This is a genomic window from Streptomyces sp. NBC_00057 (assembly GCF_045041165.1).
GTDB lineage: Bacteria > Actinomycetota > Actinomycetes > Streptomycetales > Streptomycetaceae > Streptomyces.
This window is the reverse complement of sequence record NZ_CP108256.1, coordinates 230,687-287,034: the sequence shown is the minus strand read 5'-3', so window position 1 is coordinate 287,034 and position 56,348 is coordinate 230,687. Positions and strand designations below refer to the sequence as shown.

Genomic DNA, 56,348 nt, shown 5'->3' with positions numbered 1-56,348 from the left:
CTCCGCGGAGAGCGACGCTCCCCGGCGATCACCCCACCCCCCAGGGCCCCAGCCGTCGCAAGGTGCTCGGCCTGGCCGGCGGCGCCCTAGCGCTCGTCGGCGGCGGTCTGATCGCCGCGACCCAACGGGGCAGCAAGGGCCTGGGCAACGGAATGCCCCCCACTCGCCGAAGTGGCAAACAGCCCGGCCCCTCCGGCAGGGCAGTAGCGTCCCGAATGTCTCCACGCTCATCGCACACCCCGACGGTGTGCTCTGCATGGGCTACGAGTCCGTCTCCGGCATGGCGCGCAATGCCCTCTGGAACTTGGACACCAAAGGAAGCGCCGCCTGGAAGCTGCCGCTGCCGGACCTCGCCGTCATTCGGTCGAGGGGAGCCTGCGCGGGCGTGGTTCACCGAGGCACGTTCTACCCACCCAGATCGTTGCCGTGGATCTCGCGCGTGGCACCCAGGCCTGGTCGGTGAAGCTCGACGACCCGACGCGCTACATCGACTCGATATCCGGCATCAAGAACGGGCGCCTCTACGCCACCAGCACCACGACTGAGTGGGGTCCGCGACCCGTGCTCTGGGCGGTGGACATCGCCTCGCGTCGGCGGGTCTGGTGGTACGAGACCAACTACGAGAAGGAGAACGACAAGGCTGCCGGGTCCAGCACCCTGATTGTGCCGTCCGCCGGGAATCGGGTGTTCCACCTGCCCTCCACGCACGGCGCGGGCCAGGAAGCCCATCTCCAGATGTTCGACACCGCGCACAGCCACATCGCGGGCTGGAAGACCTTGCTGCCCGAGGCACTGGGCAACGTCAGCGACCAGCCCAATCTGTGCGTGGCGGGCAACACCGTCATCTATGCGTCCGACGACCTCATCTGCCTCGACCCCGTGTCCGGTGCGCGCCTGTGGACCAAGGAGCAATCCTCCGACAGCTACGACGGGTTCGGCACTCCGGCAGCCAGTGCGGACAGCTCGCTCGTCTACGTCACCTCCCGGACCGAGGACACGGACGGGTCGGGGAAGAAGGTCATCACGCTGACACTGCAGGCTCTCGAACCTCGGTCCGGCGAGGAGAGGTGGCGCTCTTCCGTGGCCGCCCGGATCGGCCCCGAAGAGGCGTTCGGCTTGGTCGATCTCCTGGTCGACGGCTCCACGGTGTACGTCCTCGTCGGTCAGACCACAACCCTGGAGTACGACGAGGACTCCTACCTCGATGGGATCGACGGCGTCCTCCACCCCTTCGTCTGGGCGGTGGACGCGACCAGCGGGAAGTCGCGCTGGAAGTACGTCCTTCCGGACACCTTCGAGGTGGCCGCGGGGTTCGGACGGCTTTACGTCGCCACCGTGGACGGCGTTGTCGCCCTGTCGGCCAGGGGTACGGGTGCTTGACCGGTGGGGTGGCGGGTGCGTGTCGCCGCTGGAGTCGCGCCCTCCTTCCGAGCTCCTTCGCGGAACTGGGCGGCGCGGACCTCATCGTCCACACCACCTCCTCGACCGCCCTCGTGGATGAACTCCTCACCGGACTAATTTCAGGAGTGTTCCGGACCTGCCGCAGCCACTCCCGAGGCCCTGCACGTGCAGAACTGGAGCCGCGAGCAGTGGACCGTACCGTTTTTGTCCACCATCTCGCCGACTACTCGCTCTTCGGTCATACCCTCTACCAGCAGCCGGCGCTCGACGGCAGGCTGCACTGGGCGCGATTTGTCCTGGTCAACGGCCTGGTGGCGGGGGGTGTAGAGGGTGTGCAGGGGTGTGGGGCGGTCTGCCGGGGCCGTCCTGCGCACGTGTGACCGCGCCGCATGTAGTGGCAGCGTCGGGCACGCGCTTGATGGCGTCGCCGCCATCAGCTTGTCCAGCGCCAATACTCCGGCACCGCCGGGGCCCGTATTTCAATTACTGCTCGGTGTACGGGTGTTGGCGGGACAATGAGGTGTGACTGCGGGTACGGCCGCTCGGGCTTCAGTTGTGGCTTTGAGGGCGAAGTTCGATCAGTTCCTTCCCCATCTCGATGAGCGGCGCCGTCGGATCTACCTGGCCAGCGAGGCCGCCGCGCTTGGCCACGGCGGGATCACGCTGGTGGCGGCCGCTTCTGGCGCCGGTGCGGCCACCATCGCACGCGGAATCGCCGAGCTGTCCGGGCGCCCTTTGCCAGCCGGGCGGATCCGGGCTCCAGGAGCCGGCCGTAAGCCGGTGACGGTCACCGACCCCGGTCTGCTGCCCGCGCTTGAAGCTCTGATCGAGCCGCACACCCGGGGTGATCCGGTCTCGCCGTTGCGCTGGACCACGCTCTCGCTGCGGTCCCTGGCCTCGGCGCTGACCGCTCAGGGCCACCCGGTCAGTGCGGCGACCATTGGGCGCCTGCTGCATGCCCTGGGATACAGCCTGCAGGGCACCGCCAAGACCACGGAAGGCGCCAGTCATCCGGACCGGGATGCTCAGCTCACGCACATCAATGCCACCGCGGCGGCCTTCCTCGAAGACAACCAGCCGGTGATCAGCGTGGACACCAAGGCCAAGGAGTGGCTTGGCAACCGCGACCGACCCGGACGCATCTGGCGTCCGGGCAAGAATCCCATCCGTGTGGACAGCCACACGTTCACCACCAGTGACCAGCCCGTGGTCATCCCCTACGGGATCTACGACATCGCTCGCAACACCGGCTGGGTCAACGTCGGGACCGACCACGACACGGGCGAGTTCGCGGTGGCATCCATCCGTCGTTGGTGGCAGCAGCGCGGACGGGACGACCACCCGGACGCCGGCCGGCTGCTGATCACCGCCGACTGCGGTGGTTCCAACGACCCTCGCCGCTGGACATGGAAGAAGCACCTCGCCGCATTCGCCCTGGAAAGCGGACTCGAGATCACGGTCTGCCACTTCCCACCCGGAACACAATGCTGTTGCTTGACTACTGAACTATCGCGGGCTGTAGCGTGATGACCTTGGCTGTGATCCGTCGTGTCGGCCGCCGGTCACGGGTGTTGATCCGGTAGGAAAGCTTCGAGGAGTACTTCGAGTCCGGACGCTTCAGATGTCGGTCCGCCTCCCGCAGGCGCCTGGCGCCGTTGTCGAGCTTGCGTCGAACCTTTGCTGCCAGCACCACCAGGAACTCCTTGATCTTCGTGGGCGTGTCCGTGCACGGGCGGACCAGCTCGCCCGCCGCAGCATCACCAAACCCGACGAGAGGCCGTGCTCGCCGACTCATGTGCGGCCGCCGCCTGCTCCAGCGGCACCCGCTGAAGCTCGGTCCGCACCGTTCCGGTGGCGAGGAGATCCGCGGCCCTGCCGTGACACACCGCCCGGCTTACGCCTCCGCACCCCGGCGCCCGTCCCGCGGCAGCGTCAGCGTCGCGCCAGCCGTCAGTACGAGCCCGGCCGCCGCGATCAGCATGCTCCACCGCATGCCGGCCAGGAACGTGCCCGCCCCTGCCAGCAGCGCCCCGAAGACCGCCACCGCGATCGCTCCGCCGACCTGGCGGCCGGTGTTGAGCACGGCGGACGCCGTGCCTGCCCGGTCTGCGGGTACCGCGTCGAGCAGCATGGCGGTCAGCGCCGGCACCGTCAGCGCCCCGCCGAGGCCGACCGGCACCATCAGCGCCGCCACCACCCACACACTGGTGTGCGGGCCGACGGTGAGCAGGGCCAGCAGTCCGGCTGTCCCCATCAGTTGTCCCGCCATCATCGGCACCCGCGGGCCGAACAGCGAGGCCAGTTTCGCTGAGGCCAGGTTCACCACGGCGACCAGTGCCGTCATCGGAATGAACATCAGGCCCGCGTACAGGGCGGACTGCCCGCGCTCCTGCTGCAGATACAGGCTGAAGATGAACACCCCGCCGTAGTAGGCGGCGTTGAGCATGAAGCCGACCACCAAGGACACCGCCACCACCCGCGAGCGGAACAGCGGCAGCGGGAGCATCGGGTGCGCGCCCTTGGCCTGAGCGGCGAGGAAGGCCGCTGCAGCGGCCGCGGCCACCAGCAGCGATACCACCACGAGCGGCCGGCTGAAGCCCTTGTCGCCGCCCTCGATCACGCCGTACGTCAGCGCGCCCATTGCGACTACCGCCGTCACCTGCCCGACCACGTCCAGTCGCGCGGGCAGCTGTGGGGAGGCGGGCACGCGGGTGAGCAGGGCGAGCGCCAGCAGGCCCGCCGGGAGATTGACGAAGAAGATCCACCGCCAGCCCACGGATGCGGTGAGCGCCCCGCCGAGCACCGGCCCGGCCGCCACCGCGACCGCGCCGCCCACGGTCCAGATGGCGATCGCCCGGGCCCGCTTCGCCTGGTCGGGAAAGCCCTGCCGGACCAGCGCCAGGGACGCCGGCATCATCACCGCCGCCGCACCCCCCTGCACCAGCCGCGCCGCCACCAGCACGCCGAGACTGGGCGCCAGTCCGCATGCGGCCGAGGCCAGCCCGAAGAGCACGAGGCCGCCGCCATACGCCTGCCGGGCCCCGATGCGGTCGGACAGGGCGCCCGCGGAGAGCATCAGGGCGGCGAAGATCAGCGTGTATCCGTCCACCACCCACTGCAGGCCGGACATGCCGCCGCCAAGACTGCGGCCGATGTCGGGCAGCGCGACGGTGACGATCAACGCGTCCAGCGAGATGAGGAAGAAGCCCAGCAGGGCGGCGCCGAGCACCGTGGAGGATCCGCCCCGGGCCGCCTCCGGAGCCGAGCCCGCGGTGCGGGCGGCCAGGGAGGACTTGAGCAGCGATTTCATCAGAACACTCCTGAGACGTTCTTGAAGGTATGCGACCGAAACTGGAAGCCAGGGGGCGACCACGGACAGACCGGCCTGCAGCGGGGAGCCACGTGCCGGGTGCGACAGGGCCCCGCCGTCCGGCGTAGCGGTGCGTGCGGTCAGCCTGCTGCCTGTGCGGGCAGGTCCTTGTTGCCGTCACCCCAGGTCGCTGTCATCACTGGGCCGGAATGCGCTGGTCGGAGCGCGTCGCGGCGATCGCAGCCGGAAGCTGCGCGTCCCTGAACGTGGCGCCCTGTATTGGCAGCACACCGCCCGCAGCGCCCGCCGCCTGGGTTTCCTGCCGCGCCTGCGTGGAGACGGTGGGCGGGAAGAGGGGCGGAGGCGTCTGGAGGTGTCAGTCGTCGAAGTCGGTGGAGCGGGTGAGCTTTTCCCAGGAGCGGAGTTCGGTGCGGGCGCGGTCGAGGTGGTCGCTGATCGCGTCGGCGGCGTCGTTGCCGAGCGGCAGACGCAGCGGCGGTTCGTCGGCGTCCAGAGCGGTGAGGATGGCGGCCGCGGCCTTGGCCGGGTCCCCGAGTTCCTGGCCGCTTCCGCCCGGCAGTCCAGAACGGACGGGGCCCACGGAGTCCTGGTAGGCGTCCAGGGCCGGGGAGGGCCGCAGGGCTGCGGCGCCGGCGAAGCCGGTACGGAACGCGCCGGGTTCGACGATCAGCACCCGAATACCGTGCGGGACGACCTCGGCGGCCAATGCCTCGGAGAGCCCCTCCAGGGCGAACTTGGTGGCGCAGTAGGCGCCGACTCCGGCGACGGCGAACCGCCCACCCATGCTGGTCAGCTGCACGATGGCGCCCGAGCCCCGGCGGCGCAAGTGCGGCAGCGCGGCCCGGGTGAGCGCGGCCGGGCCGAAGAAGTGCAGGTCCATCAGGTCCCGCAGCTCCGCGTCGGTGGTCTCCTCGACTGCCCCCACCATGCCTCGTCCGGCGTTGTTGACCAGGATGTCGATCCGGCCGTGCCGGGCTGCCACGCCGTCGACCGCGGCTTGGCAACCCGCGATGTCGGTGACGTCCAGCGGTAGCGCCTCGACCTGGTCCGGGTGCGCGGCGACCAGGTCGTCGAGCAGCGCAGTGCGGCGGGCGGCGGCGACCACGATGTCGCCCGCAGCCACCGCCGCTTCGGTGATCGCCCGGCCGAACCCGCTGCTCGCCCCGGTGACCAGCCATACCTTGTTCATGTTCTTCTCCTTGTGCCGGGTGATCCGCTGTTCTCGGCGGTCCATGTGTGAACTACCTTGCAAGGCACACCGGTTGCCCGTCCAAGATCCGCTGTGATAGCCGATGGCTATGGACGTTCACGCACGGGACCTGAGGTACTTCGCCGCAGTGGCCGAGGAGCTGCACTTCACGCGCGCAGCCGAGCGGCTGTACGTCTCGCAGCCCGCGCTGAGCAAGCAGATCAGGATGCTGGAGAAACAGGTGGGGGCCGCGTTGTTCGAGCGCGACCGGCGCGAAGTGCGCCTGAGCGCGGTCGGTGCAGCGCTGCTGCCGCATGCTCAGCGCATTCTCGCCGAGTGGGAGGCAGCCCAGGAGGCAGTCGCCCGGGTCGTGGCCGACCAGGCGGCCGTCCTCGTCGTGGGGATGAGTACCAGCCCGGGGCGCGGGGGCGTACTCCCGGCGATCCGCTCGCGCTTCACCGCCGCGCGCCCTGGTGCCCGCCTCAGACTTCGCCAGGTCCCCTGGCACGACTCGACCGCCGGGCTCGCCGACGGCACGTGCGACGCGGCGTTTGTCTGGCTACCACTGCCCGATCCGGACCGCTACCGGTGGGTGGTGGTCGCCGAGGAACCCCGCCTGGTCGCCATGGCCGACACTCACCCGCTCGCCGACAGGGAGATCATCGACTTCGCCGACCTGCTGGACGAGCCGTTCCTCGCGCTGCCCGACAGCGCCGGGCCGCTGCGGGACTACTGGCTTGCCACCGACGCCCGCGCCGGGAAGCCGGCACTCATCGGCGCGGAGGTGGCAAGCACCGAGGAGACGTACGAGGCGCTCGTCGCGGGTCTCGGCGTGGTCCTGCTGGCGGCCGGGAACACCCCGCTGATCACTCTCGGCGGAGTCGTCACCCGTGCGGTGAGGGGTATCTCGCCCAGCCGCTTCGCCCTGGCCTGGCGCGCCGACGACCGCCGCCCGCTGGTGCAGGAGTACGTGCGCGCGTGTGAGCTGGCGACCGAGACAACGGACTGAGGCGGGGCGCAGCCGCGAGAAGTGCTGGGATCCGCTCCCGACGACGGGAGAAGGACCGAAGCTGCCCCGTGCCCGACTCCCGGGTTCGGGAACCACGATTGCCGATGCTCAGCGCATACGTCCCGTTCGACGACGCACCGCCCGCGAGCCCTGTGAGGGCTGTGCCTACCTCGGCGCCGTGGCCCTGGAGCTGGCGGATCTCCTCGGCCCGGCGGCGGGTCCGGTACACCGTCGAGCGGCGCTCGGGGGTGGAGCGCCAGGCAGTTTTGTTCCCGGGCGGCGCGCGGCCGTCAGGCTGTGCGGGTGGCAGTACGCGTACGCGTCCGTGAGATCGACGATGAAGAGGGCAGATGGCTGCTGCGGATCATCCGCAGGGGCACCGGGTCGGTGGTGACCTGGCGGCGGGCCCAGATGGTGCTGCTATCCGCGCAGAGCATGCCCGCGGCGAAGATCGCCGAGGTCACCTTCACCAGCTCCGACCGGGTCCGGGACGTGATCCAGCACGGCCCGGGGCACCTTAATCAGCAGCCCGCCCTCACCCAGCAGGGCAGCACCCGAGGCGTCCAGCAGGGCAGCCCCCGAGGCGTCGGCGCGGTCCATCAGCCGCTCGACGACCTCATCCACGAGCTTGTCCTCGACCGGTTCAACGGCCGGGATCTCGTTGTCGTTCATGTCCATCCGTCCCGGCTGGTCAAAGCCCAGGTCAGGGCCCCGGCCAGCCTGTCACATCACGGACTAACGCGATCTTTCAGACACGCTCACGATCGACGGCTACGAGCCGTGGTCGACAGGGCGAACGTTGCCTGATGCGGTACTAGCGTGGTCGTCATGGACATCACCATTCATTCGAGCTTCCTCCCGCATGACGACCCGGACGCGTCCCTGGCTTTCTACCGCGACGCCCTCGGCTTCGAGGTCCGCAGCGACGTCGGACAGGGCAAGATGCGCTGGATCACGGTCGGCCCCGTCGGCCAGCCCGGCACCTCCATCCTCCTGGCGCCTCCGGCCGCCGACCCCGGGGTCACCGAGGACGAGCGCCGCACCATCGTCGAGATGATGGCCAAGGGCACCTACGGCTGGATCCTGCTGGCCACCCGGGACCTCGACGGCACTTTCGAGAAGGTGCAGGCCGGCGACGCCGAAGTCGTCCAGGAGCCGACCGAGCAGCCGTACGGCATCCGCGACTGCGCCTTCCGAGATCCCGCGGGCAACCTGGTCCGCATCCAGGAGGTTCGCTGAGCCGTCCGGTCATCGATTCGGCCATGATGGCCGGTGTCGCGACCACCTGCGAAGAGTACGGCGGCCAGCGCTTCCAGGCCGCTGTCCTCGGCCACACCCTCGGCGCCGCACCATCGCAGAGGTGCTCGCGATGTCGGCCGCCGAGGCCGAGGCGCGCACGCCGGCCGCCCACAAGGGCGGCGTCTACGTCCTCGCCGAGCAGACCACCGGCCTTCATCCCACCGTCGTCGAACAGTTGCTCTGCCTGCTCGGCCTGCTCTGCCTGCTCGTCGACTCCGGCGAGCCGGTCATCGCCATCGACCACCTCGCTGCCTACCTCGGCGTGCAACCCAGGTGCTCGCCCACATCGATGAAAAGGATTTCTCTCATGTGTCACCCCTCGTGGGGGCGCGCACGCACCGCACCGCGGCGCAGCGCCTGAGCGACCTCGCGCGACTGCGCCGCGTCCGAGACCGGATCGACCGGGAGTACGTGCAGCCGCTGAATGTCGAGGCGCTCGCCCGCGGCGTGAACATGTCCGCCGGCCACCTCAGCCGCCAGTTCCGGCCGGCCTACGGCGAGTCGCCGTACGCGTACCTGATGACGCGTCGCATCGAGCGCGCGACGGCGCTGCTGCGTCGTGGCGACCTCAGCGTCACCGAGGTCTGCTTCGCGGTCGGCTGCTCATCGCTGGGCACCTTCAGCACCCGCTTCACCGAGCTGGTCGGCATGCCGCCCAGCGCCTACCGGCGGCGCGGGGCGGGCGCTGCGGAGGGAATGCCGCCGTGTGTGGCAAAACAGGTGACAAGACCGGTCAGGAATCAAGAAGCGCCGGTCGCCGAGCCGCAACTAGCGTGATGGCCATGGCATCCATCGAATCCATCGACGTGGCCGACCCCACGGCTGCCAACCGCTTCTACGGCGCCGCCTTCGGTCTGGAAACGCAGATACGCCTGCGGGCCTCGCAGGCACCCACAACCGGCTTCCGTGGGTTCGCGCTGGCGCTCACGGTGCCCAGCCGGCCACCGTCAACAGCCTCATCGACGCCGCCCTCGTCGCCGGCGCCACGCCGCTGAAACCTGTCGCGAAGTCGCTCTGGGGCTACGGCGGTGTAGTACAAGCCCCGGACGGACGATCTGGAAGGGCGCGACCTCGGCGAAGAAGGACACCGGCCCTGCCACCCGGCGGGTCGACGAGATCGTGCTCCTGCTGGGAGTCGCGGACGTGGCGGTGAGCAAGCGGTTCTACGTCGCCCGAGGCCTTGCCGTGGCGAAGAGCTTCGGCCGCGTGTACGTCGAGTTCGCGGCTGGGTCGGGTCCCGTCAAGCTGGCGCTGTACAGGCGCCGTGCCCTTGCCAAGGACGCCGGCGTCTCTCCCGACGGCACCGGATCGCACCGGCTCGTGATCGGTGGCGATGCCGGGCCTTTCACCGACCCGGCCGGGTTTGCATGGGAGGCCGCATCGCAGGCACCCACGCCCTGATGTGCCACTGCTGCCTGCCCTGCCTGGTCGCCGATCACGAGACAGCCGCCGCTGAGGCCGTCCGCAAGGCGGACATCCTGGCAGCGGCGGTGGGGCGCCCTCAGTTGATTCGCGGGGAGGACGTCAAACCCGGCGCGGTGGTCGTCGATGTCGGATACAACGCGGGCAACGTCGGAGACGTCGAGGCCCTCGGCGGGGAGCACGGCGACCGCGAGGCCAATGCCGCCTTCTACCAGATCGTGCTCAGCCAGCTGCGCTGGGAGGACCGCTCCCGGGAGTACCTTCGGAGACGCCTGGCCGAAGGCCAGTCACGCCGAGAGATCATCCGAAGCCTCAAGCGGTACGTCGCACGGGAGATCTACCGCTCGTCCTTGTGACAAGCACGCAACTGACCGTTTACCCCGCGTGCTCGTCCAAGGCCCCCTGACGCGCCATGATCAGTGGGGATGAGTAAGGTCGTCCCGTGCCAGCGAAGCGTGCGATCACTGAGGCTATGGCAATGATCGATGACGCCGAGAGCGCGTCCCGGTTCATCGAGTGGTTCGGCGAGCACTGGCTGAGCCCGCTGGAAGAAAACGACGGGTGCACAGCTGAAGAGATCACCACAGCCGAGCACCGCCTCGGCCTGCGGCTCCCGAGTACGCTGACGCGTTGCTACCGGCTCCTGGGACGGCGCAGTGACCTCACCAGCCGCCAGGACCGACTGTTGCGCCCCGATCAACTGCGGCTCGACCAGGACGTGCTGGTCTTTCGTGTGGAGAATCAGCACTGTGCCAGCTGGGGCATTCGAGTGACGCAGTTGGCACAGCCGGATCCTCCGGTGGTTTTCCGCGAGCTCACCCGCGACGCCTGCATGCCGTGGAAGCCGTTCCTGGAGTGTCTCTCGCTGACAACGGTGGAAATGGTCCTGTCCGAGGCCGTGTTGTTCGCAGAGGCCAACGACGATGTCTCCGACAACCGCGAACTGGACGAAGAGACTCTTCAGGGAATCGAAGAATGCTTCGAGCGCCTCCCCTTTCCCGACTACCCGCTATGGGCAGACCCCGATGGTCCACCCGTCCGCTGGTTCGCCGACTCCGACCTGATCCTGCGTGACGACGCCCGGCAGTGGCTATGGGTCCGCAGCCGCGACACTGCACAGCTCGACACCTTCAGAGCCGCGTTCCCCGGCGGCTGGATCATGCAGCCGGACTAACGATCCTCAGAGGTACCGCTGCTTGACATCCATGGGGGTATCAAGCGAGCTTACGTCTTCCAGAGCACGGTCACCGTGGCCTCGACCCGCCTCTGGTTCAGGCCGTGAGGCGATCTGGCCCGCATCGTTCGACGGCCGACGCCCCCTAAGATCCGCAGCTCAAGATTCGTCTGAGGCCGCGTCAAGGTGTCGGGTCCAGCGAAGAGCGGTACCTCTGTCGAGGCCAGGTCTGATCGAATACGTACGAGGCGGACCGGGTGCCGCCAGCGTACGCCCGCGTCCAAGGACACGTCGGCCGCGACTTCGGCGACCACGAACGGTTCGGCCAGCCGCACCTGGAGCTGCTGTCTTGAGTCCCACCCGGCGGCGAAGGTCCATCCGGTCCAAGGGTGGTGGGCGCTGCCCGGTTGGAGTTCGGCGGCCAGGGCCTGGTGGGCGGCACGGTTCAGGATGGTGGTGCGGTCGGTGTACTGCAGTTGGCCGTTGCTGTCGAGGCGGCCGAGTAGGGCCGTGGTGGGCCCTCGTCGGCGCGGTGGCGTGGCGGCCCGGTGGTGGTCAGGTCGGGGTGGGGAAGAGCTTCTCGAGTTCTTCTTCCGGTACGGGCGGGGCGTCGGCGGCGCTTTGTGCGAGACACTGGCGCACCCTGCTGGCCACGATCTCGAAGCCCGCCCGGTCCAGGGGTCGGGATACCGGGGTGGGTCGTACGGTCTCTTCTTCCACCTGCACGGAGTCCCTCCTCCAGCCGCACACCCAGAATACCCCAAAGGGGTATAGGTTGCCTTTTTCCGGCGGTCTCGTGGTGTCTTGCTGCGGTGTTCGGACGCGGCCCGGATGTCTCGGCGGGGCGTTGGTGTGGTGCGCGGGTGGCCTGCCGTATCCGGGCGGCGGCGGCAGCGAGCAGCGCGGTGCCGAGTCCGGCCCACGTGGGCGGGGTGGGTCCAGATGGTGGTGTCGAGCTGCTGGGTGAGGACGAAGATGCCCATGACGACGACGAACCATCCGAAGACTGTGCGCAGGGTGTCCTGAGGAATGCGGCCGGCGAGGCGCGCGCCGAGGAGGCTGCCGACGACGGCCACCGCGGTGACGGCCAGCGCGAGGCCCCAGTCGATCTGCACGTCCGAGAGGTGTCCGGCCAGTCCGGCGAAGGATTTCATGGCGATGACGAGAAGTGAGGTGCCGACCGCGATGCTCATGGGCAGCCCGCCGAGGATCGCGAGTGCGGGCACGACGAGGAAGCCGCCGCCGGAGCCCACCAGGCCCGTGACGGCACCGACGACCAGACCCTCGATGGCGATGTGTTTCAGGGGGAGGTCGCGGTGCCGGGGCTTTGGTTCGGCGCGCCGGAGCGGTTTTCGGAGCATCGCCACTGCCATCGCGAGCATCATCAGGGCGAACACGCCGAGGAGCACGGTGCCCGGAATGTACTCGGCGACCCGGCCGCCGCCGTAGGCGCCGGCCATGCTGAAGACGCCGAAGGGCAGGCTGGTCTTCCACCGCACCCGGTGGGCGTGCGCGTGGGGGATCAAGGCGACCATGCTGGTCACACCGACGACGAACAGAGAAGTGGCGATGGCCTCCGTGGCGCCCTGTCCGGCCGGTTAGACGAGGATCGGCACGGTCAGGATCGAGCCTCCGCCGCCGAGAATGCCGAGGCTGACTCCGACGAGCAGCGACGCCGCGATGACCAGGGCGGTCATGAGGTGCCCCGCAGTTCCGCGATCACGCTGCGGATATCGGTGCGCGGTCCGCGGTTGTAGGGAAGCTTGGACAGCAGGACGCCCATGGCACAGGAGTTACTCAGAGCCGCGTACGTCAGGCCGGCGCCGACCGCGGTTCCGATGAGGTGCGTGCCGGGAACGAAGAGGCCCACCACCCCGGTGACAAGGACGATCGAACCGGCGACGAGCCGAACCTGGCGCTCCATGTCCCAGCGGTCGGTGCCGCGGTTCGCGGGAGCGCCTGCCATCTCCCAGGCGTTGATGCCGCCCTCCAGTACACGGAGGTTCGGCAGGCCGGCCTCGGCCAGAGCCTTTTCAGCCTGGGCAGCACGGGCCCCGGAGCGGCAGACCAGGATGACGTCCTCGTCGAGGTGGGCCAGCAGTTCGTTCCGGTGCTCGCGCAGGGTGGCGAGGGGCACGTTGTAGGCGCCGGGGATGTGGACCGTGCGGAACTCGCCGGGCGTGCGCACGTCGAGGATTCTCGGTGCGCGTTCCTCCTGTACGAGGCGGTGCAGGACGGCGGGGGTGATCGAGGAGGTCTGGGCGGACTTCTCAGTCATGGGAGGCTCCGTTGAAGAGAGTTCATATACCCCGGAGGGTATTAGTGGTAGCCGCCCCGGGCGGGGGGATGCCCCGGCCCGGGGTGTGCCGGGAGGCTGCGGGAGGAGGGCGGTCAGACGCCGGCGGGTTCTGCCGACAGGGCCCAGGCGGCGTAGCCGCCGAGGATGTCGGAGACGTACTCGAAGCCGCGGTGGCGCAGGAGGCTGGCCGCGATCGAGGAGCGGTGGCCACCGGCGCAGTGCAGGACGAGGGGCCGGTCGGCGGGGATCTCGTCCAGGCGCGTAGGCAGTTCGCTCAGGGCTATGTGCATGGCGCCCTCGATGAAGCCGGTCGCGCTGCGCTCTCCGCAGGTGCGTACGTCGATGATGAGCGGAGGGTTCTCCCCTCGCAGGGCGGTGCGCAGCTGTGCGGCAGTCAGGCGACTCGCGGGGGTGATTTCCTCGGTCAGCTCTTTCAGGGCGTCCTCGGGGTTGCGCAGGTAGCCCAGTGCACGGTCGAAGCCGATACGGGCGAGGCGGGTGACGACTTCCTCCTCCCGGTTCTCCGGAGCCATGACAATCAGCTCGTCGGCCGGGTTGAGGACAGTGCCGGCCTGTTCGGCGAACCGGCCCTCGGCGGGTACGTTGACCGCCCCACGCAGGTGACCGTTGGCGAATTCCTGCGGGGAACGGGAGTCGACCACGACCGCACCCGCGTGCCGCAGCTTGGTGAACTCGGTCAAAGACAGCGGGCGGGGCGCCGCTGCCGAGTCGAACAGGAGACGGTCCTTGCGGTTGAGTTCCGCGTCGAAGGCGAAGTAGCCGGGCGCGGCGGACTGGCCGGCGGTGACGAGTGCGACGAAGTCCTCACGGCTCATCGGCGCGCAGGCGTAGTTGGTGGCGCGCTGCTCTCCGATGGTGGACTGCTTCTCGGTGGAGAGGTTCTTGCCGCAGGAGGAGCCGGCGCCGTGGGCGGGGAAGACCCGGACCGTGTCGGGCAGCGCCATCAGCTTGTTCTGGACGCTGTCGTGAAGCATCGCACCGAGTTCGTCGGCGGTCACACCCACGGACGCGAGCAGATCGGGGCGGCCGACGTCGCCGATGAACAAGGCGTCGCCGGTCAGCACCCCATAGGGAACCGTGTCGTCGGCGTGCTCGTACACAAGGACGCTGATCGACTCGGGGGTGTGCCCGGGGGTTTCCATGATCTGCAGGGTGACACCGCCGAGGGAGACACGTTCGCCGTCGGTGAGCTTGCGGATGGGGTACTCGGTCTCGGCGCGGCGGCCGTAGCCGATCCAGGCGCCGGTGCGGTCGGCCATCTCCAGGTGCCCGGCGACGAAGTCGGCGTGGAAGTGGGTGTTGATGACGCCCACGACGGTGAATCCGTGCGCCTGGGCGTCGGCCAGGTACTCCGAGACGTCTCTGCGCGGGTCGACGACCACGGCCTGGCCGGTCGTCTCGTCGGCGATCATGTACGACGCGTGTGACAGGCAGTCGAGGTAGTACTGGGTGAAGAGCACGGCAAACCCTCCGTCGGGGGACGCGCACCCGGCCGGGTGCGGAAAGTTGGTCGAAGGCGCGACAGTGCCTTCCGAATGGGTCCGGGGTTCAGGCTTCAGCCGGCCTCGGCCGCAGCGCCACGGTCGAGGGAGTGACCTGCCCGGGCCCATGCGGCGGTGCCGCCTGCGACCGAGGCGGCGTCCACACCGAGAGCCTCGAGGTGCTCGGCGGCCCAGCCGCTGCGGTCACCACCCGCGCAGATCACGTAGACGGGCTGATCCCCGGGCAGGGCACTCACGACAGCGCCGAGCATGGACAGCGGCGCGGGGTGGGCGCCGGGCACATGGCCGGCCTGGTACTCGTCGGGCTCCCGGACATCGATCACGAACGCGCCGTTCGCGAGCTCCGCCGCGAAGACGGTCAGATCCACTTCACGCATGAAGATTTCCTCGCTCTCAGATACCCCCATGGGTATTGATTACCTCCGACCGTAGGCGGCCTCGCGGCAGGAAGTCAAATACCCCATGGGGCATTCTGCATCGCATACGAAAAAAATACCCGCAGGGGTATGCTGGCCTGCGGGTTGTCGGATCTTGAGCGGCATGGAGGAGCGATGGAGCAGCGGACCGGCGTGGTCTCGCCCACGCCTGGAGTGCGGCTGGGCCTCCGGGAGAACTGGGCTCAGTTCACTCTGCTCGTGATCGTCACAGCCAGTGTCGGTTCGCTCGTCGGTCTGGAGCGCACGACGGTCCCGCTCATCGGCGCCGACGTCTTCGGGCTGACGAGCAACCTGGCCGTCTTTTCCTTCATCGTCGCCTTCGGCCTCACCAAAGCCCTCACCAACCTCGCGGCAGGCGCCCTCACGGCCCGTTTCCGGCGCCGGCAGCTCCTCCTGGCAGGGTGGCTCGTCGGTGTGCCGGTGCCCTTCGTCCTGGCGTGGGGCCCGTCCTGGTGGTGGATCCTGGCCGCGAACGTCCTGCTGGGCGTCAACCAGGGCATGACGTGGTCGATGACCGTGAATATGAAAATCGACCTTGTGGGGCCGGCGCGCCGGGGCCTGGCCACCGGACTCAACGAGGCTGCCGGATACGTCGCCGTCGGTACGACGGCCCTGCTCACCGGCTACCTGGCAGCTTCCCACGGCCTGCGGCCGGCCCCCGAAGCGATCGGCGTCTTCTTCGTCGCCGCCGGGTTCGGCCTTTCGCTCCTGGTACGGGACACCAGCGCCCATGTCGCCCTCGAACTGTCCCAGACACCGCCCGCCCAGGCCCCCAAGGAACGGAACCCGTCATTCGCGGCAGTGTTCGCGCGCACATCGTGGCGCGACCGCTCCTTGCGCGGCGCGAGCCAGGCCGGCCTCGTCAACAACCTCAACGACGGCCTCACCTGGGGCGTCTTCCCACTGCTCTTCGCCGACCACGGGCTCGGTATCGCGGCCATCGGCCTGATCAAGGGGCTCTATCCGCTCCTGTGGGGAATGGGGCAGATACCCGCAGGCCACCTGGTAGACCGGATCGGCCGTAAACCGCTCATCGTCACGGGCATGCTCGTCCAAGCCGGCGGTCTCCTCACAGCGTTGGCGATCCTCGACCGTCCCCTCCTCGCGGGCGTCCTCTCCGCCGTAGCCCTTGGGCTGGGCACCGCGATGGTCTACCCAGCGCTCATCGCCTCCGTCTCCGACCACACCCACCCCGCCTGGCGGGCGAACGCGCTGGGCACCTACCGCTTCTGGCGCGACCTCGGCTACGCGGCCGGAGCCTTCGCCGCGGGCGTCCTCGCCGACGCACTCGGCCTGCAGATGACCGTCCTCACCGCCGCCGTCCTCACCGCGCTATCCGGCCTGCTCGCCGCCCGCTGGATCACGGAACGACCGTGCCAGTGACACCCACAGGGCACCCGCACTCGTACCCGGAAGACCGAACCCGGCCAGACGACCCCGGGATCCGACTCAGACGTCGTCCTATTTGGTTAGTCGGCGGTACCAGATGAGGGTTGCTGCTATGGCGTCGACGGCGAGGAAGTGCTCGGCCTTGCGTTCGTAGCGGCGGTGCAGGCGTCGGCAGCCGGCCGGCCAGGACACGCTCCTTCGAAGCGCTGACCGAGGAGAGCGACCACGCTCGCGTGCATGGCCGATGGCTGCACACCGGACGGTGTGTGGCCATCACTGCTTGCAGACCTGGACGTTTGGGGGCGTGCCGGTCAGGGGAGTTCGCGGTATTCGGTGATGAGGTAGTCGGCCTCGTCATCGATGGCATTCGCCAGCCAATCGATGTGAATCTCAGTGGGGTGTCCATCTGCGGCAAATACCGCCTCCGCGACATCAGCCTGGCCTGCACGGGCCTTCTGGACATCAGTGAGGAGACTGCCAAGCGTCGGGACATCCTGCGGATTCTCTTCGACGGTACGCCGGGCCGGGGCGTCGAGGCCGATCGCCTTGACGACCTTCCCGTTCCCCACGGTGATCCGGTACGTTCCAAGGCCGCCCCGCTCTCCGGACTCGGAGAGAAGCCGGAAAGAATACCGATCCGGTTCGGACCATCGGGCGGCCTTTGCCTTGGCACCTCCTTCGGCGCCGGCCGGTGTGGACCCTGCGTCGCAGCCGACCACGGCGAGGGCAAGCGCAGCGGATGCGGCGAGCAGATACGTACTGGATTTCGTCACGGCCAGGCCTTTCAGCAGCTCAATTGCCCCTTCGACGGCGTCGCCATTGATTCGGTTCCTGCCCGGGCCTGCGCGGAGTTGCTCTTCCACGTCGACGACATGATGGGCATCCCAAGTGATGAAATTCCGGCAGGGTCTCACCGTGCCCGTGAGGCCGGTCACGCTCAGACATGACCGCGCGTCGCTCGCCCAGTTGCTCAAAGCGGGGTCCGCCAAATGTGCAGTCCGGCGGAAGCAGTCAGGGGGCGGGGCAGCCGTGCCGCTTGCCCGAGGCGGTGGCGTACGACTTCAGAACCCGCTTCAGCGCCGCGGGATCACTCGTCCCATGTGTTCCGACGGCGCCATCCGCCGCCTTGTCCTTGACGCCCACGAGCTTGAAGTAGGCGGTCCCGATGGCGCCCCCACATTCGATGGTGCGGGTGTATGTGCCCTTCACTGTTCCCGGATACCTGCCGTCGAGATACATCTCCTCCTCCGCAGACGGCCCGTAGTAGGCGGTCATACGGAACAGGTCCAACTCGCCCCGGCTCAGCTCGCATTGTTCCGTCAGTGCGCGTCCCGCAGGCTTCTCGGTGACGTCTGTGACGCGCAGCCGAGCAGCTTCGCGCCCGGTCACCACGCCGCGGCAAGTGCCCGTCGCCCGGCCGACGGGCCGCATCCTCCACTCCGTGCGGTCGACGGTTCCCGGACGTTCGCCGAGTGCGCCCTCGCACTGGGCGTGGCGGGCTGCACGACGCGCCGTGTCGGTCGCGACACGTGCCACTTGGAGCACCTGCCGGGCGGAGAGATCCTCCGACTTCCAGCTCGTCTCGGCCGTGACAAGCAGACCAGCGCCCGCCATCGCCTTGCAGTCGACCAGCACAGCGGCTCCTGGCGAATACCCGCTTTCGAAGGACCCGGTCTAGCTAGCCGTGACCGATCGGCGTTGCCGACTCGTCCGCGGCGGGGCCGCCCGCTCGGGGACGATGAGAACCGGAACATCCCGTCAAGCGGGCACCGCGCTGCCGAGGCCGACACGGCCTGCGCCGATCTCGCGATTCACGAGCTCGGGAACAGGGGGCCGCCCGCCATGAGGCCGCCATCGACAAGGAGGATGTGCCCGGTGACGTAGCTCGCCTTGTCCGAACCCAGGAACTGGACGGCCTCGGCGATCTCCTCCGGGGTACCCGCCCGGTGCATGGGCAGCACCGAATCGACCGCGGCACGAGCCGTGTCGTCGCCGGTGAACCGCTCGTACATAGCGGTCCGGGTGTAGCCGGGCGCAACCGCATTGACCCGGATACCGTGAGCGGCGCCTTCGAGTGCGGCCGCCTTGGTGATGCCGACGACGGCATGCTTGCTCCCGACGTACAAGGTCGCACCGGGATAGCCCATCAGGCCGAAGGTGGAGCTGACGTTGACGATGCTGCCGCCGCCCTGTTCCCTCATGACCCGGAACTCGTGCTTCAGGCACAGCAGCGTTCCCTTGACGTTGGTATCGAAGGTGACCTGATATCCCTCGTCGGTCACCTCGGTGACAGGGCCGGGTGTTCCCTCGGTGCCGGCGTTGTTGAAGGCGACATCGATCCGCCCGAACCGTGCCACCGCACGGTCGACGAGGTCCTTCACATCGGCGTCGAAGCGGACGTCGGCACGCACGAACTCGGCCGGGGCGCCGAGGGCGGAGAGCTCCCTGGCAAGCGGCTCACCCACGTCCTCGTGGCGGCCGGAGACCACAAGGTTCGCGCCTTGACGGGCGTAAGCGAAGGCGGTGGCGCGGCCGATACCGGTAAGCGTGCCCGTGATAAGAACAACGGGATCAGACACGTCGAGGGTCCTTCCTGCAACCACCCAGGTGAACGACGGGCAAGCGGTTCGGAACCCGCACGACACCGGGTTCCTCTTCGGGCCGGGGCGTATCGCCCGGTACGCCCGCAAGGAAGGTGTCCCAGCCGGACGACAGCCGCATCGGACCCGACCGCCGCATCCATCGAACGGCGGCACTCGATGACCCGTATGGGCCCACGGACGGCGGCCGGGACAGACGACCCGAAAGCGGTCACGTGGGCGGGAGGTGAACGTTGCAAGCCTCCTGGTGACATCAAAACAAACTGACATCGCAAACTCGCTCAGCCAGTGACTCCCACAGCCACATCGAATCGACTCCCGCGGTCACGCACAAAGCCACCGCCCCTCAGCCGGGCTGGCCGGCCCGCCGGTCGACCAGGCGAAGATCGGGCGGTCCTTGGTCCGCGGCCGCGCCCGGGGCATGGCGCACCATGAGGCGGGGGCCGCGCTTGAGGAAACGGAGTTCGACCGCCGTCAGAACCTCCGGCACGAAGAGATGTCCGACAACGGCGGCCGCGGTGAAGCCGTGCTCGTGGAGTGGCAGTGCATCGTGCAGTTGCTCGCCAGGACCGGGCTGGAAGCCGCACCGAAACCGCCGCTGAAGCGCCCGCGCTGGGCGGCCCGGCTGTCGTGTTCGTTGCGCTGATTCACCGGCCGCGTCAACGTGTGGACCGGGCGCCCGGACAGAGGTTCCGTCCGGGCGCCCGATCCGTAGTGATCAGTGGCGCAGGTTGAGACGGTGCACGCCGCCGTCGACGGTGCCGACGTAGAGCGTGCGGCCGTCGGGGCTCGCAGCCAGTTTGGTGGTGTCGGTGTTCTGCAGGCCGGTTGAGATGTTGTGCCAGCTCAGACCGTGGTCGGTGCTGCGCAGTACGCCGCGGCCGCCTTGCAGGAGGCCGCTGGCCCCGGACCTGGTGGTGGCCGCGTAGAGCGTGTCCTTGACCCGGAGCAGGTCGGAGACATGGATCGCGAGAGCGCCGGTGTCCGCGGTGCGGAAGGTCCGGCCGCCGTCGGTGCTGACGCGGACGCTCTCGCCGCCGACGACGAGACGCCGTCCGTCGAGGTCGATCGCGCTCACCGGGCCGTCGGCGACTTTGGTGACGGTCACCCCGCCGTCGTCAGACCGGTAGAGACCGGCGGTGTTGCCGAGCCACAGGCGCAGCGGATTTGCGGGGTCGCCCGCGATGGTGTCGAAGGAGCGCTCATGGTAGAGGTTCTTCCACGTCCCACCGCCGTCGCTGGTGGCGAACAGCCCCCGGCCCAGAAGGCTTCGGAAGCTGACCATGACCCGGTTCGGGTCGGCGGGGTGGACCAGGAGCGCCGTCGGCACCTCCGCCGAACTGCCCCTCTTCTCCCAGGTGGCACCGCCGTCGCCGCTGCGCTCGACGGTGAATGAGCCGAACGCGGTGCGCCGCACCTTCCAGATCACCTTCGGATCCTTGGCCGACACGGCAAGTTGCGGGACGGTGACGCCCCTCCTGCCCTCGCCGCCCGACTGGCCCCACTCCGGGCTCGCGACGGGAAGGGCGGTGCGGTAGACCGCGCTGTCGGTGGCGGCGAGCAGATGGCCGTCACTGACCGAGAGATCGTTGACGGTCAGTCCCTGGACGCCGATCCGCCGATATCCGGTGCCGTCCGCGGCACCCCGGTAGAGACCGTCCTGCTCGCTGGAGACGGTGACGGAACCGTCGGCCCAACGGTCGTAGTCCATCGGTACCGCTGCGCGCGACGGCGCGGCGACCGTGGTCCACGTCTGCCCGTGGTCGCGGCTGAGACGGCCGCTGCCGGACAGCGTGCTCAGGTACAGGTCGTCACCCGAGATGGTCAGGCGGAGACCGCCGTCCGTCATGGACAGCAGGGTGGTCCAGGTCTCCCCGCCGTCACGGGAACCGACAACTCCCCGGCCCGAGACATACACCGCCACGACCGAGGAGTCGGCGGCCAGCCCGCCGACGGTCTCGCCGGACGGGTCGAAAAGCAGGCGTGCCGCGCCGGGGTTGCCCGAGCCGATGCCGGAGCGGGCCCAGACGCCGTGATACGTCGTCATATAGAGGGTGTCACCGGTGACGGCGGCGGCGGTGATGCCGCCGGTGACGCCGGTCGGATACGTCGTCCAGTGGTCGCCCGCGTCCGTGCTGACCAGCAGTGCGTCCGAGGTGACCGCGACCAGGGTGCGGGTTTGTTCATCGGCGGCGAGCGCCGCGATGCGGGTGTCCGGGACATCGAGCGTGCGCCAGGTCCGCCCGTTGTCATCGGTGCGCAGGATGGCGCCCCGGCGACTGCCGTCGTGAACGCTGTTCACGGCGTACCACCAGCGGTCGGGATTCTTCGCGTCCACCACGAGCGGACCCGTACCGTCCGCGACGGGCAGTCGTCCCAACTGGCGCCAGGAGGCGCCGTTGTCGGTGGTCAGCCAGGGAGCCGCCTTCTGGTACTGGGTGAGGACGGCCTGCTTCGGCCGGCTCGACGAGAGGGTGATGGAGCCGGCCTGGCCGTTGGGACCTACCGGCTTCCAGCGGTTCCTGCGGCTGTCGACCGGAGTGACCTCGAAGGCGCCGGCGCCGGTGAGCCGCTGCCCGGTGCCGGCGGTGCCGCGTACCGAGACCCGGTAGGCGCCGGCCACGCTGCCGGTCACCTCGGCCCGGTAGTAGCCGCTGGCGGGATCGAGCGTGGAAGTGACGTCGACGGCCTTGCCGCGAGGCGGGGTGACGGTGACGACCGGCGGTGCGGCCAGCCGGGTCGGCGGGGCGATGTGCACGGTCGAGTGACCGTCGCTCGGGTCGGGTGCGGCCTGGACGGCCAGATACCGGACGGCGAGCAGGTAGGGCACCCCGATCGCCGGTCCCCGGTCGGGAGTCGCCGTGAGACGGCCGCTGATCTCGGTGTCGGCCGCCGGTCGGGCGACGCGCAGCGAGACCGTGACGGTCGCGGTCCCCCCGGCCGGTACGGTGACCCGCTTCGCCGAGACCGTGGCCGGACCGTCGGTCCGCAGCGAGGTCGCGACCGGCCGCTTGCCGGAGTTCCGCAGCGTCACCTTCGCGATGCCGCCGACGTGACGCCGGGACAGATCGGCGAGTCCGAACGACACCGACGCCGGCGAGGCGCTGACCGTGGCCGAGGCGGCCGCGGCCACATCGAGCCGGCCCGAGCCCTGCGTCGTGGGCCCGCTGCCGCTCAGCGGCTTCGCGGTGCCGACCAACGCGGCCTTGATCTCGGCAGGCGCCCGGCCGGGATGCAACTGGCGCAGCAGGGCCGCAGCGCCGGCGACGTGCGGGGTCGCCATCGATGTGCCCGACATGCGGTACTCGCCGGGCCCGTACAGTGCCTTGGGTATGGTGGAGCGGATCTCCACACCCGGTGCGACCAGATCGGGCTTCAAACCGAAGCCCTGTGCGGGACCGCGTGAGGAGAACGAGGCGATCCGGTCGGTGGTGTCGGTGCCGCGCAGCGTCACCGAGACCTTCCCGGCGGCGAGTCGGGCGCTCAACTCCGTGTACTGGGTCGAGTCGATGCCCATGACCACCAGGTGGTCCATGCGCAGCGAGTCGCCGGAGGCGTCGATCCGCGCGGACGGGGACGGCACCTGGGCCACTCCCGGCTCAGGGTTCACCTCCGGCGGCCGGACCTCTCCCGGTGCTCCGGCGACGAACACCGGGCCGTCGTTGGAGGGCAGGCCGGCCAGCACGGCGATCGCGCCGCGCTTCTCCGCCTCCTTCGCCCACTCCACGGCGCTCGCCGTCAGGTACCGGGTGTCGGAGGCGATGAGCATCTCGGCCCGTACGATCTTTCCGCGTACGTCGCCGACCCGCTTCCAGTCCTCGGCGGTGCCCTCGCCGACATCGACGAGCGGCGCCGTGACGGGGTGCTCCGGCGGATTCGCGGACAGGATGCCGCGGTAGGTCTGGATCAACTCGGGTTTTTTGTCGGCCAGATAGGCGCTGGGCAGCCGCAGATTGCTTGTCGAAGCGCCGACCGCGACCACGCCGTCGGCCGCTGCGGGGCTGCTGACCGTACCCGTGCCCGGTCCGTCGTTGCCGGCCGCGGCCACCACGACCACACCGGCTCGTACGGCCGCGGTCGCGGCGCGGCCCAGCGGGTCGGTGCCGTCGCCGGGGCCGCCGAGGCTCATGTTGATGACATCGGCGCGGTGCGGGTTGGCCGGATCGGAGGCCGCCTCGATTCCGGCGATGATGTCCGACGTGTAGCCGGAGCCGTCGGCGTCCATCACCTTGTAGGCAAGCAGATTCGCGCCGGGCGCCACGCCGGTGATGCCGCCCTTCTCAGCCGCCTTGCCCGCGATGATGCCGGCTACGTGGGTGCCGTGGCCGTTGTCGTCCATCGGGTCCTCGTCACCGTTGACGAAGTCGTGCCCGCCGACGACCTTGTGCCCCTTGCCGAGTCCGCCGCCCAGGTCGGGGTGGGCGTAGTCCACGCCGCTGTCCAGGATCGCGACGGTGGTCCCCTTACCGGTGACGCGGCTTCCGGCCGGGTCCTTGCGCTCCCAGACGCCGGGTGCGCCGATCAGCGGCACGCTCACGTCCGTCTTCGTCAGCACCCGGGTGTCGGGGCGGACGGCGGTGACGCCCGGCAGCGAGGACAGCCGCCCCACCTCGGACGCGGGCACCGTCATTGCCACGGCATCGATGAGCAGACCCAGTTTGCGGGTCGCCGAAGGGTGCAGCCCGGCGCTCTTCGCCGAGCCGAGGAACGTCTCCTGCCGCGCGTCGAGCGCGCGGCGGGCGGTGCCGACGCCGCGGGCGGCCTCGGCGGACAGCAGCGATCCACCGGGCGCGGCGGTGACCGCTGGGTTCCCGGACAGTTCGACGAGCACTCGTTGCGACGGGTCGGGCGTGGACGCGTTGGCGGCACCCGGTGTCGCCGCCAACGTGCCGGCGAGAACAACGGCGGCGAGGGCGGCATGACGCGATCTTCGTGACTTCATTGCCATGCGTAAAGGTCCTAGTGGTGAGGGCACTTGCCGCACAACTGATCTCCGTGGCCCATTGCTGCCGCTGGCACAAGTGGGCCACCATCCGTCCATGACTCCCGAGACACCGCAACTCACGGCGGCAGGCATCGATCCGTTCGACGAGAGCGTCTACCGCGCCGTCCTGACCAGGCGGACGGCGGCGCCCGCCGAACTCACCGCGGATCTCGACTGTTCGGCCGAGCGCGTCGCCAGGGCGCTGGACCGGCTCCGCGACCACGGGCTGGTCGGCCGGCTCGCCGGCTCCCGCCGCCGGTACGCCGCGATCGAGCCGGGCGCCGCCGTCGAGGCGCTGGTGCGGGCCAGAAGCAATGAGCTGGAGCGGGTCCGTTCGGCGGCCGACGAGCTGTCCCGGCTGTTCGCCGCCGCGCGCACCGGCGCGACCTATGAGGACGAGGTGGAGATCACCACCGGCAGCGAGGCGCTCGGCCGCTGGTTCGTCCGCCTTCAGCAGGAGGCCCACGAGGACGTGATGACCCTGGACCGGCCGCCGTACGCCCTGACCACCTCCAACCCGGTGGAGGCGACGGCGCTCGCCCGCGGCGTACGGTACCGCGCGGTCTACGCCCCCGAGGCCCTGGAATGGCCGGGCGTCCTCGACGACATCCGCGAGCTGGTTCGGCACGGCGAACAGGCCCGCGTCCTGCCCGGCCTGGGCATCAAACTCGCCATCGCCGACCGCAAGCTCGCCCTGATGCCGCTCTCCCTCGACCTCAACGACGTCCGCGCCGCGGTGATCCGCCCGTCCACCCTGCTCGATGCCCTCACCGGCTACTGGGAAATGTGCTGGAAGCAGGCACTGCCCCTCAACGCCCCCGCCGAGGACCCCCTCGGTGAGGAGGACCGACTCGTCCTCACCCTCCTGGTCAGTGGCCTCAAGGACGAGGCGATAGCCCGCCAGCTCGGCTGGTCCGTCCGCACCATGCGCCGCCGCATCAGCCGCCTGCACGACCTCCTCGGCGCCGCCAACCGCTTTCAGGCCGGAGTGATCGCGGCCCGCCGCGGCTGGTTGTGAGACAGCACACCGGCAGCAGGTGGGGCGGCAATGACGTTCCACACGGGTCGAGCGGAAGGTTGTGCTCGGCCAGGGAAACATTCTGCTCGTGACATGTGACCCGGTTCAGCCGAACGTCTTTACCGGCGCAGTCCCGAGATGGACACCTGGAGTCTGCAGATCCTTCAGTAGCACCGCGCCAGCCGGATACGCCTCACTCCTGCCGCTACCTGACTCGACGGTCAGCCGCTCTGACGGGCGGCTGGCCGTCCCGTGTCAAACGATCTGGCACCGGCTCAGCCCTCTGACATCTCGGTCCGCTTCCTGAGCCGCTCGCTCAATTCGGCTTCGATAGTTGTCCCACCAGGCCGAGTCGCCTGGCGCTACGCTGTCGTTGCCCTTGTTCATTCCAACGGCACCTTCTGAGTTCCCGGATGATGTCGGCGTGGCCGGCATGCCGAGAGCAATTGATGGACATCAGTAGGCGCTTGGACCTCGCGGACCTTTATCGGCGACCACTCCCACCACGCTGTACGAGACAGCGCTACGCGATACTCGTCCTGTGGAGTGGATTGAGCAGGCCCGGGCAGCGGAACAGCACCGGATACGTTTCTGAGGAGCTTGCGGTCTAGAAGTAGGAGGCCATCAGGCCGCGGTCCACTGTGATGGTGTCGCGGTCCAGCGCGGACAGCCCCAAGTGGTTGCAGATCAGTCGGGTTAGCTGCTCCACGTAGTTCTCGTTCTCGCGGTCCAGCTCGGCGGACGTGATGAGGGATGCCATCTCGTTGGGCCAGTGTTCCCCGATGTAGTCGGGGTCTTCGTAGTCGATGCAGGACGAGATCAGGCCGTCCTTGTAGTGGTACGCATGGGGGCCGTGGGCCTTGGCGATGCACGGGTTGGGGACGAACACCATCAGCTCAGCACCCTGGAGGCATAGCTCGCGGTAGTCGATCGGGTCGAAGTCGTCGCGAGACGGGTTGTGCATGTGGTGCACGATCACACCCCAGTCACCGGGCGCCGGGTCATTGCCGTAGGCGAACGGCGGCCGGTGCTGCGCGATCAGCCCTTCGGTCATGCCGGTCAACCCGGCGCCCTTGAAGTACACCAGGACGGTTTCGTCGTCCCCGTACCGGTCTTCTTCCATCCACGGCATGACGCCACAGTCGATCCAACCTGTCATGCCCAGCACCATAACCGGCGCTACTGACACGCCTCGCCCCGGCCCAACTGGAACGCTCACGGTCCAAACTCAGGGCTCAGCCACAGCGCCGAAACCGCGCGAGGCCGGACGGGCAGGGGCCGGGGGCTTGACCCCGAATCCTGGACACGGGTTATGCGGCTGGTGTCAGCGTAGTTGATGTTGTTCCGAACGCTGCCTCGTAGGCGATTGGGCTGCGTTGCCCGAGGCGGGAGTGACGGCTTCGGGTGTTGTAGCGGTGCAGCCAGCCAACGCGTCGAGGCGGGCCTCGCGCTCGCTGGACCAGCTCTTGCGACCCTGGAGCGTCTTGCGTTTGAACGTCGCGTCGAAGGACTCGGCGAGCGCGTTGTCCGCGCTGGAGCCGATCGCGCTCATGGACTGCCGGAGGCCGGCCCTGTTGCAGGCGTCGGCGAACGCCCTGCTCGTGTACTGCCCGGACTCAACCGGTCGTCGCAACACCGGTTTCCTGGATCAAGAGTAGATGCTTGTTAAGTGCTTCGGCAGGTTTCTGCCAACCGAGAGTCTTGCGGGGCCTGTTGTTGAGTGCGAGAGCAACGGCCTCGATCTCATCGACCTCCCATCGCGACAGGTCCGTGCCCTTCGGGAAGTACTGGCACAACAGTCCGTTCGTGTTCTCGTTCGTGCCTCGCTGCCAGGGGCTGTGCGGGTCGGCGAAGTAGACCTGCAGCCCGGTGTCGATGCGGAGTTGAGCGTGCTGGGCCAGCTCTTTGCCGCGGTCCCAGGTCAGCGAGCGGCGCAGGCATTCGGGCAGTGCGGTGATCGTCGCGGCGATCGCGTCTTTCCCGGCCTCGGCGCCATAGCCAGCGAGTGCCGGGCCGTTCAGGTCGTGATCGGCCATGGTCCGAAGGACCCCGGAGGGCCCGACTACCGCGCCGGGACTCCACCATGCCCAGGCGACAAAATTGCCTCGACCACTCAACAGTTGGTGATCAACGACGCCGTCTCAACCCAGCCGAAACGGCGAGGCTAGCGTGCCCAGTTCGAATGGAGGGGTGCGCCCCTGGCGCAAGGACATGCCTCGTGCCAGGGGCGCGGTCAGCAACTCAGGGTGTGCCGTGAGGGTCAGCGTACGGCGTAGGCCCTGATCGGGGTCTGTTCGATCTTGCTGCCGTTGGCGTCCCATGCTTTGACGCGCAGCGACACGTAGCCCGATGCCGGGTTGCGCAGGGTCAAGGACGGCCACCTTGGCACCGGTGCCGTCATAGCCGTCCGCCCACGCCTCCGGCGCGCCGATCTGCGGCATACTCTGATCCAACGTCACCTTCACCGGCCGGTCGAGCCAGATCTTCTTGATGCCATCGGCAAGCTTCGGCGCCTTCGCCGCGGCGGCACTGTCGTCGTCGACCGCCTCCCAGAACGTCGCCGCCTTCTTCTTACTCGCCCGCAGCACCACCGCGTTGGCACTGGGCAGCTCGTCGCCCTTCACCGAACCGGCCGGCGCAGCCTGCCTGAGCGCCTTGCCCGCCTTGCCCGGCGCGCCCGCGAACGTCGCCATCAGCGGCACGGCGGAGCGGCGCGCGTCGTCGTAGCCGTACTCGACCAGCTTGGTCACGTTGAACAGCTCACGGTCGAGCTCGTTCGCGGCAAGGTACGGCTGCGCCTTGTCCGGGATGACGTAGACTTCGTCGCCCACCTTCATGGAGGAGAACGCCGCCGGGGTACCGTCGGGCGCGGGCGCGACCGTCGCCGCCTGCACGCCGGCGACGTAGCGGTCCAGCGTCACCACCTCGCCCGTGACGAGGGTGAGCGTGTGTGTGGCGACGACCGGGCCGTTCTGCTGCGGCTGACTCGCCCGGGTGGCCGACGTTTCGGCGGCGACGGCGGGGACGCCGAGCGTCCCGGCCACACATGCCGTGGCCAGTAGCGCCGTCAGTGGAGCGGTTCGGCAAGTGCCGGAATATGGGGATGGTCAGATGGACCGGGAACCTGGATGCCCCAGCCGGTAGTGACTGTCTCATGCGGCAATAACCCTTTTCTGAGGGGAGAATGCGCGCGGATGCGCGCGGATACCGCGCGGTTGCGGGGATTCGGCATCGCGTCAAGTGGCTGCGATGAATGTGAATTGGTGCCGGCTGGCGGTGCTCTCCAGCGCGATCGGTGCCGCAGTGCTGGGGCGGCGGATCGCTTGCCCTGCTGCTGCGGCCCCGGCATCAGTTGGTCAGCCTGCGGGGTTCGCCCCGGAACCTGGCTGCGTCGGGGAGCCAGGACGGCCGGGCCGGTCGAGGCGAACCGTCAGATTCGACTGTGCGTCAGAAGCCTTGTGGGCGCGGGGGATGAGTGGCGACAGGCGGAGGTGTTGATAGCATGCTGTTGAGTGTGTTCACGCACTGAATACCGGTCGACTGGGCAGATGACCCAATTTTGCTGCCGCGCCCAAGTGCCGCTTACTCCCACGCCATCAAGGCGGTGGAAGCTGTAGCTAACCCCCTCTTCCTCCCGAGAACACCCGAGCCCACCCTGGGCGCTGTCCGCTCTTGCTTGGACCAGGGCCGCCACAAGTACGAGATGGTCGGCGACCGAGGTGGAGCCCCGCCGGGATCGACGCAGTAGTCGAACTCATCAACCATGCGGAGCCCACCGCCCGAGCGTTGAGTGCCGATTGCCGCAAGGCCGTTCAGTCCGCCGCCGCGCGCGGCGAGCACACCGTCACCTGTATCCAGGCGACCGGGACAACGGCCGCCACGTCCACACGATGTCAGCGGCGGCTGGGCTGACATGCAGGGCCGGCTACCTCACCTATGACCGGCACAAGGCGTGCTCGGTGAGCAGCCTGCGGTTTGTCCTTGTGCGGTCGGCTCGGGGAATCGGAACGACGGCAACGTCGTCACCGCGCCCCGAGCCGACCGCACAGGGGCAGCATGTCTGGGACGCGCAGCGCAAGCTGAAGGGGCATCCGGGGCTGCCCGGCGTGGGCAAGCCTCTGCACCGCACCACTGACAGAAGCTGATTGACAAGAACCGCGGCAAGGCCTGCCCGAGCAGTCTGCCCCGCCCGACGGGCAAGAGCTGCGACGAGTACCCCTTCGCGTCGACCAAGGAAGGCGGAGCGGCGGGTGTCGGCGGCGCTCGGCTCTCGTTGAAGCGGAGCCCGTGCTGGTGAACCGCCCGCCGCCCGCCCGCGCGGGGCCGACCAGCCGGCTCGCCGGAAAGCAGTTGCGCTGAACCTCTTGCCGGGTCGACCTGATCTCCCTAATCTGAACCTTCAAAATCCTGGAAGTGCATACAGCAAGCTCTGTTAGGGCAAATTTTTGAACGATCAAATTCAGCAGCTACCCGATGCCGCCACCCCAGCGGCCCCCGGTCCGGCTCCCGCCCGCGGTCCGATGGTGGGCTATCTCGACTACGCCAGGGTCGGCCCGCTCTCCCGCCCGGCCGCCGCCGCGCTCTCCGCCGCGACCGCGCTCGCCGCCCGCGTCGACCCCGCCGACCTCGACCGGCTGTTCGCCCTCAGCGACGCCGCCCGGACCTCGGCGGCCCGGCTACTCGACGCCCGTCGGCACGAGATCGCCCTCGCCCCGTCCACCAGCAACGGCCTGTTCACCGTGGCCGCCGCACTCCCCGGCCCCGGTACCGTCCTGGTGCCCCGCGGCGAGTTCCCCGCCAACCTCTACCCCTGGCTCCGCTTCGCCGGCCGCGGCGGCCCCGCCGTCCGACTCGTCGACCCGGCCGGGCAGCGGCACATCACCCCCGACCTCCTGCGCCGCCACCTCACTCCCGACGTCACCGCCCTCACCGTAAGCGCCGTCGACTCGCTCACCGGCCACCTGGCACCGCTCGCCGCCCTCAAGGAGGTCCTCGGGCCCGGCCGGCTGCTGATCGTCGACGCCATCCAGGGCCTGGGCGCCGTCGCACTCGAAGCGGACGCCGCCGACATCCTCGTCAGCGGCGGCCAGAAGTGGCTACGGGCCGGCTGGGGAGCCGCACTGCTACTGATCCGCGACCGGTGCGCCGAGCGCCTGGCTCCCGGGCTCGGCGGCTGGGCCGGCGTCGCGGAGCCCTTCGCGCTGCGGCATCCGGCGCCGCCGCTGCCCGGGGCCGCCGCCCACCTCGCCACCAACCCGGACTTCCCGGCCGCCGCGGCCATCGGCGCAGCCATCGACGACCTGTCCGACCAGGGCGGCCCGGTCGCCGTCGGCGCCCGTATCCGCGCCACCCTCGCCGACCTGCTCGACCGCGCACGACGGGCCGGCGCCGACGTCCTGCTGGACGGACTCGGCCCCCACGAGCGCGCCGGCATCGGCACCTTCCGCCTGCCCGGCCACGACCCCGCCACCGTCCACCGCACCCTCGAAGCAGCCGGGCTGATCACCACCCGCCGCGACGAGTGGATTCGACTGTCCCCCCACGCCTCCACCCCGGGCGCCGCGGCCGACCTGCTCGCCGATGCGCTCCACACCCTCACCCACCCCACGACCCACCACTCCCAGGAGCCGATATGTCCCACCACCTGAGCCGCCGCAAGCTGCTCCAGCTCGCCACCGCCTCCGCCGCCGGGCTCTCCCTGGCTGCCTGCGGCGACAACGGATCGGGCGGCAACGCCGGAGGCGGCGACGGCGACAGCGGTCACATCACCGTCTGGAGCTGGACCACCGCCGCCGAGGCACTGCGCGCCGTCGTCCCCTCCTTCGAGCGGGACAACCCCGGTATTACCGTCGAGGTCCAGGACGTCGGCGAGCCAGCCATCTGGGACAAGATCACCGTCGGCCTCGCAGCGGGTGGCAAGGGCCTCGCCGACGTCCTGCACGTCGGTGTCGACTACCTGCCCGGCTACCTGGACAAGTTCCCCGACGGCCTCGCCGACCTGTCCAAGCTCGGCGCCGACCAGCACAAGGACGCCTTTGTCGAGGGCCTGTGGCCGACCGTCATGGGCGAGGACAAGGCCGCCCACGCCCTCCCGTGGGAGGTCAACCCGCTCGGTCTCTTCTACCGGCGGGACTACTTCGAGAAGGCCAAGGTCGACCCCGCCGGCATCAGCAACTGGGACGACCTGATCGCCGCAGGACCGAAGATCCGCGCCGCCAGCGGCGCCCACCTGCTCGGGCTCGACAAGACCGGTGCCACCCAGGACATGGACTTCTTCCAGAACCTGATGCAGCTCCAGGGCGCCTTCTACTTCGACCGCGAGGGCAAGGTCACGCTCGCATCCCCGGCCGCCGTCCAGGCCCTCACCGTCGTCAAGCGGCTCAACGACGGCGGCCTGCTCGCCGACACCGCGGGCCAGGGCACCGGGAAGCGCCTGCTCAGCCAGGGCAAGCTCGCCACCGTCGCGGACGCCGCCTGGGCCGCCGAGTACCTGGCCATCAAGTTCCCCGACCAGAAGGGGAAGTGGCGCGTCATGCAGCCCCCCGCCGCCGTGCCCGGGGGCGGGCGCAGCGCCATCGTCAACTCCACCTATCTGGCGGTCGCCGCGTCCAGCAAGCGCCGCAAGGCCGCCTGGCGATTCATCGAGTACGCGCTCACCAAGCCCGCCGAGATCAACCGGATGTTCGCCTCCGGCGGCGTCTTCCCCGCCCTCAAGACGGCGTACGCCGACCCGAAGTTCAGCGCGCCCCACCCCTTCTACGGCGGCCAGAAGGTGCTGAAGTCCTTCGTCGACTCGCTCGGCTCCAAAACCGAAGCCACCAACTTCACCAGCGACTACACTCGCGCCCTCAAGCTCGCGAGCGACGCCCAGAGCCAGGTGCTGCTCAAGGGCGCCGACCCGGCGAGCGCCCTCAAGGACGCAGCCAAGCAGCTCGCCCAGCAGACCGGTCGGCAGCAGGCGGCCTGAGAACCATGTCCCTCGCCCCGTCCGAACGCGCTCCCGCCACCGCCGCCACCCCGGCCGGCCGTGGCGCCCCCAAGCATTCCGGCCGCGCCCGCCCGGGCCCGCGCCGACTGCTGACCCGCACCTCCGTCCCGTACCTGCTGATCATGCCCGCGGTGCTGGGCTTCGCGATCTTCAAGGCGTATCCCATCGCCGACTCGCTCTGGATCAGCCTCACCACCGGCAACGGGGACGACCGGCACTTCGCCGGGCTCGCCAACTACCGGCGTCTGCTGGACGATTTGCTGTTCTGGACCGCGCTGAAGAACACCGCGCTGATCCTGGTCGTCCAGGTGCCGCTGATGCTCGGCCTCGCCCTGCTCGTCGCCCTCGGCCTCAACTCCACCAAGGTGTGGCTGCGCCCGCTCTGGCGGCTCGGCGTCTTCGTCCCCTCGCTGACCGGTCTGGTCGCCGCGGGCGTGATGTTCTCCGTGATCCTCAACCATGACGCCGGACTGCTGAACTGGGTCCTCTCCGGGTTCGGCGTCGACCGGGTGAACTGGCTCGGCAGCCCCTCCTGGGCCCGCGTGGGTGTCGTCCTCGTCCTCACCTGGCACTACACCGGCTACAACGCGGTGCTGTACCTCGCAGGTCTGCAGGGCATTCCCAAGGAGCTGTACGAGGCCGCGATGGTCGACGGCGCCGGTCCGATCCGGCGCTTCGTCTCCATCACCCTTCCCCAGCTGCGGCCGATCCTGCTCCTCACCGTGGTGCTCTCCACCATCGGCACCCTGCAGCTCTTCGACGAGCCGTACGTCCTCACCGGCGGCGGCCCCGACAACGCCACTTTGACCGTCACCATGTACCTCTACAACAACGGCTTCAAGTACTTCGACTTCGGTTACGCATCGGCCCTCGCCTACGCGCTCGCGCTGATCGTGTCCGTGCTCGGCATCCTGCAGGTCCGCCTGATGGGAGAGCGCCGGTGAAGCCCCGCGGTCCACTGCTCACCCTGCTGCTCGCGGGCGCCTTCGGGCTCTGCGTCGGCCCGTTCTACTGGCTCGCCATCGCCGCCACCCAGGACGACAAGGACGTGTTCTCCTGGCCGCCGAAGCTACTGCCCGGCGGCCACCTCATGGACAACCTCCGCGGGCTCCAGGAGTCCATCGGGCTCACCCGCGTCCTGCTCAACACCGTGCTGGTGGCGGGCGTCCAGACGCTCGGCGCGGTCGCCATCTCGGTCCTGGCCGGCTACGCCTTCGCCAAGTTCGACTTCCGCGGGCGCAACCTGTTCTTCGTCCTGCTGCTCAGTACCCTGGTCATCCCCGACACGGTGATGCTGATTCCGATCTTCCAGATGATGATGGAACTGGGCTTGATCGACTCCTACCAGTCCGTCATCCTGCCCGGCCTGGTAACCCCGTTCGGCATCTTCCTGATGCGGCAGGCACTGCGCTCCATGCCCGACGAACTCCTCGACGCGGCCCGCGTCGACGGCGCCGGCGAACTGCGGGTGCTGTGGCGGATCGTCATCCCGGTCAACCGGCCGGTCATCGCGGCGCTCGCGCTGTTCGTCTTCCTCGGCAGCTGGAACCAGTTCGTCTGGCCGCTGATCGCGCTGCGCAGCCCCGAGATGTACACGCTGCCCGTGGCCACCGCCACCCTGCAGGGGCTGTCGACCACCAACTACGCGCAGGTCCTGCTCGCCGCCGCCATCGCTGCCGTCCCCGTGATGGCCCTCTTCCTCGTCCTGCAGCGCCAGTTCATCTCCGGCCTGCTGGCCGGGGCCACCAAGGAGTGACCACCGTGACCACCGAACCACGCCCCGTCGGCGAGCGCACCGAGAGCCCGCAGGCGCTCACCGAGCCGGACATCGCCCCGCAGGACGCCACCCCGCAGCAGCCCGTCCCGGCCTGGCGCCCGAACACGCCGGCCGGGGCCACCCCCGACACCGTCGGCCACCGGCAGCTCGCCACCGGCCTGATCCACTCCACCGGCGCCCCGCTCACCGTCCACCTCACCGGGCTCGGCTGCGACCGGCTGGAGACCGCCGTCACCCCGGTCGGCGACGGCGTGGCCCTGATCGAGGTCGCGGCGGCGGCCGCGGCCACCGTCCGCGCCGAATGGCGGGTCCCCTGCCTCGGGGCCACCGCCTACTGGACCCCGGACACCAACGCCTCCCGCTGGCTGCCGCCGTCCTGGATCGCCCCCCGGACCGTCTCGCTCGCCCTGGGCGCCCCCGTCGCCAGCCTGGTCGGCACCGACGACCGCGCCCTGTGCACCGCCGCCGCCGACGAGACCTGCGCACCCGTGCGCGTCGGCGCCGGCGTGGTGGAGGAAAGCGGCGAGTTCGCCTTCACCGTCGAACAGGACCTCACCCCGGACGGGCCGCCGCTGCGGCTGCGGATCGACCTCAGCGGCCGCCACTTTGCCGCCACCCTGCAGGCCGTCACCGCCTGGTGGGCCGAGGGCCTGCACCACCCCGGCATCGCCCCCGCCGCCCGGATGCCCGCCTACTCCACCTGGTACAGCCTCCACCAGAACGTCGACACCGCCGCCGTCGAACGCCAGGCCGCCCTCGCCGCGGCCGTCGGCTGCGAGAGCATCATCGTCGACGACGGCTGGCAGACCACCGACCGCGCCCGCGGCTACGGCCACTGCGGCGACTGGGAGCCCAACCCGGCGACCTTCCCCGACCCCGCGGCCCACGTCGCCGAGGTCCACCGGCTCGGCCTCGCCTACCTCCTGTGGTACGCACTGCCGTTCATCGGCCGGCACAACGACGCCTGGGACCGCTTCAAGGGCATGATCCTGCGCGAGGAGCCCCACCTGGACGCGGCCGTGCTCGACCCCCGCCACCCCGAGGTCCGCGCCTACCTGGTCGAGAAGGTCTCCCGCGCCGTCGAGCAGTGGGACATGGACGGTCTGAAGCTCGACTTCATCGACCGCTTCGCCATCACGGACCCACCGCCTGCCCCGGCCGGCGCCGATCGCGCCGCCGTCCACGAGGGCGTGCTCCAACTGCTTGCCGACCTCGACGCCCGCCTGCGCCGCACCCGGCCTGACGTGATCGTCGAGCACCGCCAGCCGTACGTCAGCCCAGGGCTGTGGCCGTACGCCACCATGGTCCGCGCCACCGACTGCCCGCTCAGCCCCGCCGAGAACCGTCAGCGCACCGTCGACTGCCGGCTCACCGCGGGCCCGCTCGCCGTCCACGCCGACATGATCATGTGGAACTCCGCCGAGACGCCCGAGTCCGTCGCCGTTCACCTCGTCAACGCCCTGTTCTCGGTGCCGCAGATCTCCGTCGACCTCGCCGCCCAAAGCCCCGACCAGCTCGCCACCCTGCGCTTCTGGCTCGGCGTCTTCCGCCGGTACGCCGATGTCCTCCAACTTGGCGTCCTGGAACCCGTGCGACCGGACCTCGGCTACCCCCTGGTCCGCGCCCGCGACCACCACACCACCGTGGTCGCACGCTACGCGCCGCTGCCCGTCGCCCTCTCGGACCGGCACGCCGCGGACGGCCCGCAGACCCTGCTCGTCGCCAACGCGGACGGCGATCCCGTGGTGCTCCTGACCGCCACCCGACCGGAACAGGCCCTCGCCCGCGTCCAGAACTGCCGTGGTGAGATCCTGTCCGAGACCGTGCTCGATTTCGTCGCCGGGGTGAACTCGGTGACCGTGCCGACCGGTGGTCTGCTCACCCTGACCCGCGAGCACTGACAATCGGGGGCTGGGGGCGGCCACCCGCAGCCCCCAGCCCGCCGACCACTGCCCACAGAGGAACGATGACCGCTCGACAGGTGACCATCGAGGACGTCGCACACGCGGCCGGAGTCTCCCGCCAGACCGTCTCGAACGCCCTCAACGCACCCCACCGGCTGCGCGCCACCACCCTTGCCCGGGTCACCGCCGCCATCGACGAACTCGGTTACCAGCCCGATCAGTCCGCCCGCAGCCTGCGCACCGGCACCCGCAAGGTCATCGGCTATCCCGCCCCCGCCGACAACCCCGCCGACCCCAACCCCCTGATGGGCGGCTTCCTCCAGGCGCTGGTGACCGCCGCCGACGCCGTCGGCCACCGCATCCTGGTGTTCCGCTCCGACCCCCAGCAGGGCGCCGGAGCAGTCGCCAGGTCCTTCAACGGCCTGATCGCGGCCCGCCAGGTCGATGGGTTCGTCCTCTCCGACGTCGTCCACGACGACCCCCGCGTCGACGTGCTCACCGAGGCCGGCTTCCCGTTCGCCGCCTTCGGCCGCACCGCCCCCGGCCGCCCGCAGAACTGGGTGGACATCGACTCCACCGCCGCCACCGCCGCCCTGGTCGGACTCCTGCTCGACCAGGGCCACCGCCGGATCTGCTACCTCAACTCCGCCGCGTCCCTGCCCTGGCTCGCCGACCGCAGGGCCGGCTTCCTGCAAGCCGCGGCCGCCGCCCCCGACAGCGCCTTCGAGGTCGGCGTCCCCGACGACGACCCGGCCGCGCTTTCCCACGCCGTCCAGCGCCTGCTCACCGGCCCCGACCGCCCGACCGCCCTGGTCTGCGCAAGCGACTGGCTCGCCCTGACCGCCTACCAGGCCGTCCGCGCCGCAGGCCTCGCCGTCGGCGACGACGTCGCCGTCACCGGCTTCAACGACATCCCGCTCTGCACGCTGCTCCAGCCCGCCCTCACCAGCGCGCGCCTGCCCCTGGCCGCCATCGCCCACGTCCTCGTCGACCGGCTGATCACCGCCGTCGAGGACCCCGCCGCCGCCCCGGCGAGCGGGCTGCTGCTTCCTGCGGAGCCGGTCGTGCGCGGCAGCACGCCGGGGCGATAGCGGCGGCCGTCGGCCGTCACACCAGCTCGGCGGCCTTGCGCAGCAGGACCGACCACTCGCGGAGGTTGCGGCACAGCCGGGCGGCGAGCCCCGGCTCGGCCCATGCCTCGGCGGTTCGGCCGAGCCGGACGAGCAGCTTGCCGCGCACCGTCGGGAGCAGGTGCGCCCCTGACAGGCGCCCGGAGACGGCCGGCCCGTCCATGATGGACAGCGCCTCCTGCGGTCCGTTCGCCATTGCCACGGCGACGGCCCGGTTGAGCTCGACTACGGGCTGAAGCCTTTTCTGGAGCTGCGGCGACCGGGCCCGCCGCCGCTCGGAGCGGCGGATCAAGGCGGTCGGCTTCCCGCGGGAGAAGTCCCTGCGGGCGTTCGACTTCGATGTCACCCCGAACATCGACGCGGCGACCATCCACACCCTCGCGAGCTGCGAATGGATCAAGAAGAGCCAGCCGCTCTGCCTGTGGACCAAGACGTTCACGGATCCGCGGCTCTGCGCGGCAATCGTCGACCGACTCACCTTCAACGGCACCATCATCGAGACCGGCACCGACTCCTACCGACTCGCCAGCACCCGAGCCCGAGCCGAGGAGCCCGCCGGGGAAAGCGAGCTGACCTCTGCCGGTAACGACCAGATCGAGGAAAACAAGAGCCGTGCGAGGTGCTCGCGGGGCATCGTCGAGGATGGCCGTTATGACCCACGTGATCGAAGCCCCCCACGCCGAGGACGCCGAGTCTCTGGGGTCTGTGCAGTTGAGGGCCTGGCTGCAGACGTATCCCAACGAGGAGGCAGGGATAGACGAGAGATGGATACGTGAGCACCGGGGCTCCTCCGCTACCGCGGAAGGGATCGCTCAGTGGCGGGAGTTCATTGTGGCAGCGAAGCAACGACCGGACCTGCTGTTCTGCCGTGTCGTCCGCTCCGATACGGAGATCGTCGGTTTCCTCTGCGGCCGCCGGGACGACGTGGTCACCCTCGGGCCAATGTATCTGCTGAACGAGGCCCAGGGAGAAGGTGTCGGGGGGCGAATGATGAGCGAATTCCTGGCCTGGGCAGGAAGCGCACCCATGCGCCTATGGGTCACCGAGTACAACGAACGCGCGGTCCACTTCTACGAGCGCTACGGATTCAAGGCCACAGGTGAACGAGAGATTTGGCGAGGAAGGCTGCCCAACGTGCGTATGATCCGCAACTCCACGTCGAGTGACAACCTCAGCTGAGCCGCCCGGTTCCAGACTCGCTGCGACGTGACAGCTACCTACCTCGACGGCCAGCCGCCCTGACGGGCGGCTGGCCGTCCCCGCGTTCGCGGCCATGCCAGCGACGATGCAGCCCCAGGACTTGTAGTGGGACTGTAAAACGATCGTTTTACAGTCCCCTCTGACGACCCTGAGCCGCTTCGAGCAGCTCTTCACTGCCATCAACAGCAATCTCGCCTGAACCGCCCGAGGGCACACGCAGCGGCCGGCCACCATCTCATGACGGTGGCCGGCCGCTGCGTGCTCATTGCCTACGCCGCCCAGTCCAACCCGAGGCCGACCGCCCGTGTTCGGCGTCTACTGCGGCGCCAGCCACGTCGAGATCGACGCTGCCACCGGCGAGCACGCCGAGCCCGGCTCTGCCATGCAGTACGCGCACGACGCCACGCACCCCTGACCCCACCCGGCCGGCACGGCGCGGTGCCGCAGTGCGCCGGGCCCCCGACCTCTTGGAGCCCTGCTCAGGGCATTCGACCTGTACATCGCCCAGCCGTGCGACGGCGAACCGGACTACTACCGCATCGGCTACTTCCTCATGCCGGACATCATCGGCGTCATGCGCGCCCAGGCCATGGCCGTGGACCTGCCCGCCCCCACCTGGTCGCGAGCCGAGGACTTCGGTACCACTGTCCCGGAAGTCCGCGCGCTCATGGGACGCCAACGAGCCGCTGCCGCCGCACATGCAGGCCCTCGTCGACGCCGCCAACTACACCGGCTGCGGCGAGGCCGAGGACCCCAAAGGCGTCCCCGTCTACAAGCTGATGGTGGCGGCGCTGATGGCGAGCATGATGCTCCTCACAGAGATCCCCTTTCTGCCCGCCGGTTAGGTTGGCGGGATGAGCGATCAACTGAATGTAGAAGGCCAGGCGGCCCAGGTCGAGGCGGCGTGGGGCCGCATCGTGGCGTGGCTGGAGCAGCATGCCCCCACCTCGTACGCCTCACTGCTGCCCCCCGCGCCGGAGACAGAGATGGCGAACGCGGACGCGGCGCTGAGGCAGCACCTCGGGTTCGCCCTGCCGTCGGAGCTGGCCGCGCTGTGGCAGCTGTGCGGTGGTGTGGAGCACCAGTACATCGAGGCCAATGAGGAAGAGGGCGAGGTCGCATCGGGGGCGTTCTTGCCTGGCGGGATCCTGCTCGGCCCGGCGGATGCGCTCAGGCCGCGGCTGCCCGACATCAGCCGCAGGGACTGGTGGGGGGCCGCGGTGGTTCCGTGGCTGACCGGCGACGAAACAGGCCCCGAGTCCGGGCACTACGTGGGCGCGAACGGTGTCGGCTACTGGTCGCATCCGGACAACCTGGCCTGCGACAAGCCCGACTATCCGTCGATCGCCGCCTATCTCGAAGCTGTGCACCGCACGCTCACCGAAGGGCCGGCCGATGCCATGGGCCCAGATGTGCCCGGCCTGGTGTGGGGCTGCCTGATCTGGGATGACCCCGGCAGCCCGCTCCTGGACGATGCGCTGGAGCACTGGCGCCCCGTCCACTGACCACGCCCCGCCCGGGAGGACGGCCAGAGCGGCGGCGGCGCGGCGGCACGCCTGCTCGGTGTCGCCGTCGTGGTGGGCGCAGGCTGCGCCGTCGATCGTCAGCAGGGTGCGGGTCATGCTGCTGGTCGGGGCGGACAGTTCGAGCGCGTGGTCCTGACCTTCGCGGGCCCGCCCGGTGTCGCCCAGGGCGGTGAGCGCGTGGGAGAGGTGGACGTGGTGCTTCTGCTCGCAGTGCCCGAACCAGGTGTCGGCCCGCTGCTCGCCGCTGAGCTGTTCCATCAGCCGGTCGGCGTCGGCCAGCGCTTCGCGGGCCTGGTGGAGTGCAACTCCTCTCCCAGAGAGGTCAGTCGGGAGTGCTGAGCCTCAGGGTTTCAGCCGTTGCTACGGTGGGCGAATGCCGATACGAAGACATGAGGACGAAGTCCTTGCTGAGGCATGGGAGGCTCTCACCCATTGGTTGGCGGAGCATGCTCCTACGTCATATGCCTCCCTGCTACCGCCGGCGCCGGAGGAGGACATTGCCGCGGCGGATGATCAGCTAAGGCAACACCTCGGGTACGGGCTGCCTGCCGAGTTGAAGGCGCTGTGGCGGCTTTGCGGTGGGGTGGAGCACCAGGAGATCGAAGGCGACGAGGAGGGGGAGGTCGGCTCGGGGGCCCTCCTGCCCGGCGGAATCATGTTCACTCCGGAGCAGGCCATGTCCGCGGTGCTTCTCGGCGGCAGCAGCGGGTGGGGCGCACCGGTTGTTCCCTGGCTCACACGGGACGAAGCCGGGCCTGAGTCCGGCCACTACGCAGGCCCTGACGGTGTTGGCTCCTGGGAGCTCCCTGAGGGGATCGACGATCCGCGGTATCCGTCGATCGCCGCCTATCTGGAGGCCGTTCACCGCACCCTGACGGCGGGGCCCGCTGATTTGATGGGCTCGTCCGGCGTGCCAGGCATCGTCTATCGCTGCCTGATCTGGGATGACCCGCAGAGCTCGTGGCTGACGGATGCCGCCGAAGACTGGGCGCCGCTTCACTGAATGCAGTTGGTCGGCACCGGGCCCTGGCCCGGTGCCGACCAGCGTAGTGCTTAGGGCTTGGCCATCGCGCAGACGAGGTCAGCCTTGGTGGTGTCGCACCCCTTGAACCAGGCATCGCCCGGGTCGAGGGTGTACCTGTCCTTGTCGATGATCCGGAACTTCTTCAGGAACGCTTCGTAGAAGTTGTCCAGGCTCATCGAACCGGAGTTGACCTTCAGCGACATGGACGACCGGCCGCAGTTCTCGTTGAACGTCGGTGCGTCGTATCGAGTGTCGTCCAGAAGGTGTTCGCTGCTGTCGTCGGTCTTGGCCGCAACGGTCTGGATACACTCGCCGCCGCCGTTTGCACCGGCTGGGTTCTGTCCGTCGTTCGCCGCCGGAACTCCCGGGGACTGGTAGGTGGAGGAGAACGGGAACTCGTCACAGGACACCGACTCGGAGGCCCCTTCGGTGATCTCCGGGTGCAGAGCCGTCCACGGGTGCTTGAGGAACGGCTTGTTCGGGACCCAGCCGTCGGTCCGCTTGGAGCGCGCTGCGCGGCATCTGCTGCAGGCCCACCAGCGCACTCACAGCGACTACAGCGTGTGGGAGCAAGAGGCTGACGAGTTGCACCTGGACTACGTCATTGCGCTGGAGGCACTGATGGCCAGTCCCAACGACGACCACGCCGAAGGCATAAGCGAAAGGATCCGGTCCCGCGCGTCCGCTTTGTTCTCTACCCCGGCCCTGCGCGACCGCGTCGAGGACATGGTGCAGAAGGCGTACAGTGCCCGCTCCAAGTACGTACACGGAGACGTGCTCAAAGACCAGGAGGAGAGCGAGAGGCTGGCCGATCTTCGCAATCTCAGGCTTCTCGTGCGGCAGGTCGTCCTGCGCTGGCTCGTCCTCACCCCCTATGACCTTGAAGACCTCGCTCCGCGCCTGGACGCCGCGGCCGACGGCACCGGACGCGAACACGCAATCGACGAGCCCCTACGAGCCTTCTTCAGCGCAATACCGCCACAGGACAACCCCCAGCTTTGAGGCAGAGCCGGACCGCCTTGAGCTTTCCGAAGTAGCTCGGTGACCCGCCGCTGGCCGGTTCGGATTTGTCGCCCACCTCCTCAGTGCTCCATGAGTGGCGCCTTCCGCTGAAGCTCGATGACCTGTGCTTCGAGGTCAGCGATGCGCTTGTCGGCGAAGCGGAGGTTGGAGCGGGCGCCTTCGAGTCGTTCCTGCAAGGCTCGGTGTTCCTTGGACAGCTGTTGGACGCGGCGTTTGAGGGTGGTGTTCTCGGTGGTGAGCTGTTGGACAGATTCGCCGGGGACCATCTGTTCGAAGTCTCTGAGCTGGCCCATGAGCTCCCCGATCCGCTGCCGTTGAGTGAGGATCTCGTTGTGGGATAGAGCCAGTTGCTCCTCGGCGTTGAGCGCCCGCTCCCGCCACGATGCCTCGATGCGCTCGTGCTCGTCCTGGGTGACTCGGTCGTGGCGGCTTTTGCTGTCGGCCACGGCGGCTTGGACGAGGCCGCGGGCATCGGCGTTCTCGTAGAGGAATGTGGTGGAGACGCCTGCGCGCTGGGCGATCGCGTGGACGGCGAGTCGGCTGCGCTCGCGCCGGAGCTGGCCGATGGCCTTCTCGACGCGGACGAGTTTGTCCTGGATCTGGCGGCGGCGGGCGGCCGTCGCCGCTGCTGTTTGGCCGGGAGCGGAGGTCACAATGCCTCCGCGCCATCGTCGTCGTGAAGGACATCAGTGTCCTCGTGGTCCTCGTGGCGGGCGAGCTCATGTGCTTGGAAGGCGGTGGCCCAGATGCGTCCGAAGTAGTCCTGCGGTCGGCGGAGGTCGAGGGCCTCGTCCAGGAGGCCGACGGCGGACAGGGCCTTCTCCAGGCCGCCGCCGTTAGCAACGTGCTGTAGCCGCGGGCCCTGTGACGGTGGTCGGCATCCGACCACCGTCACCAATCGCAGTACTCGCCCCGGAAGGCCGGATCTGGCTGGCCCTCGCCGCCGCTCCGACAGACTGGCAGTAGGCCGTCCTACGGCCGCGCGACACCCCCTCGAACCTCAATCCATTTGCGGGAGACCCCGGTGTACTCGCCCCCCTCCGACCCGCAGGCGTTCGCAGTCCTTGGTGGGCACAGGCCCGCGCTACTGGCCATCCACGACACGGAGGCCGATGGCACCGCCTACCGGACGGAACTGAGCGAGCGTCTGGACCAGCCGGTCATCTCCACCGACCCCATCCTTCGCCACCAGCCGGAGTTGCCCGACGGCTGGTGGCCGGCCCTGGAAGGCGCGCTGGAGAAGGTGACGGCCGCCACCACCGACCGCGTCGCGGACCGCCAGGCGTACATCGACCGCGCAGTCTCAACCTGGATCCACCGGCTCGACGTCTGTGGATGAGTCTCACGGAAACGAGGAAGTGCCTTGTGACCTGCGATGATGGGGTTTCTCTAGGACCACATCAGGCACGATCGACAAGGCACTTCCGAGATGCAGTACCTGTGGCGGGCCGTCGACGTCGACGGCAACGTGCTCGACATCCTGATCCAGAACCGCCGCGACAAGGCCGCGGCCAGGCGTTTCTTCCGCAGACTCCTCAAAGAGACCGGCACGGTGCCGCGGGTGGTCGTCACCGACAAGCTCCGCTCCTACAGCGCCGCCCACCGCGAGGTGATGCCCTCGGTCGAGCACCGCTCCCACAAAGGACTGAACAACCGGGCGGAGAACTCGCACCAGCCCACCAGGCAGCGCGAGCGCGCGATGAAGGGCTTCCGCAGCGTCGGTGGCGCCCAAAGATTCCTGGCCGCCTTCAGCGGCATCTCGCCCCACTTCCGACCCGGCCGTTACCACCGCACCGCACCCGACCACCGCCTCGAGATGACCGTCCGCTTCACGATCTGGGACCAGATCACCGGCGCCGCCGGCCTGCCCGCCACGGCCTGACCGACAGCCGACAGCCGCCTCGACCACGCCCTGACCCACCGCCAGACGCCTATACCCCCGACAACGTGACAACGCCCGGCTGGGCGCTGCTGTGGGTTCCTGTGGCGACCACTGCCGAAAGAGCCAGGATGGCCCCGCCAGGGGCGGATCGAGAGGGTGAACGAAGCCGGCCGAGAGGCATGTTTTTTCCTTCTTTGGGTCTGTTCCAGGAAATGCTGAAGCCGCGCGCCGTCCGAGTTTCCGTGGCCGGGGCGCGGCTTCAGCTCTGGGTTCATGACGTCATGGGGACAGCCGTGTCCTCTGCACTAAATGCTCGAGACTCGTGCGGCGGGGCCCCGGACGATCAGGGGCAGACCTTGCCGGCGTCGTACTCGCTGCACTCGTAGTCTTCTGCGTTCCAGTAGAACGTGACCCGGTTGAAGTCGTGCATGGAGCCTGCCGTTCCCTGCTTCACCTTGATGGAGAGCGAGTATGCGGCCTCACGCGAGCCGCTGTCGGTCAGCAGACCCTGGTCCATGGTCATGTGGTAACTGCCGGGCTTGTCGACGTTCCTCCATACCGTGTAGTCGTCGCAGTCGATGAAGGAGTAGCCGGCGTTGGCGAGCAGTGCCTGAACACCCACGGACATCGCATTGGTGTCGCAGTTGCCCGTGATGTCACTCGCCGGGGCCATGTCCACCCAGTCCTCCAGGCCGCTCTCGATCTCGTCGTAGGGGTAGGACTGGATGCGGAGGATCTGCACGGTGGGGTCGGGAAGGAAGTCGATGGGCTGCGGGTCGGCCGAAGCCTTGCGCGAGTACTGGTAGTAGTCGGAGGTCGCGCTGCCGTCCTCGAGGAGGCGCTCGCGCTTCCAGAGGAAGAGAGCGTCACCAACGCCGGTCACGTTGATGACATAGTCCCCGGAACCGTTCAACGTCCAGGCGGACGGGTCCGCTTGCACCGAGCGGCTTCCCAGGTCCGCCTCACCTGTGCTGGAGGACTTCGCGGTCACGTCGAACGTGCCGTCATCCAGAGTCAGGTTGATTTCGTCGAGAGTCGTCCCACGAGGAACGGCCACATGGACCTTGCCGTCCATGAGCGGGACGGAGTCCACCTGGTCGGCCGCGTACGTCGTGCCGTTCTCCGCGGTCTTCTTCAGGAATGTCTTGCGCACCTTGTCGGCCTTGCCGGACTCGTCACCGGCTGATCTCGCCGACTTGGCGGAGCTTCCGCGCGGACTCGAATTCGGATTTGGATATCTTCCAGGTCTTCTTCTCTGCCGTCGAGGCATCCAGACGCTGGAAGGGAAGCGGGGTCGCGGGCGCCTCTTCCGCGGTCGCGGAGGAAAGGGGCGTCAGCGCCAGCACGGCCCCAGCCGCCAGAAACGCAGTCATCTTACGCATACGTATGCGACTCCTTGTCATTTTCGCCACGTCGGCACGCGGCGAACGATTGGTTCGTTGCATTGCCGGCCCAGTCATCGCTGGAGCCACCTGACATCATCGAGGTCGGTCGTGAGCAAGGCATTCCGCCAGAAGTCCGTTACCTCAGCTGATGCCTCTGAGGAAGAACCGGTGACGACCGTCACTCGGATGTTTTCCAGATTCCGGGTAACCGCTTCTCGTTGCCCGATCATCGAAGCGCATTCCGACTTCTGTTGGGCCCATTCGATGCATACGGTCTGCACCGGATGGGCCGAGTAGGGCCTGCCCGCGAATTGTGCGGACCTCAGGACTACCCTGCCTCTCTCCACGCGCGTCGTGTCGTACCCCAGGAAGCGGACGTCCTCCGGCAATCTTACGGGCAGAACTGGAGGAATCCCCGGATTATCGCGGAGATAGAGACTGATGTAGTCCTCCCCGTACGCAGTCGATTCGCCGGCCGAAGGGTTCCAGACGGTCATCGCTACGCACAGAGAAGTCAGGATGGCGAGAAAAGTAGCGACCGAAACCTTCGCGCGCAGACTTGCTTCGTTCCAGATTCGGGACACAGGAGGGGCCGGGCTCCTTTCGCTACAGGTCAATCGATTACCAGACCGGGCGCTTCTGGTAAAGGAAGAACCCAAGGGCGGAGATCAACTTACCTCAGAGAAGAGGCAATGCCGCCGCCTCTATGTTTTCTTCACATGCCCCCGAAGGTAAATGCGCGCAAGAGCGTACCCTATGGGTAGTTTGTCGAGAGGTCTTGCCGCACTTGTCCGAAAGTGCCTTCTAGTTCAAGCCGGCCGATCGGCGTGATCTTTACCGTGTCGCCCCTTCTGGAATGGGGGGAATTTCCGAGGATGCAATAAGTAAGTGCGCTTTTGCCTCTCTTGTAAGGCGTTTCCCGGGCGTAGCAGAGGAAAGCCGGTTTTAGCCTCAATACCAGTGACTTAAGGATCTTGGCTGGTAGGCTGCCTGTTCAGCCTGGATCCACCGGCTTGATGTCTGTGGACAGTTTCTCGGGGAACGAAGAAGTGCCTTGTGACCTGCGATGATGGGGTTTCTCTAGGACCACATCAGGCACGATCGGCAAGGCACTTCCGAGATGCAATCTTCCCATGCCGCAGCGGCGGTCTCATCCGCGTTCGACGACCCGAACCTGATCGCGTACGGCGGGCTGGAGCCGGTGGTGCGGTTGGCCGAGCGGTGCGGTCTGCCAGCTCTGGCCGACGAGCTCATCAGGCTGCCCGCATCGAAGGACGGCACCGGAGCCTTCCCAGCGGCGAAAGTGATGTCGCTGGTGGGCGGCATGGCCGCGGGCGCCGACAGCATCGATGACATGGACCGCCTGCGGCACGGCGCGATGTGCCGCCTGTTTGCCGGGGTCCGGGCCCCGTCCACGCTGGGATCGTTTCTACGCTCCTTCACGCACGGGCATGTGAAGCAACTCCACGCCGTGGCCCGCCGGTTCCTTCCCGAACTGGCCCGTCATACCCCACTGCTGCCCGGCGCGGACCAGGTCGCCTACGTGGACATCGACGACACCATCCGCCGCACCTACGGCTACGCCAAGCAGGGAGCCGGTTACGGATACAGCAAGGTCAAGGGCCTGAACGCGCTGCTCGGCATCGTCTCCACACCCCTGGCCGCCCCGGTGATCGCCGCCACGAGGCTGCGCAAGGGACCATCGAACTCCGCGCGCGGGGCGGCGGCATTCGTCGCCGAGACCATCCGCACCGCTCGCGCCTGCGGCGCCAGTGGCCTGCTGGTGATGCGGGCGGACTCGGCGTTCTACGGCGCCGATGTCGTCAACTCCTGCCGGGCGCTGGGCGCGCGGTTCTCCATCACCGTGCGGATGAATGCTTCCGTCAAGGCCGCGATCGCCCGCATCGATGAGGGCGCCTGGACGCCGATCAAGTACCCCCAGGCGGTCTGGGACGAGGAGGGCCAGTGCTGGATCTCGGACGCCGAGATAGCCGAGACCGGCTACACCGCCTTCACCTCCAAGCCGAAGAAGCAGCAGGTCACCGCCCGTCTGATCGTGCGCCGCGTCAAACGCCTGAGCGCTGAAGCCGTCCCCGCCGGACAGGGCACGCTGTTTGACACCTGGCGCTACCACGCCGCGTTCACCGACTCCCCGCTCTCCTTGAACAATGCCGAGCGTGATCACCGACGGCACGCTGTCGTCGAGCAGGTGATCGCGGATGTCAAGAACAGCGCCTTCGCCCACGCGCCCTCCGGACATTTCCAGGCCAATGCCGCGTGGCTCGCCCTGGCAGCCCTGGCGCACAACCTGACCCGCGCCGCCGGCGCACTGGCCGGAACGTTCCATGCCAGAGCGACCACCGCCACCATCCGTGACCACCTGATCAACGTGCCCGCCCGCCTGGCCCGCTCGGCCCGCCGCCTCACCCTGCACCTACCCGAACGCTGGCCCTGGAGCACGGACTTCACCCAGCTCTTCAGCATCGTGCACGCGCCACCAGCCCTCTGACACTCCCTGACCGACCTGCCCAAAAGGGCCCGAGACCTGCGGAAAAGTGGAAAAGCTGGACAGACCAGCGGCCACCTCACGCCCGAATCCGCAACTCAGCCCCGACACGCCCTGCACGACCCCGAACCAATCACACCACAATCAAGCCGGTGGATCCGGGCGTACGTCCAGCAGTCCGAAACGTCGGACGCGAAGGAGGTTCGATGTAATTCGGGCGACAAGTTCAGGGCAGCCAGCCGGTGCAAGTCCGGTCCGAGGAGACGCCAGAGTCCTCGGTAGCGGGGCTCCCGGCATCGGTCGAGAGGCCGGTGTCGAAGTGGAGCGACGATCACCCCTTGGGGGTGCGCAACCGGCCGGTCCGCAACATCAAGTGAAGCCTGCAGCGTCGTCAGCACCGACCCGCGTGAGCGGGGCCAAGGAGGAGCCGAGCCCGTGCCTTAGAGGGCGAAGGCCAGGGAAGACGCCTGGGAATCTGGAGCGGGCGTCGAAGAACCTCCCGGCGTAAGGGGCGTGGAACGGCCGGAAGGTTGTCCTGGGAACTGGAGAGGGCCTCCTCGGCCCCGGGTCTGCGGCCCGGGAAGCAGGGCCCGCCTATAACCGGTGGAGCCGGGAAGTGGCGGGCTGCCGAGAGGCAGTCGGAGGGGGTCGTAGTAGTGCCGATCGGCGGGACAACACAACCCGTCAGGAGCGAAGGGCCCCTGCTTCATCGATGCGTGTCGCGTGTGAGGAGGTGGCTCGGGTGAGTGCCGGAGTGGCTAGTTCCGCCCGCCGGAAGGAAGGCGTCGCACGACTGGATGGCCGGCCTTTGGACAAGGTCCGTGCCTTGCAGTGGACGCTCTACCGCTGTGCCAAGCAAGATCCTGAACGTCGGTTTCATTCCCTGTACGGCCATGTCTCCCGCAGAGATGTCTTGTGGCGGGCCTGGTCCGGCGTGTGTGCGAACCGGGGCGCTCCCGGCGTGGACGGGGTGACCGTCGATGCCGTGGCCGCCGCCGGGGTGGAGGAGTTCCTCAACGACTTGTCGCAGCAACTGCGGGCGCATACGTATCGCCCGTCACCGCTGCGGCAGGTCCTGATCCCCAAGCCGGGGCGGCCGGGAGAGTTCCGGCCGCTCTCGATCCCCACGGTGGCGGACCGGGTGGTGATGACCGCCGCGAAACTGGTTCTCGAACCGGTCTTCGAAGCGGACTTCCTGCCGGTCAGCTATGGGTTCAGGCCCAAGCGGTCCGCGATTGACGCGTGCGAGAGCGTGCGCGTGGAGGCGAACCGGGGCCGGGAGTGGGTGCTTGAGGCCGACATCCGCGACTGTTTCGGATCGATTCGGCATGACGCCCTCGTGGCCCAGGTGGCCCGGCGCGTCGTGGACGGCCCGATGTTGAAGCTGATCCGGATGTGGCTCCGGGCGGGGGTTCTGGAGGACGGGGCGACCGGCTCACCAGGAGCAGGGACCCCACAGGGCTCACCGATCTCACCGTTGCTCGCCAATATTGCTCTGCACGTCCTGGACGTGGCATGGCAGCGAGACGGGCACCGGCTCGGGGTGTTGGTGAGGTATTGCGACGACTTCGTGATTCTGTGCCCGACCAGGGAACGTGCCGTGCAGGCGCGGGAACTGGCCGGGACGGTGCTGGTCGGCCTCGGGTTGCAGCTGCATCCGGAGAAGACCGGCATCGTCCATCTCGCCAGGGGTGGGCAGGGTTTCGATTTCCTCGGCTTCCACCACCGGAAGGTGGAATCGTGGCGCCGCCGTGGCAGGTTCCACCTGCAACGATGGCCGTCTCAGCGGGCGATGGGGGTGCTGCGGGACAAGATCCGGGCGGCGACCGACCGTCGGCACGTGGGACGGTCGCTGTCGGCCGTGGTCGCCGACTTGAACCCGGTCCTGCGAGGCTGGGCGGCGTACTTCCGTAACGGCAATTCCGCCGGGAAGTTCTCCACGATCGACAGCTACGTCCACGAGCGTCTCGCGATCTTCGACAATCGCAAGCGCGGCATCCCGGGCAGAAAGTGGGGCAAGCGCCACGATGGCGCGTGGTTCGCCAGGCTCGGAGCCTTTCGCCTGTCTGGAAACGTGCGCAGGGTGGCGGTGCATGCCAGCCGGTGAACGATGTCGGTAAGCCGTGTGCGCGAGAAGCGCATGCACGGTTTGACGGGCGGGGGCTGGAAACGGAGCCTCACAGGCCACCGCGCCAGTCCCCGACCCTACTCAACCTTCCTCGGCATCCCAGCCCCGCCGGTCACCCACTGGTCGACCGTCCACGGCGATCTTCACTGGGCCAACCTCACCGCCCCCGAACTGCGGCTCCTGGACTGGGAGGCCTGGGGCCAAGGTCCGTGGGGCTATGACCAGGCCACGCTCTACGCCTACAGCCTCCTGCGGCCCGACGCCGCCGACCGGGTCCGCTACGCCTTCCCCCTTCCCCTTCCTGGGCACCACCCAGACGTACGCGGCCGAAGCCGCCGTCTGAGCCGAACTGCTGCAGACCGTCTCCCGGGGGACCAACCTCGACCTCGCCGGGCCACTGCATAAGTGGGCCGACCAGCTGCGCGACCGGTAGTTCCCTCACCGGACGTGGCGCCGGATTCCCGCCTGGCGGGACACGCACCACGTCGGCGACTCGCCGGGCGGAAGAGCCGGCGGAGGCCGGCCCGCACACCGCGGAGACGATCGGCTGCCCGGCACTCCTGGTCCGGGGCCCTCTGCAGCCCGCCCAGAAGCGGATGGCGCTGGTCCCTCCCGACTGCCTCGGACTGGTGCCAACGATGGCGCGGTAGGCGGCACTCCTGGCGCCACCTCAGCGACGGCGGGTTCGATGCTCGGCGGTACGCGGTTGATAAATTCGCGGTGGAGCACCACTACTCCAGCTCCTTCGCGGTGACGAAGCGATATGCATGGGCCTGTTCCTTCGGCGGTGGTGTCCCTCCCGCGCCGGATTCACTGCGGGCAGGCCGGGGCTGCTGGATCCGGGTGAGGGTGGCGAGGGCGTGGAGGTCGGCGACGACGGGGTAGTCGAAGGGCAGGGGGCGCGGGCCCGTCTGGTCGGGCGGGGCGGGGAAGCGGCCGGTGTCGTCCTGGCGGGAGATCAGGTGGGCAGTCGCGGCGGCGGTGACGTGGGGCGGGCCGTAGCGGGCGAGGACGGGGATGGCCTGGGCGGTGGACAGCGTGTCGCTGGCGTGGTCGGGTGTGCGGCCCCAGCTTCCGTCCGGTTTCTGAGTGGCCGTCAGCCGTGCCACGGCGCGAGCGACCGCGGCGGCGGCCCGCGTGGGGTTGAAGTCGGAGGTGTGGCTGGCGGCATCCAGGGCGTCGACGGCGCGCAGGATGACGCTGGACTCGCTCAGCGTCCAGCTCCGGTCCCAGGTGCCGTCGGGGCGCTGGGTGTCGAGGATGAAGCGAGTGGCGGCGGTGACATGCCGCACGTAGGCGGCGTGCGGGGCCAGAGCGAGGACGGCGCCCGCGGTCATGTCGAGGTCGGGGTCGTCGCCTTCCCGCCAGGTAGGCAATCCGCCCTCGGGGCCGGCTTTCGCGGCGAGATAGGCGGCGCCCCGGGTGAGGTGGGCGCGGTAGCGGTGCGGGTCGAGGGCGTGGAGGAACTCCATACAGCGGGCGGCGGTGTCGACGTCGGTCTGGCGGATACCACTGGCAAAGGGCCAGCCGCCGTCAGGAGCTTGCCAGGAGGCGACGAATGTGCCCATCCGTACCGCGTAGGGACGCAGGGCGGGCCGGCTGAGGAAGGCGAGGCCGCCCACGGCGGACAGCCATACGTCCTGGCTGTCGAGGAACGGCATCCCGCCGCCGCTGTCGCGGGCCAGCAGCAGGCCGGTCACGGCCCGGCCGACCACGGGGTGGCCTGGCCGGCAGGACTGCAGGGCGTTGAGTGCGAGAAGGTGGGTGGCGGCGCTGGCCTCCCACAGCAGTCGTCCACTCCCGTCCTCCAGTACATCGGCAAGCTGGAAACGTTCACTGCTTGAGACCGCGTGCGGATGGTCGGTCGCCTGGGCGTAGACGATGCGTACGGCCAGGAGGTTGGCCAGGGTGAAGGTGGACAGCGCGCCAGCAAAAGCCGCGGGCGGGATGTCCTCGGCGTTCAGCCCCAGGCCTCCGAGCACGTGCAGTACGGCATGGAGCATGCTGCGCTTGAGCCGGCCCCGGCCGCCCGTTGAGGACACGAGGTGGTCGGCGAAGGGGGCTGCCGCGTCGGCGGCGTCGGCCGGCAGGACCTGGGGGCGCAGGACGGCGTCGATGAGCAGGGCATCGAGCGGGTCGGCGCCGGCGCGTCGCTCTCCGAGCCAGCACGTCAGTTCACGCTGCTCTTCCGGGTGGGTGCGGTGCGCGCGGAGCAGAGCGAGGAGCAGCGTCGTCTCAAGAACCCGGCCCGCGCACCGGTCAGGCAACGCCCCGTCCGGCGCCACCGCCAGTGCCAGTCGGCGTTCCAGTCGGACGGCGGCGCTCTCCACCGGGTCCTCCGCGAGTTCGCCCGGTGCACGTTGTACGGGGAGCGTGGCGCGGTAGCGCCGGCTCTCGTACTGCCAGGCCACCGCCCCGTACAGGAACGTACGCACACGGTCGATCCGCGAACGGACGTCCCCGGCATGCGGATTCGAATCAGCGAGCCGCCCCGCAGCCGGCTCGAAATCGTCCAGCCTCTCCTCGACCATCGCGCGGGTGATCGCCGCCGCCTCACCCCGCCCGACGCCCCGCTCCCGCACCAGCGCATCTGGTAATGCCAACACACAGACCCACGCCCGTCGTCCGGACGAACTCGGCACCGACGCAGGAGCGAGAGCGGCCACGTGGGAGCCGAACGGCGCCTGGTCCGCACAACGGGTTGCGTAACGATGGTGCTGACGAGTCGCGCAACGGGTTGCGCAACGAGGCGCCCACAAGGTTGCCGGGGTCCGGAGCGGGCAGCGGTGTTCGGGCAGGTCACACCCCCTGAGTCAGCACCGCCCCGGCGGCGACACCTCGCTCTGCAGGAGAGAGGTTCCTCCTCATTCGCCCCTCCCGGGCAGAGGCGTGATCGTGCCGCTGCGCCGCGTCGGTGATCGCCGGTTCACACCGGTGCCGCCTCCGGTACCGGACGAAGGGAGGCGATCGGGGAGCGCCGGCCTTTCTCGACCGCGCAGCTGCTTTCAGTCGACCTCGGTCCGTGCGGCGGGCAGGGCGTCGATGTCGGCGGCGCGGTGTTCACCCACCCGGATGCGAGGTTGGGCGGCGCCCGCGCGTCGCTCTTCCGGGGGCCGGTGTCTGCGAACGTTCCCGGCGTTGTCGTGGGCCTTGATGTACTGGCCTGTCGGAGCAGGGCGACGCAGGGGAGGGGGACGTTGGCCGGGTACGGCAGGGGTTCCACCATGGAGAATGAGGACTTCGAGTGGGTGGTGTGGCGGATCAACATCCACGCCCCCGAAGCGCGCGTCGTCTCATCGTTTGAGTCCTCCGGCCGGACGCCGGACCTGGCGGAGCGCGCCCGTCAGCCGATGACGGAGCTCGCCGCCTCGTTGGGCTGTGTGTATGAGGACTGCTGCGACGACGACACCTCCGAGGACGACGTCCCGTACTACGTCTGGTGGGTCCGCGTGCCGGCGGCCGAGCACGCCCGCCGCGGCGAGAACGGCCTTCCGGTCGCCGTGGACCGGCTGCACCGCTACCTGGCCGGGCAGCTGCCCGACCTCCCGCACTGGGAGATCGTCCCCGACCAGGAACGGACCGTCGACCACGCGGCCAGCAGCGCCATGCGCGGCGCCTACGACGACCTGATCGCCCCGTTCGAGCGAGCCCTGATGCCGCTGCGCCAAGACGGGGCCGACGCACTCGATCCACGGGCGAAGGCCTGGAAGGGGGAGAAGGACCTGCTGGTCGGCACGTTCGACCTGTGGCTGTGCAACGACCCGGACCGCCCCCACACCTGGCTCGTTGTCACCGTCGGCCTGTGGAGCGAACCTCAGCTTTTCGACGAAGAGCCCACAGCATGCCTCGGCCACTTCGGCTTCACCCCGCACCACCCGCTGCTGTTTCTGCCCCGCCCGCCGGCCCCGTCGACCTGCACCGCCCGCGTGGAGGCGGGCGTGTTCCCTGGGAAGAGCACGTCCAGGGCCAAGGACGACGACGCGCTCGGCACAGCACACCAATGGACGGCGAACGACCCCGTCGTCCTGGCCGAGCGAGTTGCCCGCGACCTCAAGCTGCTGTGGCCGCACCTCACCGGCCCGGCGCGAAGGAACTGACGATGGCCTCGTACGCAAAAGACCCCCGCTGCATCGCCATGGCCGACGCCCTGGTGCCGCTGCTGCGCCGCGCCTGCCCCGAGAACGGCGGCGGCTACGGCGGTTCGTACCAGGTGAACCTTGACGATGAAGAGGCCGTCGGGCTGGGCGGAGTGGAGCTGATCCGGGCCGCGATGCGCAAAGCAGCCCGGCAGCTCGGCTGGAAGGCCACCACGATCGGGATGATCGGCACCCGGCACGGGACCATGGTCGCCGTCTCGGACACCCGCGAGGTGCCCGAGGAGAATGACACAGGCACGAGTGCGGGCCCCCGGCCTGTCTCGGACAGGGGCCCGCAAGGATGGCGGAGCGGGAATCAGCTCGGCTGGTCTCCGGTGTACCGGTAGATCTCGTTGCCGCTGTTGATGTGCCATACGGTGCCGTCGGCGCCAGCGGCGATGTCGGTGGCGGTGCCGGGGATCTTGATCCACGGGTTGACGCCGCTGGCGTCGTTGTTGGTGTATCGGTAGATGCTGCCGGCGGGATCGACGCCCCACACGTTCGTCCGGGAGCCCACCGCGATGCGCTTGAGGCTGCCGGAGACGTTCACCCATGGGTTCGAACTGTCCTGGTCTCCGGTGTACCGGAAGATCTGGTTGCCGCCGTTGACACCCCATACGGTGCCGTCCGCCGCAGCGCCGATGTCACTCAGCGCCCCGGGGATCTTGATCCAGGGGCTGGTGTCGTAGTTGGTGTACCGGTAGATGGCGCTGGCGGAGTCGACCCCCCACACGTTCGTCCTGGACCCCGCGTCGATACGGACCAGGCTGCCGGAGATGTTCACCCACGGGTTCGAAGCCCCCTGGTCCCCGGCATACCGGAAGATCTGGTTGCCGCCGTTGACACCCCATACGGTGCCGTCCGCCGCAGCGCCGATGTCACTCAGCGCCCCCACGATGTTGATCCACGGGTTGGCGTCGTAGTTGGTGTACCGGTAGATGCTGCTCGCCGCGTTCACACCCCACACGGTTGTCCTGGACCCCGCCGAAATCGCGGTGAGACTGCCTGCGACCTTCACCCAATCCGCCATGCCGAAATCCCCTTCATCGAACCGGTGCTGGCTGCCATCTTCGAGGATTTGATGAGCTGATAAGGCTGGTGAATGCTTGCTCTATTACCAAACAAGCCAGTAAATCAATGTTTCAGTTCTTTTCGCCTTGCGGGGCGGAGGGCTGGAGCGGCTCGGCCGGGAGTATTTCGGCTGGAAGTGCTGTCCCGCCCAGGGGGGATCGACACGAGTGCCGGTTCATGCCTCCGACCTGGACGACCCGGATTTCTCCTGGCGGGCCTTCATTCGGACGATGGCCAAGTAGCCGGTCCAACTCCCGCCGGCGAAAGCTGCCCAGCGCTCCGCCGTCTTGGGGTGAATGCAGCGGCGCGACCTGGAGCGGACCACGTCGTATCAGTACGAGCTGTACCGCAGCAGTGCGCTGCGCTGCTCTTCTCCTCTCCACAACTGACACTCAAGGAGACCCGAAGGACGAAAGACGGGTCTCTGGCGGTTACCGGATCTCCCTGACCCTTCGCTGAGGCGACGTCCTCAACAGGCCGCCCGTGTCCCGCTGCCCGCGGCGGGAGCCGATGTTCACCGGCCGCAGCCGGTGGTGCTGGCCTGCTGACGCGTAGCGCCTTGCTTGCGGCGCTATGCACCGCAGTTGGCGAGCGGATTGGGTCGCGTCGGCGGCCCACCAGGTCTCGGTGTGTCCGTCGCGGAAGGTTCGCTCGACGGCGGTCCAGTCACCCGGGTGCTCGGGGTCCGTCCAGGTCAAGGCGTGGGCGGCATGGACGGGAGTGTAGGCGTCCTTGCCGTAGGCCCAGGTGCCGTGGCTCGGTTTGAGAGCCATGACGAACGGCAGTCCTGCCGCGGCGAGTTGTCTGCGGAAGCCGTCCTGGTCGCCGTAGGCGCAGTCGGCGACCACGGCCCGGAAGGCCACCCCGGCAGCCTTCGCGGTGCGGGCCAGCTCTGCGGCGATCTGCAGCTTGGTGCGGAAGCCGGGGTCGCTCTTGCCCTTGGGGAAGTGATGGGCGGGGCTGTAGGGCACGGCGTGCAGCGGGTAGTAGAGGTTCTCATCGGCCCAGCAGGTGGTCACGGTGACGATGCCGTTGTCGGTCTTGCCCAGCCGGCCCAGCCACTGCCGTCCGATGTGCGCGGTCGCCTTGCCGTCCTTGCGGTCGCCCGAGTCGTCGATCACCAGCACCCCGCCTGGGTGCGGGGCGGTCGCGGCATCGGTCAGCAGCAGTTCCAGTCGGCGGGCGTTGACCTGCTCGTGGTCCCAGGACAACTCGGACAGGAAGAACTGCAGCCGCTGTACCGAGGCGCGCTGGGCCCCGACGACGGGTTCGGCGCCGGCCAGGCAGGTCAGGGTCTTGTTCCGGTCCCGCGGCAGCAGCAGTCCCGCGAGGTACTCGCGGAACCCGCGGCGCTGTGCCAACGTCGAGAGCAGGTCATCGAAGCGCGCGGTGTAGGCTTCCAGTCCGCCCGGAGCGGGCGGACACGGCAGACGGCGAGTCATCACAAGCCCCCAGGCGGCGAGGCGACGTTCCTCTGCTACCGGCCTACTACGGCCCTGACCCGCCGTCAACAAACCACCGCTAGTGAGTTGGCAGGCACCGCTTGCCCTGAGGGACGTAGGTCAAAGGTCGGGGTGTCCGGTCGCAGACAGG

52 protein-coding genes and 9 pseudogenes (1 of these 61 cut by a window edge) are annotated in these 56,348 nt (G+C 68.9%); 35 read left to right on the top strand and 26 right to left on the bottom strand.

The genetic code is table 11. From position 1 onward, the window contains the following. The 4 genes and pseudogenes from OG953_RS01385 to OG953_RS01370 form a co-directional block, all read left to right on the top strand. A protein-coding gene (locus OG953_RS01385; protein ID WP_405682008.1) for a serine/threonine-protein kinase crosses the window boundary here: on the top strand, window positions 1-545 show its end. The gene continues 886 nt to the left of window position 1, outside the view; 545 of the gene's 1,431 nt are visible here — the last part of the coding sequence; the start codon falls outside the window, past its left edge; the stop codon is at window positions 543-545. Continuing rightward, on the top strand, window positions 460-1,380 hold the full coding sequence (locus OG953_RS01380; RefSeq protein WP_405682007.1) for a PQQ-binding-like beta-propeller repeat protein: 921 nt from the start codon (window positions 460-462) through the stop codon (window positions 1,378-1,380). Before OG953_RS01385 ends, OG953_RS01380 begins: the two co-directional genes overlap by 86 nt. 209 nt (window positions 1,381-1,589) lie before the next feature. Then, window positions 1,590-1,781, top strand: a complete 192-nt coding sequence (locus OG953_RS01375; RefSeq protein WP_405682005.1) for a hypothetical protein — start codon at window positions 1,590-1,592, stop codon at window positions 1,779-1,781. 142 nt (window positions 1,782-1,923) lie between these two features. Next, window positions 1,924-2,883 (top strand): annotated as a pseudogene (locus OG953_RS01370) (ISAzo13 family transposase); the annotation flags it as partial. 16 nt (window positions 2,884-2,899) lie between these two features. Here OG953_RS01370 and OG953_RS01365 read toward each other — a convergent pair. The 3 genes from OG953_RS01365 to OG953_RS01355 form a co-directional block, all read right to left on the bottom strand. Next, window positions 2,900-3,196, bottom strand: coding sequence for a hypothetical protein (locus tag OG953_RS01365; RefSeq protein WP_405682003.1), 297 nt, complete (start codon window positions 3,194-3,196; stop codon window positions 2,900-2,902). 99 nt (window positions 3,197-3,295) lie between these two features. After that, window positions 3,296-4,711 (bottom strand): MFS transporter, encoded by a 1,416-nt coding sequence (locus tag OG953_RS01360; RefSeq protein ID WP_405682002.1) that lies wholly within the window; start codon window positions 4,709-4,711, stop codon window positions 3,296-3,298. 376 nt (window positions 4,712-5,087) lie between these two features. After that, entirely contained in the window at window positions 5,088-5,921 is an 834-nt protein-coding gene (locus OG953_RS01355; protein WP_405691556.1) for an oxidoreductase, read from the bottom strand. Between the two features lie 103 nt (window positions 5,922-6,024). Here OG953_RS01355 and OG953_RS01350 point away from each other — a divergent pair, with 103 nt between their 5' ends. Both OG953_RS01350 and OG953_RS01345 read left to right on the top strand, forming a co-directional pair. Next, a complete protein-coding gene (locus tag OG953_RS01350) occupies window positions 6,025-6,930 on the top strand; it encodes a LysR family transcriptional regulator (RefSeq protein ID WP_405682001.1) in 906 nt (301 codons plus the stop codon). 303 nt (window positions 6,931-7,233) lie between these two features. Continuing rightward, window positions 7,234-7,434: pseudogene (locus tag OG953_RS01345) on the top strand (IS630 family transposase); the annotation flags it as partial. On the opposite strand, the gene OG953_RS01340 reads toward OG953_RS01345, so the two are convergent. Next, window positions 7,351-7,602, bottom strand: a complete 252-nt coding sequence (locus OG953_RS01340; protein ID WP_405692435.1) for a hypothetical protein — start codon at window positions 7,600-7,602, stop codon at window positions 7,351-7,353. The pseudogene OG953_RS01345 and the gene OG953_RS01340 sit on opposite strands and share 84 nt — an antisense overlap. 156 nt (window positions 7,603-7,758) lie before the next feature. Here OG953_RS01340 and OG953_RS01335 point away from each other — a divergent pair, with 156 nt between their 5' ends. The 6 genes and pseudogenes from OG953_RS01335 to OG953_RS01310 all read left to right on the top strand — a co-directional run bounded on the left by OG953_RS01335 (window position 7,759) and on the right by OG953_RS01310 (window position 10,825). Then, window positions 7,759-8,169, top strand: a complete 411-nt coding sequence (locus tag OG953_RS01335) for a VOC family protein (protein WP_405682000.1) — start codon at window positions 7,759-7,761, stop codon at window positions 8,167-8,169. A gap of 14 nt (window positions 8,170-8,183) precedes the next feature. Continuing rightward, window positions 8,184-8,488, top strand: a pseudogene (locus OG953_RS01330) (excinuclease ABC subunit UvrA); the annotation flags it as partial. A 50-nt stretch (window positions 8,489-8,538) separates the two neighbouring features. Then, on the top strand, window positions 8,539-9,006 hold the full coding sequence (locus OG953_RS01325) for a helix-turn-helix transcriptional regulator (protein ID WP_405681999.1): 468 nt from the start codon (window positions 8,539-8,541) through the stop codon (window positions 9,004-9,006). A gap of 5 nt (window positions 9,007-9,011) precedes the next feature. After that, window positions 9,012-9,630: pseudogene (locus OG953_RS01320) on the top strand (glyoxalase). A 50-nt stretch (window positions 9,631-9,680) separates the two neighbouring features. Continuing rightward, window positions 9,681-9,815 (top strand): annotated as a pseudogene (locus OG953_RS01315) (bifunctional 5,10-methylene-tetrahydrofolate dehydrogenase/5,10-methylene-tetrahydrofolate cyclohydrolase); the annotation flags it as partial. Between the two features lie 314 nt (window positions 9,816-10,129). Beyond that, a complete protein-coding gene (locus OG953_RS01310) occupies window positions 10,130-10,825 on the top strand; it encodes a hypothetical protein (protein ID WP_405681998.1) in 696 nt (231 codons plus the stop codon). A 50-nt stretch (window positions 10,826-10,875) separates the two neighbouring features. Here OG953_RS01310 and OG953_RS01305 read toward each other — a convergent pair whose 3' ends face one another. The 4 genes from OG953_RS01305 to OG953_RS01290 all read right to left on the bottom strand — a co-directional run bounded on the left by OG953_RS01305 (window position 10,876) and on the right by OG953_RS01290 (window position 15,024). Beyond that, window positions 10,876-12,360: a TSUP family transporter gene (locus tag OG953_RS01305; RefSeq protein WP_405681996.1), complete on the bottom strand. Its 1,485-nt coding sequence runs from the start codon at window positions 12,358-12,360 to the stop codon at window positions 10,876-10,878. Between the two features lie 158 nt (window positions 12,361-12,518). Then, window positions 12,519-13,103 carry a rhodanese-like domain-containing protein gene (locus tag OG953_RS01300; protein WP_405681995.1) on the bottom strand — a complete coding sequence of 195 codons (585 nt, stop codon included), beginning with the start codon at window positions 13,101-13,103 and terminating at the stop codon, window positions 12,519-12,521. Window positions 13,104-13,216: 113 nt separating this feature from the next. Further along, window positions 13,217-14,605, bottom strand: a complete 1,389-nt coding sequence (locus OG953_RS01295; RefSeq protein WP_405681994.1) for a rhodanese-like domain-containing protein — start codon at window positions 14,603-14,605, stop codon at window positions 13,217-13,219. Window positions 14,606-14,700: 95 nt separating this feature from the next. Beyond that, the gene (locus OG953_RS01290; protein ID WP_405681993.1) at window positions 14,701-15,024 is read right to left on the bottom strand and encodes a rhodanese-like domain-containing protein; all 324 of its coding nucleotides are present in this window, start codon (window positions 15,022-15,024) and stop codon (window positions 14,701-14,703) included. 174 nt (window positions 15,025-15,198) lie between these two features. On the opposite strand from OG953_RS01290, the gene OG953_RS01285 reads away from it, so the two are divergent. Continuing rightward, entirely contained in the window at window positions 15,199-16,467 is a 1,269-nt protein-coding gene (locus OG953_RS01285) for an MFS transporter (RefSeq protein WP_405681991.1), read from the top strand. A gap of 78 nt (window positions 16,468-16,545) precedes the next feature. Here the strand turns inward: OG953_RS01285 and OG953_RS01280 are convergent. The 4 genes and pseudogenes from OG953_RS01280 to OG953_RS01265 all read right to left on the bottom strand — a co-directional run. Next, a pseudogene (locus OG953_RS01280) lies at window positions 16,546-16,671 on the bottom strand (IS5/IS1182 family transposase); the annotation flags it as partial. Window positions 16,672-16,784: 113 nt separating this feature from the next. Then, complete coding sequence (locus tag OG953_RS01275; RefSeq protein ID WP_405681990.1) at window positions 16,785-17,408, bottom strand: DUF6174 domain-containing protein; 624 nt, start codon at window positions 17,406-17,408, stop codon at window positions 16,785-16,787. A 76-nt stretch (window positions 17,409-17,484) separates the two neighbouring features. Further along, complete coding sequence (locus OG953_RS01270) at window positions 17,485-18,108, bottom strand: hypothetical protein (RefSeq protein WP_405681989.1); 624 nt, start codon at window positions 18,106-18,108, stop codon at window positions 17,485-17,487. 176 nt (window positions 18,109-18,284) lie between these two features. Next, window positions 18,285-19,052, bottom strand: coding sequence for an SDR family NAD(P)-dependent oxidoreductase (locus OG953_RS01265; RefSeq protein ID WP_405681988.1), 768 nt, complete (start codon window positions 19,050-19,052; stop codon window positions 18,285-18,287). 442 nt (window positions 19,053-19,494) lie between these two features. Here OG953_RS01265 and OG953_RS01260 point away from each other — a divergent pair, with 442 nt between their 5' ends. After that, window positions 19,495-19,719, top strand: a complete 225-nt coding sequence (locus tag OG953_RS01260) for a hypothetical protein (protein WP_405681987.1) — start codon at window positions 19,495-19,497, stop codon at window positions 19,717-19,719. 72 nt (window positions 19,720-19,791) lie between these two features. On the opposite strand, the gene OG953_RS01255 is transcribed toward OG953_RS01260, so the two are convergent. After that, on the bottom strand, window positions 19,792-24,021 hold the full coding sequence (locus tag OG953_RS01255; protein WP_405681986.1) for a S8 family serine peptidase: 4,230 nt from the start codon (window positions 24,019-24,021) through the stop codon (window positions 19,792-19,794). Window positions 24,022-24,112: 91 nt separating this feature from the next. On the opposite strand from OG953_RS01255, the gene OG953_RS01250 reads away from it, so the two are divergent. Continuing rightward, window positions 24,113-25,075, top strand: a complete 963-nt coding sequence (locus OG953_RS01250; protein ID WP_405681985.1) for a helix-turn-helix domain-containing protein — start codon at window positions 24,113-24,115, stop codon at window positions 25,073-25,075. A gap of 607 nt (window positions 25,076-25,682) precedes the next feature. On the opposite strand, the gene OG953_RS01245 is transcribed toward OG953_RS01250, so the two are convergent. From OG953_RS01245 to OG953_RS01230, 4 genes and pseudogenes are all read right to left on the bottom strand, one after another. Next, window positions 25,683-26,234: a hypothetical protein gene (locus OG953_RS01245; RefSeq protein ID WP_405681984.1), complete on the bottom strand. Its 552-nt coding sequence runs from the start codon at window positions 26,232-26,234 to the stop codon at window positions 25,683-25,685. A gap of 165 nt (window positions 26,235-26,399) precedes the next feature. Then, window positions 26,400-26,708: a hypothetical protein gene (locus tag OG953_RS01240; protein ID WP_405681983.1), complete on the bottom strand. Its 309-nt coding sequence runs from the start codon at window positions 26,706-26,708 to the stop codon at window positions 26,400-26,402. Then, window positions 26,692-27,093: pseudogene (locus tag OG953_RS01235) on the bottom strand (IS30 family transposase); the annotation flags it as partial. The pseudogene OG953_RS01235 and the gene OG953_RS01240, both read right to left, overlap by 17 nt. A gap of 123 nt (window positions 27,094-27,216) precedes the next feature. Continuing rightward, entirely contained in the window at window positions 27,217-28,119 is a 903-nt protein-coding gene (locus OG953_RS01230) for a hypothetical protein (protein ID WP_405681982.1), read from the bottom strand. Between the two features lie 1,097 nt (window positions 28,120-29,216). On the opposite strand from OG953_RS01230, the gene OG953_RS01225 reads away from it, so the two are divergent. The 7 genes from OG953_RS01225 (at window position 29,217) to OG953_RS01195 (ending at window position 36,835) form a co-directional block, all read left to right on the top strand. Beyond that, window positions 29,217-29,372, top strand: a complete 156-nt coding sequence (locus OG953_RS01225) for a NucA/NucB deoxyribonuclease domain-containing protein (RefSeq protein WP_405691554.1) — start codon at window positions 29,217-29,219, stop codon at window positions 29,370-29,372. Between the two features lie 148 nt (window positions 29,373-29,520). Next, window positions 29,521-30,723 carry an aminotransferase class V-fold PLP-dependent enzyme gene (locus OG953_RS01220; RefSeq protein ID WP_405681981.1) on the top strand — a complete coding sequence of 401 codons (1,203 nt, stop codon included), beginning with the start codon at window positions 29,521-29,523 and terminating at the stop codon, window positions 30,721-30,723. After that, a complete protein-coding gene (locus OG953_RS01215) occupies window positions 30,708-32,042 on the top strand; it encodes an ABC transporter substrate-binding protein (RefSeq protein ID WP_405681980.1) in 1,335 nt (444 codons plus the stop codon). Before OG953_RS01220 ends, OG953_RS01215 begins: the two co-directional genes overlap by 16 nt. A 5-nt stretch (window positions 32,043-32,047) precedes the next feature. Beyond that, entirely contained in the window at window positions 32,048-33,007 is a 960-nt protein-coding gene (locus tag OG953_RS01210; protein ID WP_405681979.1) for a carbohydrate ABC transporter permease, read from the top strand. Beyond that, window positions 33,004-33,819, top strand: coding sequence for a carbohydrate ABC transporter permease (locus OG953_RS01205; protein WP_405681978.1), 816 nt, complete (start codon window positions 33,004-33,006; stop codon window positions 33,817-33,819). The genes OG953_RS01210 and OG953_RS01205 overlap by 4 nt, the downstream gene beginning before the upstream one ends. Window positions 33,820-33,824: 5 nt before the next feature. Then, entirely contained in the window at window positions 33,825-35,741 is a 1,917-nt protein-coding gene (locus tag OG953_RS01200; protein WP_405681976.1) for a glycoside hydrolase family 36 protein, read from the top strand. Window positions 35,742-35,806: 65 nt separating this feature from the next. Next, window positions 35,807-36,835 carry a LacI family DNA-binding transcriptional regulator gene (locus OG953_RS01195; protein ID WP_405681974.1) on the top strand — a complete coding sequence of 343 codons (1,029 nt, stop codon included), beginning with the start codon at window positions 35,807-35,809 and terminating at the stop codon, window positions 36,833-36,835. Between the two features lie 16 nt (window positions 36,836-36,851). On the opposite strand, the gene OG953_RS01190 is transcribed toward OG953_RS01195, so the two are convergent. Next, entirely contained in the window at window positions 36,852-37,229 is a 378-nt protein-coding gene (locus OG953_RS01190; protein ID WP_405691552.1) for a hypothetical protein, read from the bottom strand. Between OG953_RS01190 and OG953_RS01185 the strand changes: the two are divergent. From OG953_RS01185 to OG953_RS01160, 6 genes and pseudogenes are all read left to right on the top strand, one after another. Next, window positions 37,114-37,431 (top strand): annotated as a pseudogene (locus OG953_RS01185) (ATP-binding protein); the annotation flags it as partial. The gene OG953_RS01190 and the pseudogene OG953_RS01185 sit on opposite strands and share 116 nt — an antisense overlap. A gap of 94 nt (window positions 37,432-37,525) precedes the next feature. Next, window positions 37,526-38,053 carry a GNAT family N-acetyltransferase gene (locus OG953_RS01180; protein WP_405681972.1) on the top strand — a complete coding sequence of 176 codons (528 nt, stop codon included), beginning with the start codon at window positions 37,526-37,528 and terminating at the stop codon, window positions 38,051-38,053. Between the two features lie 719 nt (window positions 38,054-38,772). Further along, window positions 38,773-38,919: a hypothetical protein gene (locus tag OG953_RS01175; RefSeq protein ID WP_405681971.1), complete on the top strand. Its 147-nt coding sequence runs from the start codon at window positions 38,773-38,775 to the stop codon at window positions 38,917-38,919. A gap of 9 nt (window positions 38,920-38,928) precedes the next feature. Then, complete coding sequence (locus OG953_RS01170) at window positions 38,929-39,579, top strand: hypothetical protein (RefSeq protein ID WP_405681970.1); 651 nt, start codon at window positions 38,929-38,931, stop codon at window positions 39,577-39,579. A gap of 147 nt (window positions 39,580-39,726) precedes the next feature. Then, complete coding sequence (locus OG953_RS01165) at window positions 39,727-39,939, top strand: hypothetical protein (RefSeq protein WP_405681969.1); 213 nt, start codon at window positions 39,727-39,729, stop codon at window positions 39,937-39,939. Between the two features lie 214 nt (window positions 39,940-40,153). Next, entirely contained in the window at window positions 40,154-40,603 is a 450-nt protein-coding gene (locus OG953_RS01160; RefSeq protein WP_405681968.1) for a hypothetical protein, read from the top strand. 50 nt (window positions 40,604-40,653) lie between these two features. Here OG953_RS01160 and OG953_RS01155 read toward each other — a convergent pair whose 3' ends face one another. Beyond that, entirely contained in the window at window positions 40,654-41,034 is a 381-nt protein-coding gene (locus OG953_RS01155) for a hypothetical protein (RefSeq protein WP_405681967.1), read from the bottom strand. A gap of 64 nt (window positions 41,035-41,098) precedes the next feature. On the opposite strand from OG953_RS01155, the gene OG953_RS01150 reads away from it, so the two are divergent. After that, window positions 41,099-41,626: a hypothetical protein gene (locus OG953_RS01150; protein ID WP_405681966.1), complete on the top strand. Its 528-nt coding sequence runs from the start codon at window positions 41,099-41,101 to the stop codon at window positions 41,624-41,626. A gap of 80 nt (window positions 41,627-41,706) precedes the next feature. On the opposite strand, the gene OG953_RS01145 is transcribed toward OG953_RS01150, so the two are convergent. Both OG953_RS01145 and OG953_RS01140 read right to left on the bottom strand, forming a co-directional pair. Then, complete coding sequence (locus tag OG953_RS01145; protein ID WP_405681965.1) at window positions 41,707-42,300, bottom strand: DUF6262 family protein; 594 nt, start codon at window positions 42,298-42,300, stop codon at window positions 41,707-41,709. Further along, window positions 42,297-42,542 (bottom strand): hypothetical protein, encoded by a 246-nt coding sequence (locus OG953_RS01140; protein ID WP_405681964.1) that lies wholly within the window; start codon window positions 42,540-42,542, stop codon window positions 42,297-42,299. The genes OG953_RS01145 and OG953_RS01140 overlap by 4 nt, the downstream gene beginning before the upstream one ends. A gap of 129 nt (window positions 42,543-42,671) precedes the next feature. On the opposite strand from OG953_RS01140, the gene OG953_RS01135 reads away from it, so the two are divergent. Together OG953_RS01135 and OG953_RS01130 are read left to right on the top strand one after the other, a co-directional pair. After that, complete coding sequence (locus tag OG953_RS01135) at window positions 42,672-42,986, top strand: hypothetical protein (RefSeq protein WP_405681962.1); 315 nt, start codon at window positions 42,672-42,674, stop codon at window positions 42,984-42,986. Window positions 42,987-43,082: 96 nt separating this feature from the next. Next, window positions 43,083-43,529, top strand: a pseudogene (locus OG953_RS01130) (transposase); the annotation flags it as partial. Between the two features lie 343 nt (window positions 43,530-43,872). Here the strand turns inward: OG953_RS01130 and OG953_RS01125 are convergent. Both OG953_RS01125 and OG953_RS01120 read right to left on the bottom strand, forming a co-directional pair. Continuing rightward, entirely contained in the window at window positions 43,873-44,682 is an 810-nt protein-coding gene (locus OG953_RS01125; protein WP_405681960.1) for a hypothetical protein, read from the bottom strand. Window positions 44,683-44,704: 22 nt separating this feature from the next. Next, a complete protein-coding gene (locus OG953_RS01120) occupies window positions 44,705-44,911 on the bottom strand; it encodes a hypothetical protein (protein WP_405681959.1) in 207 nt (68 codons plus the stop codon). 1,123 nt (window positions 44,912-46,034) lie between these two features. On the opposite strand from OG953_RS01120, the gene OG953_RS01115 reads away from it, so the two are divergent. Both OG953_RS01115 and ltrA read left to right on the top strand, forming a co-directional pair. Further along, window positions 46,035-47,423: an IS1380 family transposase gene (locus OG953_RS01115; RefSeq protein ID WP_405681957.1), complete on the top strand. Its 1,389-nt coding sequence runs from the start codon at window positions 46,035-46,037 to the stop codon at window positions 47,421-47,423. Between the two features lie 709 nt (window positions 47,424-48,132). Then, window positions 48,133-49,527: a group II intron reverse transcriptase/maturase gene (gene ltrA / locus OG953_RS01110; RefSeq protein ID WP_405681812.1), complete on the top strand. Its 1,395-nt coding sequence runs from the start codon at window positions 48,133-48,135 to the stop codon at window positions 49,525-49,527. Window positions 49,528-50,279: 752 nt separating this feature from the next. On the opposite strand, the gene OG953_RS01105 is transcribed toward ltrA, so the two are convergent. Continuing rightward, a complete protein-coding gene (locus OG953_RS01105) occupies window positions 50,280-52,151 on the bottom strand; it encodes a prenyltransferase/squalene oxidase repeat-containing protein (protein WP_405681956.1) in 1,872 nt (623 codons plus the stop codon). Window positions 52,152-52,772: 621 nt separating this feature from the next. Between OG953_RS01105 and OG953_RS01100 the strand changes: the two genes are divergently transcribed. Further along, entirely contained in the window at window positions 52,773-53,645 is an 873-nt protein-coding gene (locus OG953_RS01100) for a hypothetical protein (protein ID WP_405681955.1), read from the top strand. Between the two features lie 2 nt (window positions 53,646-53,647). Beyond that, window positions 53,648-54,031, top strand: coding sequence for a hypothetical protein (locus tag OG953_RS01095; RefSeq protein ID WP_405681954.1), 384 nt, complete (start codon window positions 53,648-53,650; stop codon window positions 54,029-54,031). On the opposite strand, the gene OG953_RS01090 is transcribed toward OG953_RS01095, so the two are convergent. Both OG953_RS01090 and OG953_RS01085 read right to left on the bottom strand, forming a co-directional pair. Then, a complete protein-coding gene (locus tag OG953_RS01090) occupies window positions 54,001-54,714 on the bottom strand; it encodes a tectonin domain-containing protein (protein ID WP_405681952.1) in 714 nt (237 codons plus the stop codon). The genes OG953_RS01095 and OG953_RS01090 overlap by 31 nt on opposite strands. A 472-nt stretch (window positions 54,715-55,186) precedes the next feature. After that, window positions 55,187-56,197, bottom strand: coding sequence for a transposase (locus OG953_RS01085; RefSeq protein WP_405681951.1), 1,011 nt, complete (start codon window positions 56,195-56,197; stop codon window positions 55,187-55,189). Window positions 56,198-56,348: the final 151 nt, after the last annotated feature.

What these genes read in the sequence shown, in the direction of transcription:
- OG953_RS01365 (WP_405682003.1), bottom strand. Translation starts at nt 3,196, where the DNA reads ATGAGTCGGCGAGCACGGCCTCTCGTCGGGTTTGGTGATGCTGCGGCG.
- OG953_RS01360 (WP_405682002.1), bottom strand. Translation starts at nt 4,711, where the DNA reads ATGAAATCGCTGCTCAAGTCCTCCCTGGCCGCCCGCACCGCGGGCTCG.
- OG953_RS01355 (WP_405691556.1), bottom strand. Translation starts at nt 5,921, where the DNA reads ATGAACAAGGTATGGCTGGTCACCGGGGCGAGCAGCGGGTTCGGCCGG.
- OG953_RS01350 (WP_405682001.1), top strand. Translation starts at nt 6,025, where the DNA reads ATGGCTATGGACGTTCACGCACGGGACCTGAGGTACTTCGCCGCAGTG.
- OG953_RS01340 (WP_405692435.1), bottom strand. Translation starts at nt 7,602, where the DNA reads ATGAACGACAACGAGATCCCGGCCGTTGAACCGGTCGAGGACAAGCTC.
- OG953_RS01335 (WP_405682000.1), top strand. Translation starts at nt 7,759, where the DNA reads ATGGACATCACCATTCATTCGAGCTTCCTCCCGCATGACGACCCGGAC.
- OG953_RS01310 (WP_405681998.1), top strand. Translation starts at nt 10,130, where the DNA reads ATGATCGATGACGCCGAGAGCGCGTCCCGGTTCATCGAGTGGTTCGGC.
- OG953_RS01305 (WP_405681996.1), bottom strand. Translation starts at nt 12,360, where the DNA reads ATGGTCGCCTTGATCCCCCACGCGCACGCCCACCGGGTGCGGTGGAAG.
- OG953_RS01300 (WP_405681995.1), bottom strand. Translation starts at nt 13,103, where the DNA reads ATGACTGAGAAGTCCGCCCAGACCTCCTCGATCACCCCCGCCGTCCTG.
- OG953_RS01290 (WP_405681993.1), bottom strand. Translation starts at nt 15,024, where the DNA reads ATGCGTGAAGTGGATCTGACCGTCTTCGCGGCGGAGCTCGCGAACGGC.
- OG953_RS01285 (WP_405681991.1), top strand. Translation starts at nt 15,199, where the DNA reads ATGGAGCAGCGGACCGGCGTGGTCTCGCCCACGCCTGGAGTGCGGCTG.
- OG953_RS01260 (WP_405681987.1), top strand. Translation starts at nt 19,495, where the DNA reads ATGGCGCACCATGAGGCGGGGGCCGCGCTTGAGGAAACGGAGTTCGAC.
- OG953_RS01255 (WP_405681986.1), bottom strand. Translation starts at nt 24,021, where the DNA reads ATGGCAATGAAGTCACGAAGATCGCGTCATGCCGCCCTCGCCGCCGTT.
- OG953_RS01250 (WP_405681985.1), top strand. Translation starts at nt 24,113, where the DNA reads ATGACTCCCGAGACACCGCAACTCACGGCGGCAGGCATCGATCCGTTC.
- OG953_RS01245 (WP_405681984.1), bottom strand. Translation starts at nt 26,234, where the DNA reads ATGACAGGTTGGATCGACTGTGGCGTCATGCCGTGGATGGAAGAAGAC.
- OG953_RS01215 (WP_405681980.1), top strand. Translation starts at nt 30,708, where the DNA reads ATGTCCCACCACCTGAGCCGCCGCAAGCTGCTCCAGCTCGCCACCGCC.
- OG953_RS01210 (WP_405681979.1), top strand. Translation starts at nt 32,048, where the DNA reads ATGTCCCTCGCCCCGTCCGAACGCGCTCCCGCCACCGCCGCCACCCCG.
- OG953_RS01195 (WP_405681974.1), top strand. Translation starts at nt 35,807, where the DNA reads ATGACCGCTCGACAGGTGACCATCGAGGACGTCGCACACGCGGCCGGA.
- OG953_RS01190 (WP_405691552.1), bottom strand. Translation starts at nt 37,229, where the DNA reads ATGTTCGGGGTGACATCGAAGTCGAACGCCCGCAGGGACTTCTCCCGC.
- OG953_RS01180 (WP_405681972.1), top strand. Translation starts at nt 37,526, where the DNA reads ATGACCCACGTGATCGAAGCCCCCCACGCCGAGGACGCCGAGTCTCTG.
- OG953_RS01175 (WP_405681971.1), top strand. Translation starts at nt 38,773, where the DNA reads ATGCAGGCCCTCGTCGACGCCGCCAACTACACCGGCTGCGGCGAGGCC.
- OG953_RS01170 (WP_405681970.1), top strand. Translation starts at nt 38,929, where the DNA reads ATGAGCGATCAACTGAATGTAGAAGGCCAGGCGGCCCAGGTCGAGGCG.
- OG953_RS01120 (WP_405681959.1), bottom strand. Translation starts at nt 44,911, where the DNA reads ATGCGTAAGATGACTGCGTTTCTGGCGGCTGGGGCCGTGCTGGCGCTG.
- OG953_RS01115 (WP_405681957.1), top strand. Translation starts at nt 46,035, where the DNA reads ATGCAATCTTCCCATGCCGCAGCGGCGGTCTCATCCGCGTTCGACGAC.
- ltrA (WP_405681812.1), top strand. Translation starts at nt 48,133, where the DNA reads ATGCGTGTCGCGTGTGAGGAGGTGGCTCGGGTGAGTGCCGGAGTGGCT.
- OG953_RS01100 (WP_405681955.1), top strand. Translation starts at nt 52,773, where the DNA reads ATGGAGAATGAGGACTTCGAGTGGGTGGTGTGGCGGATCAACATCCAC.
- OG953_RS01095 (WP_405681954.1), top strand. Translation starts at nt 53,648, where the DNA reads ATGGCCTCGTACGCAAAAGACCCCCGCTGCATCGCCATGGCCGACGCC.
- OG953_RS01090 (WP_405681952.1), bottom strand. Translation starts at nt 54,714, where the DNA reads ATGGCGGATTGGGTGAAGGTCGCAGGCAGTCTCACCGCGATTTCGGCG.
- OG953_RS01085 (WP_405681951.1), bottom strand. Translation starts at nt 56,197, where the DNA reads ATGACTCGCCGTCTGCCGTGTCCGCCCGCTCCGGGCGGACTGGAAGCC.